This window comes from Roseibium sediminicola, from assembly GCF_023156505.1.
Lineage (GTDB): Bacteria > Pseudomonadota > Alphaproteobacteria > Rhizobiales > Stappiaceae > Roseibium > Roseibium sediminicola.
On sequence record NZ_JALNMJ010000002.1, the window covers coordinates 382,709 to 439,132 of the forward strand.

A 56,424-nucleotide genomic window follows, 5' to 3' on the forward strand; every position below is an offset into this window, starting at 1 on the left:
TTCCACGCTGGCGCTGATCGGCGCCATCGTCGCGGAGTTTTTCGGCACGCCGATCGTCGGCATGGGCTTCCGGATTTCCACGGAAGTCGGCCGCATGAATGTGGACATGGTCTGGGCGGAAATCGCGGTCGCTGCCCTGGCGGGGTCGCTGTTTTATGGCATCGTCGCCCTGCTGGAACGCGCCGTCACCTTCTGGCATCCGTCTGTCAGGGGGGGACGTGCCTGACTTTTCATGGCCTGAGTTCGCGGTCGCAGTGGTGGTCCTGTTGGTTTTTGCGGCCATCCTGCTTGCGCCCCTCCTCAGCAACTATTCTGAATACAGGAGACGGCGCGCGCCTTATGATGGCTTCAAGGGGCACTCCGGACCCATGCGGATCCTTATGGTAGTCGTCGGGATTGTGGGCTTTTTTGGCTGGCTGTTCATGACTTTCGCAATGAACTTCTCCTCATGAACTTTGTCAGCCGCCTAGGCCCATGAATTGCAATTCCCTCGCCCCCTCCGCCGTCTTTCCGGACAAGCGCAGTGAAACTGCGCGCCGATCCGGAATCCAGACATCAGCGTGAGCGGAGCGAACTCTTAAAAAGGGGAGCGCGTTTGGCGCAAAATATGTCTGGGTTCCGGATCTGGCCATGCAGCTTACGCTGCAGGCCGTCCGGAATGACGGTGGAGAGGTAAGTCGAATTTAGAGATAAGACATGTGAACTGGTTTCCATGGCTTTCCAGATTTGCCATAACGCGACGAGACCTGACCAACCGACCCAAGGCCCTCCATGACCCCCAGCCGCGACATTTCCCGCCTCCTCGAAATCATGGCCGCTCTCCGGACGCCCGTGACCGGCTGCCCTTGGGATCTGGAACAGAACTTTTCGACCATCGCGCCCTATACACTGGAAGAGGCCTATGAGGTCGCGGACGCCATTGCCAAGAACGATCTGGTGGAGCTGCGCGAGGAACTCGGGGATCTCTTGCTGCAAGTCGTCTACCACGCCCGCATGGCCGAGGAAGAAAACCATTTCGACTTCGAAGACGTGGTGGAAGGCATCACCAAAAAGCTGATCCGGCGCCATCCGCACGTTTTCGGCGACGAAAACGGCGAAAAGCCCGAACTGGTCAAAGGCATCTGGGAGCGCATCAAGGCTGAGGAACGGGCGGAAAAGCGCGCAGAACGCGAAAAGCTCGGCCTTGCGGAACCCAACAAGGGTTTTCTCGACGACGTGCCGACCGCCTTTCCGGCCCTCCAGGAAGCCGACAAGCTGCAGCGGCGGGCGTCAAAGGTCGGCTTCGACTGGAACGATGCCCGGCTGGTGCTCGACAAGATACGGGAAGAGACCCTCGAGCTTGACGAGGAGCTGGCCAAGGGGACACCCGACAAGGACCGGATGACCGACGAGCTCGGCGACACGCTGTTTGCCCTCGCCAACCTTGCCCGCCATCTCGACATCGACCCGGAAGAGGCCCTGCGCCGGACCAACCGGAAATTCCGCAAGCGCTTTGCGGCCATCGAGGCCCATGCCGAAAAAACCGGCACGAGCCTTGAGGCCATGTCACTGGATGAAATGGAGGCGGCCTGGCAGGCAGCCAAGAGAAGCTAGTCAGCCGTCGATAAAGGCGGCGTAGGTTTCCCGGAACGGTCCGCGCTGCTTGTCGGTGACCCGCACTTCGGCAGTCACGAAGTCTTCCCCGTCCGTGCGTTCCAGCACCTCCGCCATCTGATACAGCTTTGCCAGCAGTGCGCCTTCGGCGACCGGCAGACGCACGGTCATGATGTCGTCGTTCTGGGCCATGAAGGCGTCGATCCGGGCGGATAATTGCTCGATGCCCTCCCCGGTCAGCGCGGACAGTGCAACGGGGCCTTCCTCCCCGGCTTCTTCCAGCAGCTTGGCGCGATAGGCCTGGTCCAGACAATCGATCTTGTTCCAGACTTCCACGATCGGAGCACCGGTGATCGCGTCGACGCCGAGATCGGTGAGCGTCTTCTTGACGTCTTCGGCCTGCGCGTCGGTGTCGTCATGGGAGATGTCGCGCACATGCAGGATCAGATCGGCCTCCAGCACCTCTTCCAGAGTAGCCCGGAAAGCGGCAACAAGATGGGTCGGCAGATCTGAAATGAAGCCCACAGTATCGGACAGGATGATCTCGCGGCCATGAGGCAGCGTCACCTTGCGCAAGGTCGGATCGAGCGTGGCGAACAGCAGGTCCTTGGCGAAGACATCGGATTCGGTCAACCGGTTGAACAGGGTCGACTTGCCGGCGTTTGTGTAGCCGACCAGCGCCACCACCGGCTGGGGGATCTTCTTCCGTTTCTTGCGGTGCAATTCGCGCGTTCGTCGCACCTGATCCAGCTGCTTTTGAAGCGCGATAATGCGGTCCTGGATCTGGCGGCGGTCGGCCTCGATCTGGGTCTCGCCCGGTCCGCCCATGAAACCCGCGCCGCCGCGCTGGCGCTCCAGGTGGGTCCAGGAGCGCACAAGACGGCTCTTCTGCCAGGTCAGATGGGCAAGATCGACCTGAAGGCGACCTTCCTTGGTCCGCGCCCGGTCACCGAAGATTTCCAGAATGAGACCTGTCCGGTCGATCACCTTGGTCTTCAGGCGCCGTTCCAGATTGCGCTGCTGCACCGGCGACAGAGGATGGTCGATGACAACGAGATCGAGGTCTTCGCTGGCAACAATGCCGGCAAGTTCGGCAACCTTGCCTTCGCCGAACAGAGTGGCCGGTTTTGGATTGTTGATCTTGACGACGCCGGAGTGAACGATGGTCAGATTGATTGCCGCGCTGAGACCAATGGCCTCGTCGAGGCGGGCCTCCGGGCTGCGATTGCCACGCAGGTCCGCCTGGGCGGCATCGCGCGTCAAAAGCGGTTCAATGATCATCGCACGGAAAGGCTGGGGCAGACGATCCACCCCAGTGTCCTTCAATCTCAGCGATTTTTGTCCCGGTTCTTCTGAACCGTTAGATTTTGAGAAATCGTCCGCGCGAGACTTCGGTTTCAATCAGCTTGCCTTTTCAGCATTTTCCTCAGCCTGATCAAACAGTTGAACAGGACCATTGGGCATAATTGTGGAGATCGCGTGCTTGTACACCAGCTGCGAATGCCCGTCACGACGAAGCAGGACGCAGAAATTGTCAAACCAGGTCACGACGCCCTGCAATTTTACACCATTGATGAGGAAAATCGTCAGAGGAGTTTTTTGTTTGCGAACGTGATTAAGAAAAGTGTCTTGGAGATTTTGTGCGCGCTCAGCCATCAGTCTTTTTATCCTATTTGCCCCGGATGCGGCCGAGCATCCGGCGTTTCAGCAGCTTAACGTCAAAAGCCGTTCAATTTCAAACACTAAGGCTTGACGCATTGTCTGCTTTTAGTCTTGCCCACCAGTCAGGGCCGTCTGCCTCAGCCCGTCATTGTCTCGTTTTTCGGCCCAATAAGACCAATCGAATCATACCGCCTGCAAATCAGTAGCAGTATGGAACACTTCGCGCAATCGGGTAGCGACCGAACCCGGATGCCCATTGCCGATCAACTTGCCGTCAAGCCGGATCACCGGCATCACCACACTCGTGGCCGCGGTGACAAAGGCTTCCTTCGCGTCAAAAGCCTCTTCCAGACTAAACGGCCTTTCCTCGAAGGTCAGCCCTTCCTTTTGGATAAGATCCAGGACCACTGTCCGGGTGATGCCGCGCAGGATGCCGCTTTCCGCGGGACGTGTCACGAGGACACCGTCCTTGGTGACGATCCAGGCATTGGTCGAGCCGCCTTCGGTGACATACCCGTCAGCATCCACGTACCAGGCTTCCTTGCCGCCATGCTCCTTGGCGTTCTGTTTCGCGAGCACGTTCGGCAGCAGCGCCACGGTCTTGATATCGACTCGTGGCCACCGGTTTTCCGGATAGCTGACAACCGCGATGCCTTCGGCCGCCTGAGCGGCGGCTGCCTTCGGGTTGGAAGAACGGGCGGTCACGACGATGGACGGCGCGACATGTTCCGGCGGAAAGAAATGATCGCGCTTTGAGACGCCCCGGGTGACCTGAATATAGACCAGACCGTTGCGGACCCGGTTGCGGCGAACCACCTGATGCAGCACGAATTCCACGGCTTTGCGTGCCATCGGCCAGTCGATGCGCAATTCGCTCAAGGACCGGCCGAGCCGCTCCAGATGACGCGGAACATCGACGATCTTGCCCTGCCAGACTTCACAGACTTCGTAGACACCGTCGGCAAACTGATAGCCGCGGTCTTCCACATGCACAGCGGCATCCGCGTGCGGTACATACTGGCCGTTGACATAGGCAATCCGGCTCATGAGGCCTCCAGAACAGGCGGTTCGATCAGAACCGATTGGTACTTTTTGAAGTTTTGACCTTTCGGTCAGATAAAAGCAAGGTCTGTTCGTAGCCAGAATGACTTAAAAGAAGTCAAGGCTAACACGGAACATCTGCTCGACCTGGCGCACCCGGTTGGCGACCGCGAAGATCACGATGCGGTCCTGCGCCTGGATCTGCAGATCGCCATTGGGCGTCAGCACCTCACCGCCGCGGAACACGGCGCCAACACGGATACCCGACGGCAGATCGATCACCCTGAGCGGCTTGCCGACCAGAGGTGACGTGTCCAATGCTTCCGCCTCGACAATTTCGGCCGCCCCGTTCTGCAGGGAATGCACGCCCCGGATACGGCCTCGGCGCACATGCTGCAGGATTCGCGAGATGGTCACCGCGCGCGGGTTGATAAAGGCATCGATGCCGAGCGCATTGGCAAAGGCCGGGTAACTCGGATTGTTCAGGAGCGACAGCGAGCGTTTGCAGCCTAGCTTCTTGGCCATCACCGAGGCCAGGATATTGACCTCGTCCTCATTGGTCAGCGCGATCATGGTGTCGGCGTCGCCCGCATCGGCTTCGTTCAGGATCGTCTGGTCGAGTGCGCTGCCATGCAGGATCACCGAGCGCTTCAGGTCATCGGCGACCGCCATGGCGCGTTCGCGGGAAGCCTCGATCATCTTGATCTTGGTGCCGGTCTGGCGCTGTTCCAGGGCCTGGGCAACATAGAGCCCGATATTGCCGCCGCCGGCAATGATGACCTTGGCCGCTTCCGGCTCTTCATGCCCGAAGATGCTCAAGGTCCGGCGGACCTGATCCCGGCGCGCGACCACATAGGCCAGATCGCCGGTCAGAATGGAATCGCTGCTTTTGGGCACGAACAGCCGGTTGTTGCGGTAAAGCCCGACAACGACGGCACCGAGATCCGGGAACAGTTCGGTCAGCTGGCGCAGCGGCGTGTCGACGACCGGGCAGTCCTCCTCGCACATGATGCCGACCACGACCACCTGGTCATCGGCGAAACGCACGGTTTCGACCGCGCCCGGCAGGGCCAGGCGGCGCAGCACCATCTCGCCGACCTCGATCTCGGGCGAGATGATCACGTCGATCGGCATGTGATCGCGGGAGAAAAGATTGCGCCATCGGCCCTGCAGATAGGACTGCGCGCGAATACGGGCAACCTTGGTCGGCACGTTGAAAAGCGAATGGGCGACCTGACAGGCCACCATGTTGACTTCGTCGTAAAGCGTGACCGCGACGATCATGTCGGCTTCCTCGGCGCCGGCCTGGGCCAGAACGTCCGGATGGGCGCCATGGCCGACAAACCCGCGCACATCGAGCTGGTCGCCGATGGCGTTGATCAGCTGCGGCGAGGAATCGATCACGGAAACGTCGTTCTGTTCCGCCGCCAGACGCTCGGCAATGCCGTAGCCCACCTGCCCCGCGCCGCATATCACGATTTTCATGGGAACGTCCCTTTTCCGCTCAGCCCGTTGGTGCCAAAGGCGCTACCGCCCCTCAGGTCATGCCCAGTGTTTTCAGCTTCCGGTGAAGCGCAGACCGTTCCATACCGACAAATTCGGCTGTACGCGAGATGTTGCCGTCAAATCTCTTGATCTGCGCCTGCAGATATTCCCGCTCGAAGATCTCGCGGGCTTCGCGCAGGGGAACCGACATCAGATGCTCGCCCGTGCCGGAGGTCGGCAGATTGGGCAGGGTCTCGCCGATTTCAGCAGGCAGCAGATCCGCCGTGATGGTGCTGTCGGGATCGCCCCTGCTCAGGATCATCAGACGTTCAACATTGTTGCGCAGTTGGCGCACGTTGCCCGGCCAGTCATGGGTCTGCAGCACCGCCATGGCATCATCGCCGATCGGTCTCAGCGGAATGCCGGATGCGCCCGAGATCTGATCCATGAAATGGTGGACAAGGGTCGGAATGTCCTCGCGGCGTTCGGCAAGACCCGGCACGCGCAACGGCACGACACTCAGGCGGTGATAGAGATCCTGCCGGAACAGGCCTGTCGCGATGTGCTCTTCCAGGTTCTTCGAGGTCGACGACAGAATACGGATATCCACCTGCACCTTTTGCGTTCCGCCGACCCGAGAGAAACTCTGCTCGACCAGCACCCGAAGGATCTTACCCTGGGTTTCCGCTGGCATGTCAGCGACTTCATCGAGATAGAGCGTGCCGCCATGGGCTTCCTCCAGCGCACCGATCTTGCGCAGGTTGCCGTTTTCATCCTCGATGCCGAACAGCTCTTCTTCCATGCGCGCAGGGGTGATGGTCGCGGCATTCAGCACAACGAACGGGCTCTTGGTGCGCGGCGACATGTCGTGGATCATGCGCGCGGCCTGCTCCTTGCCGGCCCCGGATGGCCCGACAATCAGGATGCGGCTGTTGGTGCCGGCGATCTTCTGGATCGTCTGACGCAGGTTATGTGCGGCCGAAGAATTGCCTATGATCTCGAAGCTGTCGCCGCTGCGCTGCTTCAGATCGCGGATTTCGCGCTTCAGGCTCGAGGCTTCCAGCGCGCGCTCGACAATGTGGATCAGGCGATCGGCCTTGAACGGCTTTTCGATATAATCATAGGCACCGCGCTTGATCGCGGAGACGGCCGTCTCAATGTTGCCGTGACCGGAAATGATCACCACCGGCATGTCCGGATCGGTTTCCTTGAACAGATCAAGCAATGCCAAACCGTCCAGCCGGCTTCCCATAAGCCAGATATCCAGGATGACCAGCGAGGGCTTGCGTTCCTTGACGGCCGCGAGCGCGCTGTCGGAATCGTGGGCTGTCCGGGTGCCATAGCCGTCATCGTCCAGGATGCCGGCGATCATTTCCCGGATGTCGGTTTCGTCGTCTACGACAAGAATATCATGCGCCATGGGCTGTCACAGTCTGGTTTTGCGGTTCGGTTTCCGGTTCGATCTCGGCATGGGCCGCCAAGGTCAGTCGAACCAGTGTTCCCGTGTCGTCGGGGTTCGTCCTCGGGGCGTCGAGCAACTCGATACCGCCCCCGTGGTCTTCCAGGATCTTGCGGACGATGGCCAGTCCCAGGCCGGTCCCCTTCTCCCGTGTGGTCATATAGGGCTCAAGCAGCCGGGCCCGGTTTTCCTCGGGCAATCCGATACCATTGTCAATAACGTCAATGACGATCCGCTCGCCGCTGTCGGCCGTCTCTGTGCGCAAGGACACGGTCACCTTGCCCTTGGGCCGATCGTCTCCAGTCCGGGCGGAGACCGCTTCGGTGGCGTTCTTGATGACATTGGTCAGCGCCTGACCGACCAGGCGTGCATCGAAAACCGCCGGCACCTTTTCGCCGGGCACATCCGCGGTCACGCTGATCTCCGGATTGGCCACCGACTGCATGAAGGCGGCGTCCCGGACCGCCTCGCGCATATCTCCCTGTGACTTGTTCGGCTTACGCATGCGCGCAAACGACGAGAATTCGTCCACCATCTGACCGATATCGCCAACCTGGCGCACAATCGTGTCGATGCACTGGTCGAAGACCTCGCGATCTTCCTCAATCCGTTTGCCATAGCGTCGCCGAATGCGTTCGGCCGACAACTGGATCGGGGTGAGCGGGTTCTTGATCTCATGGGCAATGCGGCGGGCAACATCCGCCCAGGCTGAATTGCGTTGCGCAGAGACCAGATCGGTGATGTCGTCCAAGGTCACGACGAAGCCATGTTCACGCCGCGTCGACTGTTCGCGCGTGATGCGCACGTTGATGGAGCGCAGCCGTCCGCCGCGGGTGATCTCGACCTGAGTTTCGGGAAGACGGTCGGCACCGTTGTTCTGTGCTTCGGTCACGCAGTCAATCAGTTCGGGCACGACTTCCGCAAGCGGTTTGTTGAGGATCTGCACCTCGTCGAGCTGCAGAAGATCCAGAGCGGAGCGGTTGACCAGCATGATCGACGCCTCGTCGTCGACGCTGATCACACCGGTCGATACCCCTGAGAGCACCGCCTCGTTGAAGCGGCGGCGGCGATCGATCTGTTCGTTCGCCGCCAAGAGCGCGTCCCGTTGACCCAGGAGCTGTCCGGTCATCTTGTTGAAGGTCTCGCCCAGATTGGCCAGATCGCCGCCGGATTTTTCCGTGTGCACCTTGACCGCGAGATTGCCCTTGGAGACATCGTCGGCCGCCGATATCAGCGCCCGGATCGGCGACACCAGCCTGTTGGCAAAACCAAAGCCAATCCAGATCGCCGAGAGCAGCAGCACCAGAGCGACACCGAGATAGACCAGAGCGAAGGCGACCTGGACCCCGAACCGGCTGTTTTCCATCTGCTGGTACTGTGACGCGCCGGTTTCGGCCAGACGCAGATAATCGACAACGCGCGGATCGATGGCCCGGACGGCGTAAAGATAGAAATTGTCATAGGCCGACAGTTTCATAACGCCGCCGACCAGGTTCGAACTGCCCGGTGCGATCAGGATCGGATCGCCGGACTTGGCCTTGAAAAAACTGTCCGCGCGCGGAAGCGGCACTTCCACATTGGGATCCAGAACAACCCGGGTCACCACCTCGCCCGTATCGTTGAGAATATAGGCGGCCAGAATGCCGCGCAGGGATACCTGGGCGGCGAAGAACTGATCGAACCGGGTCGGCTCGAAATCGTAAACCGCCTTGGCCCGGTCGACATCGTTGCTCATGGCAATCAGATCGCCGCGCAGCACACGCGCGTGTTCCTGCAGATAGGCCTGCGCCACGGTCAGGGCATTGTCGATGATCTGCCGGGTGCGGTCCTCGAACCAGCGGTCAAGGCCCCGATCCAACGTCACCGCGGCCAGAATGGCCATCAGGACGGCCGGCACGGCGGCGACAAGGCTGAACAGAGCCACGACACGCACATGCAGCCGGGCAGCCGCCCGCCCCCGCCGGCGGGCTTGCCACAGTTTCAGAATTTCGAAGGTGATGACACCCAGAAGAACGGCGGCCAGCGCACCGTTGATCGTCATCGCGGTCATGATGACATCGCGGGTGGGATCGATGGAGGTCAGTCCCATCAGGATGGAAAAGGTGACGCCGATGGACACGAGCGCGACCACCATAATGGCAAGCCCGGCCCGCCGCCAGAGGCGACCGGCGGCGCTGGACTGCGCCACGGTCTGCTGTTCAGCTTCCAGTATCATTCGGCCTCAAACGCATGCTGCCCGCGCCGAAACGCGTTTGCCTTTTTAGATTTTCGGCAAACTTATCACACAATGTTGCGAAATTGCGACAGGGGCATTCCCCACACGAAAAAATGCGGTGGACGATTGAGACGGCCTGGAAAGACCATGGAAAATTCTGCGATTTTACGGTCTGGGAAACACCAAAACCGGCTTCCTTGTGCTTGAAGTGGCCGACGCCCCAGCCACTTCAGAGTAGATTCGCGTTTGCCGGCTACCGGCTCAGCCGCATCACCTGGACGTCCAGATCCCGGATCTTCTTGCGCAGCGTATTGCGGTTCACACCCAGAAGCTCGGCCGCCTTGATCTGGTTGCCGCGGGTCGCTGCAAGAGCGGCGCTGATCAGGGGATATTCCACCTCGCGCAGGATCCGGTGATAGAGGCCGGGAGGCGGCAACGCTTCACCGAACGTATCGAAATAGCCGGACAGGTAGCGTTCCACCGAACTACCGAGATTGACGTTTTCCGGCGTCTCTTCCTCCATGGAGGAGACAGTCGGCTGACTGAGCTCCTGTTCCAGCAGGGTTTCGCTGATGACGTCCTGCGGATAGAGCGCCGCCAGACGGCGGACCAGGTTTTCCAGTTCACGCACGTTGCCCGGCCAGCGGTAGCGGCGCAGCAGGTTGAGCGCGCCCTGGTCGATCTGCTTGGCCGGCAGGCCTTCCTTCTCGACCAGCGAGAAGAAGTGCCGGACCAGATCCGGAATGTCCTCGACCCGTTCACGCAGCGGTGGCAGGCGGATCGGCACGACGTTCAGCCGGAAATAGAGATCCTCGCGGAAAAGGCCCTGATTGATTAGATGGCGCAGATCCTTGTTGGTCGCGGCGATGATACGGACATCCGTCTTGATCGGAGTACGTCCGCCGACGGTGGTGTATTCGCCCTGCTGCAGGACACGCAGGAGACGCGTCTGCGCCTCCATCGGCATGTCACCGATTTCATCCAGGAACAGCGTACCGCCATCGGCTTGTTCGAACCGCCCCGAACTGCGGTTTTGCGCGCCGGTAAAAGCCCCCTTTTCGTGGCCGAACAATTCGGCCTCGATCAGGTCGCGCGGGATGGCTGCCATGTTGATGGCGACAAACGGCCCGTTGCGGCGCTTGCCATAGTCATGCAGTGCACGGGCGACCAGTTCCTTGCCGGTGCCGGATTCGCCGTTGATCATCACCGTCAGGTCGGTCTGCATCAGACGCGCCAGCACCCGGTAGATTTCCTGCATGGCAGGAGAGCGGCCCACCAACGGCATGCCCTCGCCCGCGTCGTCCAGATCGACGGCCGGCTTTTTCTTCGGCTCTTCCAGTGCCCGCTGGACGATGCTGGTCAGCTCCTTGAGGTCAAAGGGCTTTGGAAGGTACTCGTAAGCCCCTTTTTCGGAGGCCTTGATCGCCGTCATGAACGTGTTCTGGGCGCTCATCACCAAGACGGGCAGTTCCGGCCGCATCTTTTTCATGCGCGGCAGAACATCGAAGATATTCTCATCCGGCATGACCACATCGGTAATCACCAGATCGCCGTCGCCGGAAGACACCCACCGCCACAGCGTGGAGGCGTTGGACGTCAGCCGGACAGTGTAACCGGCCCGGGACAGAGCCTGGTTGAGAACGGTGCGGATCGCCGCGTCATCGTCTGCGACTAGAATCGTGCCGGTGGGCATGGTCAGTCAGTTCCTTTGTTGGTCGGGCTGGGTTGTGCCTCGCCCTCGCCCGTGAACGCAGGCATCAGGATCCGGAAAACGGTTTTGTGGCGCTGGCTGTCGCATTCGATGACGCCGCCATGGTCGCCGATGATCTTGGCAACCAGCGCCAGTCCAAGGCCGGAGCCGTTGGTTTTTGTGGTGATGAACGGTTCGAACAGATGCGGCATCAGGTCGTCGGGCACACCCGGCCCGTTGTCCTGGACGCAGAATTCGAGCGGCAGGCTGACCTTTTCCTCCGTGCCCGGTACGGACAGGCGCACCCCCGGCCGGAAGGCGGTGGAAATCCGGATCTCGCCGTCCGGGTCTTCGCCGATGGCCTCGCTGGCATTCTTGATCAGGTTCAAAAACACCTGGATCAGCTGGTCCTTGTTGGCGAAGACCGGCGGCAGCGAGGGGTCGTAGACCTCGATGATGCGCTTGTTGCGGGCAAAACCGGAATCCGACAGGCGCTTCACGTGATCCAGCACCACGTGAATGTTGACCGGTTCGCGTTCGATCGGACGTTCGTCGGAAAAGACCTCCATCCTGTCGACCAGTTTCACGATCCGGTCGGTCTCGTCCATGATCAGCCGGGTTAGGGCCCGGTCCTCGGCCGGCACGGATTGCTCCATCAGCTGCGCCGCGCCGCGGATGCCGGACAAGGGATTCTTGATTTCGTGGGCCAGCATGGCGGCCAGTCCCGTCACCGTCCGCGCCGCGCCGCGCGACGTCAGCTGCCGGTCGATCTTCTCCGCCATGGTTCGTTCCTGGAACATCAGCACAACGGCGCCGGGACGGTCCGAAACCGGGGCGGCATTGATGTCGACCACCTTCGGCGCGCCGATCCGCGGCGAGCCGATGTCGACCTTGTACTCGTTGACCGGCGCACTGCGCTCGCGCACCTGCTCAATCAGGGTCAGAAGCGGGCTGCCGAAGGGCACGAAGTCGCTGATCGGATGGCGGCGCAGCACGGACACGCTCGAACGCATGAAGAATTCCGCGGCCATATTGGCGGATTCAATGACACCATCCGGCGCAACCAGCAGCACGGGATGCGGCAGCGCGTCCAGGATCGAGGGGCCGTCACTGGCAAGTGCGGCCGTGCGGCCGGTGGGAGACGCTGTGTCGGTCACGCTGCAGTCCGTTCATTTGAAGAGGAAAACCATTCGCTGGCCAGGCGGATCACATCTGCCGGCCGGTCGGAGGTCATAAGGGTCTTGCGCAGGGCGACCGGCAGATCGGCCGCGCCTTGCTGTTCGGCGGTCTCCAGGTACCAGCCGAGATGTTTGCGGGCGATCCTGAGGCCGGCACCGGTGCCGTAAACGCCAAGCAGCGCTTCATAATGCTCTACAACCAGCTCAGCGAGCTCGCGCCCGGACGGTTCCGGCAGTCGTTCGCCAGTCGCCAGATAATGGCCGACATGCCCCGGCAGCCAGGGACGGCCATAGGCGCCACGGCCGATCATCACACCGTCCGCGCCGGATTGGTCCAGCATGGCGTGCGCATCCTCAATGCCCGTGCAATCGCCATTGGCGATCAGCGGCACAGACACGGCTTCCTTGACGGCGGCGATCGCGCGCCAGTCCGCCTTGCCTTTGTAGAACTGACAGCGCGTCCGGCCGTGGACCGTGATCAACTGCACCCCGGCAGCTTCCGCCCGCCGGGCCAGTTCGGGAGCGTTGATCGAGTTGTCGTCCCAGCCGAGCCGCATTTTCAGCGTGACGGGAATGTCGACCGCCTCGACGGTAGCCTCGATCAGCGTGAGCGCATGATCCAGGTCGCGCATCAGCGCCGATCCGGAATAACCGGACGTCACCTTTTTCGCGGGACAGCCCATATTGATATCGATTACATCGGCGCCAAGATCGGCAATGACCTTTGCGGCTTCGCCCATCCAATGCGCCTCACGCCCGGCCAGCTGCACCACGTGCAGGCCATCGTCCTGGGATTCGGCGCGCATCTGGGTTTCGGCATCGCCGCGCACAAAAGATTCGCTGGCGACCATTTCGCTGACCACCATACCGGCGCCATAGCGCGCGGCGAGCCTGCGGAACGGCAGGTCGGACACACCCGACATCGGGGCAAGAACGGCCTTGTTGGACAAATGATGCCGGCCAATCGACAGCGTTTTGGTCATCAGTGATACGGTTTCTCTCGTCTGCTCATTGACTGTGCAGATTTTGATTTGCCTATATTGTAGACAAATATCGCAATGCAACAAGTCAAAAATTGCGGTTCAAACAGGTTCTTGAGTAAGACGTTCGGAGCATTCAATCAGCGACAGTCGCCAAGGAGACCGCACATGACCAAACCCGCAGCTGCTTTGATTGTCGCAGCTGGCCGCGGTACGCGGCTTGCGGGATCCGCGGACGCCCTACCCAAACAATACCGGCCGCTGGCCGGCCGTGCCGTGCTGACCCATACACTGACTGCCCTTGGGAATCACCCACGGATTGAGCATTTGGTTACGGTGATTCATCCGGATGACGCAGACCTTTATGAAAGTGCCGTTGCCCGTCTGGACGAACCGACCGCCCGCAAGCTGGCTCCACCGGTCCTGGGAGGCGCGACCCGCCAGCAATCCGTCCTTTCCGGACTGAACGCGCTGGCGGGCTTCGGCTGCGGCTCCGTTTTGATCCATGATGCCGCGCGCCCGTTTGTCGGTCAGACCGTTCTCAACAATGTGTTTGCGGCGCTGGATACGGGCGCGGAAGGTGTTCTTGCGGCCATCGCCGTCACCGATACGCTGAAACGCGCGGATGCCGAAGGACATTCGCAGGAGACCGTTGACCGGACCGGCTTATGGGCCGCTCAAACCCCTCAAGCTTTTCCATTCGACCGGATACTTTCCGCACACCGGAAGGCGGCTGATGCCGACCGGCAGGATTTCACCGATGACACCGGGCTTGCGGAATGGGACGGAATGTCCATTGTGTTGAGCGAAGGCGATCCGGCCAATTTCAAAATCACCACCGCCGCCGACCTTCGGCGTGCGGAAACACAGGCACTGTCCCAGAAGATGGCTGATCCCGGCACCCGCCCTTCCCTTCTTGACCTGACCGATATCCGCATTGGCATCGGCTATGATGTCCACGCCTTCGAAAACGGCGATAGCGTCATCCTGGGCGGCGTCGAGATTCCGCACACCCAAAAGCTCAAGGGTCACTCGGACGCGGATGTGGTCCTGCACGCGATCACCGACGCCACATTGGGCGCCATCGCCGATGGCGATATCGGCCAGCATTTCCCGCCAAGCGATCCGCAATGGAAAGGGGCCGCGTCGGACCGTTTCCAGGAAGATGCCCTGCGCCGGGTAACTGCCCTCGGCGGCCGGCTGGCTCATATCGATGTGACCATCGTATGCGAGGCTCCCAAAATCGGTCCGCACCGGGAGGCCCTGCGCGCCTCGATCGCCCGCATCTGCGCCCTGCCGGTGTCCCGTGTGTCGGTCAAGGCAACCACGTCGGAAAAACTCGGGTTCACCGGCCGCAAGGAGGGCATTGCCGCGCTTGCCAGCGTTACCGTGCGCCTGCCTTTTGACGAGGAAGATTGATCCATGAGCGAACCTTCGCCGCACAGCCTTGACGACCTCGCTCCCCTCGCCGCTCAGGTTCTGGACGCACTGAAGGCAGCCAACAAGATGGTCGCGACGGCCGAATCCTGCACAGGCGGTCTGATTTGTGGCGCGCTCACCGAAATCGCAGGCTCTTCAGCCGCCGTGGACCGGGGCTTTGTCACCTATTCCAATGAGGCCAAGGCCGAGCTCCTGGGCGTGCCTTCCGACCTGATCCTGAAAGTCGGCGCCGTGAGCAAGGAAGTTGCGATTGCCATGGCCGAAGGGGCCTTGCAACGCTCCAATGCCGATATCACGGTATCCGTGACCGGGATTGCAGGCCCGGGCGGCGGCAGCGCGGAAAAGCCCGTCGGTACGGTGCATCTTGCCATCGCGCAAAAGAACAGGACAACAGACCACATTCACTGCTGGTTTGCCGACCAGGGCAGAAGGTCGATCCGCCTGGCCACAGTTCAGACTGCGCTCATATCGATTTTAAATGCACTTTCCTGAGTAAAAACCTATTAACGCTTCAACAAGTTGGCGCTGGGTTTCCCCATTGGTTACACGTATAGTCAGCAGTGTTGACCTAATGGGAAGCCAAGCTCAAATCCATCATGTTGAAGAAAATACTCCTCCTTGCCGCCATCGTCTGCATGGGCGGCGCGGCCAAAGCCGATGCAATCCCGCAGCCGGGTGACTTCTATCTAATTTCACGGGACCGGAGCGGCATCTTTGTCGGCAGCCACAAATTGTTTCTGGACTATTCCCGAGGCTTGAAGCAGGTCGCCTATTGCCAGCGTGACTATTTTGTCCGCGGCCATTCGGTAGCCTGGACACAGATCGAGACCGAGCGTGGCAACACCGTGCGCATCGAATACAATTTCGGACGGGGCTGGCGGCCGATCTGCGACAATCCGGAACGCCAGGTGACGCTCGAGGATATCGGTATCACGGACACCCCACGGGACGTGCTCGCCAGCGAGGATGAGAGCGAAAAAGCACGAGGCCGCCTGTCCGCGATCGGCGCGATGTTCCAGCCCGATGATCGAGGCAACGGACACAGCACTTATCATACGCGATGAGCCCATCGTGGCCGGCCTCTGATGGCCGGGTGCGAAAACCGGTAAAGTTTTAATAAAATCGTATTGCAATTGAAAAGCTGATTTACAGACAAGTCCCTTAAGTTGAACCTTTGCAGGATTAAACGCGCGAAATGATTTCGCAGTACAGGGAACGGATATGTCAATCCACAAATTCCTCCTAACGGCAGGCGTAGTCTGTCTGGCAGGCACATGCGCCTATGCCGGAGGCGATGTTCCGATTGTCGGCGACACCTATATGATCTCCCGTGACGGTCAGAACTTTCGCGGCTCGCACCGGATCTACGACCGGATGTCGGAAAACCTGATCGAGGTGGAATATTGCGGCCGGTCCTATTGGGTCCGCTACGCGACCGTTGCTTGGACCCAGCTCGAAGTGGAGCAGGACTACGTGGTCCGCGTGGAGTTCAACTGGGGCAAGGGCTGGCGCCCGATCTGCGAACATCCGGAACAACAGGTAACGCTTGAAGGTCTCGGCGTGAGCGAGGATCCCCGCATCGTTGTGCAAAACGACGGTGCATCCGTCCGTCGCGTCAACAGATTTGCAGTTATCCGGAAGGCCTTCCAGACGGAAAACGGCGACGCGGCCGCCAAGTCCTATCATGGCAATTGACTAAAATGCCAAGGGATCCCGGTAAGGCTCAGGTAAGCCAACCAGGCTAATATCGATATTGGAAGAGGGTGAAGGGGCGACGCTGAAAAGGGAAACCTGACATGAAACGCTTTCTGGCGTTCCTTGCAGTTCTGATCGCCGGTGGCCTCGGCCCGGCCGGCAGCGCTTTCGCTCAGAGCGATTTCTACATCCGTTCGCAATATTCCAACGGTACCTTCACCGGCTTTCACGAAATCCTGACGAAACCCAAGGAAGGCTATCATGAAGCCCGCTATTGCGACCGGACCTTCTGGGTGTCTTCGACGACGGTCATCTGGACCGAGGAAGAGGCCGCGGCCGGCCGCAAGTTGATTGTCGAGGAAAATATTGGCTCCAACCGGCGCACTGTTTGTGCCGACTATGCCGATTTCGCGACCCTGGAAGACCTGGGTCTCAAGAAACGGGAAGTCGAGCAGATCCGCAATCGCAACGAACCGCTCGACATGAAATCAAGCCGGATCCGCGTCATTCGGGATGCCTTCAAGCAGTTCAAATAGGGATCGCTCCCCTAAAGAGACTGTTGCGGCAATGATCTTACTGAGTCACCAAACCCAGCACGTCATCCTGAGGAGGCGCGAGAGCGCCGTCTCGATGGATCGAGCACAAGCACCGGAACAAGCGGCCCATCCTTCGAGACGCGCACAAGTGCGCTCCTCAGGATGACGATTGTTTTCAGGCACTTGCTGAGTATTCAAAAGCTGCAGGCCACCGCCCCTAAGCCCCATAGACCTCATCGGCACGCGCTTCGAATGCGCTCGAGAACTTGCGGAACGCCTTGTCGAACATGACACCCATCAGCGTGCCGAGCGTGCGGCTGCGGAACTCGTAGGATATATAGAAGCCGACGGTGCTGCTGCCCTCCCCGGCGTCCTCGAAGGTCCAGGTGTTTTCCAGATGCTTGAACGGCCCGTCCAGATACTCCACCTGGATCGTGCGCTCCGCGGGCTTCAGTTCAACCCGGCTGGTGAAGGTTTCCTTGAACAGCTTGTAGGCCACTGTCATGTCGGCGACCAGCACCGTGCGCCCGTCTTCCAGCTCCTTGTGGCCGCGCACATGAAGGTCCTGGCAGAGCGGCACGAATTCCGGATAGCGCTCAACGTCCGCCACAAGGCGGAACATGTCATCCGCCCCGTGATTGACCTTGTGAGAAGATGAAAAACTTGGCATGCGAGGGTCTCGAGACCTGAGGTGTCAGTGGCCGAGCTTGGCCTTGCGCGCCGCCCGAAGGTCGGCGAAATCCTCGCCAGCATGGTGCGACGACCGGGTCAGCGGGCTTGCCGACACTTTTAGGAAGCCCTTGGCGTAGGCGATACGCTCATAGCCCTTGAACTCTTCCGGCGTAACGAAGTCGATCACCGGGTGGTGCTTCTTGGACGGCTGCAGATACTGGCCGATGGTCAGGAAATCGACATCCGCGGCACGCAGGTCATCCATCAGCTGCAGCACTTCGTTGCGCACTTCGCCGAGCCCGACCATGATACCGGATTTGGTGAACATTTCCGGATCAAGCTCCTTCACTTTCTGAAGAAGACGGATTGAATGGAAGTAGCGCGCGCCCGGCCGGACTTTCAGATATTTCGACGGCACGGTTTCCAGATTGTGGTTGAAGACGTCCGGCTTGGCCGCGACAACAATTTCAAGGGCCCCATCCTTGCGCAGGAAATCCGGCGTCAGCACTTCCACCGTCGTGGTCGGCGAGGTCTTGCGAATAGCGTTGATCACGTCGGCGAAGTGGGTCGCACCGCCATCGTCGAGGTCGTCACGGTCCACGGAGGTGATCACCACATGTTCCAGGCCCATGGCGGCTACCGCGTCGGCGACGCCCTGGGCTTCCTTCGGATCGACCGGCCCCGGCATGCCGGTGCGCACGTTGCAGAAGGCGCAGGCGCGGGTGCAGGTGTCGCCGAGGATCATGAAACTGGCGTGTTTCTTCGACCAGCATTCGCCGATATTCGGGCAGCCGGCCTCTTCGCACACGGTCACCAGGTTGTTGTCGCGAACCACGTTCTGTGTTTCGCGGTAAACCGGCGACGTCGGCGCCTTGACGCGGATCCATTTCGGCTTGCGCTGAACCGGATTGTCCGGGCGATGGGCCTTTTCCGGATGGCGCGGGCGCGCATCGGAGGTGTCTTTCGGGCGATTGAGCGTGTCGACGATCGTAACCATGGGCCTTAAGTGTCGTGATTGCTGAAAAAGGTCAAGCCATAAAGCCGTTAAGCCAGCTATGTGCTTAACGCGGGGCTGATGTAGGTTTCGAGCCTTGTCCGCGCCTCTTCGGTCAGCGGATGAGACTTGCGGGTTTCTTCATTCATCTGGACGATCACCGTGACCGCGCGGGCGACCGGCTTGCCGTCCTGATAAACCTCTTGGAACAGCTTGAACGAGCTGCGGCCGACTTCAGTGACAGCCGTGCCGATTTCCACTTCGCCCGGCCAGTTGATCTCGGACAGGAAATCAAGTTCCAAACGAGCGATCACGAAGGCCGCGCCGTCATCCGCAAGGCCTGCACCGAAGATGATTTCCACCCGGCCGGTTTCCAAGAAGGTCGCGAACACCGCGTTGTTGACATGGCCCTGGCGGTCCGTGTCGGCGTAACGCAGCTTGTCGCGGGCTTTCAGCGGAAAGTCATCGATCGTGGTCAAAACGGCCGTCCCGGTCTTACTTGAACAGTTTCTTCCAGATGAACAGGAACAGGATCGCCCCGATAACGGCAATGATCAGCCGGTCGAGAATGCCGCCCGTGACGTTGAGATTGAGGATCGCGGCCAGTTCACCGCCAAGCAACGCGCCGACAAGACCAACGACAAGACTGCCGAGGAACCCGCCCCGGCTGTTGAGCACCCGGTGGGCAACGGCACCCGCGACAAGACCGATGATGATGGTGATGATCAGACCCATCGCGGGGGCTCCTTATTTGAATTCCCTATATGCAGTATACCCACCGACCACTGCTATCGGAAAGGCTATGTAGGCACTCAGCGGCGCGGGCAGCAATACAAAAAAGATTGCCGCCTGGACTATTAAGGCTATGGCACATATAGAGAATTTAACATCAGTTGATTGTTTTTTCAGCCAAGTAAGCATTCATACTTCAGCTTTTTCCGGTGGCCTAGGCGATCAGACGCGCCAGCAGAACAACGACAATCGCACCGATGGCGGCCACGACGATCTCGTTCACATACTGGTTGCCGAGATTGATGTTGATGCCGACGAGCTTGAACAAAAACCCGCCGACAAAGGCACCGACGAGACCGATGATCAGATAGCGGATCAACCCGCCACCGCCGACAACAACACTTGCAAGCCAGCCGGCGATGATGCCGATGGCCACCCAGATCAGAATTGCTTTCACATCCATATCGAAAGGCTCCCTTTGACCGCTTGTGCAGACGGCTTCACGTTAACCTGTTCAGATGACGCGTCCAGCACCGAAGTGACAAAAATGCCTATGGGTTTCGGCGGTCCGTTTCACGTCCTGGGGCTGACTGACGGCATTGGGCAAAGCTTTGGCCAGTGAAGACGGCCCCGCCCTTTTCAAAGGCCGGGGCCTGTCCGGTCAGGCGTTCAGGACCTTGCCATAGGCGTCGAGCACCGATTCCTTCATCATTTCCGACAGGGTCGGATGCGGGAAGATCGTGTGCATCAGCTCTTCTTCGGTCGTTTCCAGGTTCATGGCGACCACAAAGCCCTGGATCAGTTCGGTCACTTCCGCGCCGCACATATGCGCGCCGAGCAGCTCACCGGACTTCTTGTCGAAAATGACCTTGATCATGCCGTTGTCTTCGCCGAGCGCGATGGCCTTGCCGTTGGCGTTGAACATGTAGCGGCCAACGCGGATCTCGCGGCCCTGTTCCTTCGCCTTGGCTTCCGTCAGGCCAACCGAGGCAACCTGGGGGTTGCAGTAGGTGCAGCCCGGGATCTTGCGGTGATCCATGGCATGAACGCCCGGCACACCGGCAATCTTCTCGATGCAGATCACGCCCTCGTGCTCGGCCTTGTGAGCCAGCATGGGCGGACCGGCGACGTCACCGATGGCGTAAAGGCCCGGCACGTTGGTGCGGCCGTAGTCGTCGATGACGACGCAGCCGCGGTCGGTTTTGACGCCGAGCGCTTCCAGGCCGATATTCTCGATATTGCCCTGAACGCCAACGGCGGAAATCAGGTGATCGGCCGTGATCTGCCTGACCTTGCCGTCCTTGGTCTCCACATGGGCGGTGATCGAGTTCGCCGCCTTGTCGACCTTGGTCACCTTGGCTTCGGTGATGATCTTCAGGCCGCGTTTTTCCAGCGCCTTGCGGGCGAATTTGGAGATTTCCTCGTCCTCGACCGGCATCACATTGGCCATCAGTTCGACAACGGTGACGTCGACGCCCATGGAGCGGTAGAAGGAGGCGAATTCGATGCCGATGGCACCGGAGCCCATGACGACCAGCGACTTCGGCATCTTGGCCGGTTTCATCGCCTCGAAATAGGTCCAGATCAGCTTGCCGTCCGGCTCGATGCCGGGAAGCGCACGCGGGCGGGCGCCGGTCGCGACGATGATGTGCTTGGCGGTGTAGGTGCCCTCGCCCTTGACGCCCTTGGGAACGGGATGCTGCGGCTCGACCACCGGCTTGGTGGACTTGCCGACGGAAATCTCGCCCGGCTTGGTCAGCTTGGCTTCGCCCCAGATGACATCGATCTTGTTCTTCTTCATCAGGAAGCCGACGCCGCCATTCAGCCGCGCGGAGACGCCGCGCGAGCGGGCGACGACGTCCTTGACGTCGGCCTTCATGGTGCCTTCCAGCGTCAGGCCGAAGCTCTTGGCGTGGTTGGCGTGGTCGAAGATTTCAGCAGAGCGCAGCAGCGCCTTGGTCGGAATGCAGCCCCAGTTGAGGCAGATGCCGCCAAGATGTTCGCGTTCGACAATGGCAGTCTTGAAGCCCAGCTGGGCGGAGCGGATCGCGGTGACGTAACCGCCCGGCCCCGAGCCGATGATGATCACGTCATAATTGGTGTCAGCCATGGTGTTTTCCCCGGCGCAATTGGTCATCGTGAAAACGGCGCGGCGTTGCCGCCGCGCCGGAGAGCCTGGATCAGACCAGCATGCTCATCGGATTTTCGATGTAGCCCTTGAAGGCGGCCAGAAGCTCCGCGCCGAGCGCTCCGTCCACGCAGCGATGGTCGGTGGACAGCGTCACGGACATGACGGTGGCCACAGCCAATTCGCCGTCCTTGACCACCGGGCGCTTCTCGCCGGCGCCGACGGCCAGGATGGTCGCGTGCGGCGGGTTGACGACCGCGGAGAAGTTCTTCACGCCCATCATGCCCATGTTGGACACCGCCGTGGTGCCGCCCTGGTACTCCTCGGGCTTCAGCTTCCGCTCCTTGGCACGCTTGCCGAGATCCTTCATCTGGTTGGAAATCACCGACAAAGGCTTTTCTTCCGCGCTGCGGATGATCGGCGTGATCAGCCCGCCCGGAATGGACACCGCGACACCGACATCGGCATGCTTGTGCATGACCATATTGTCGTCGGTCCAGGAGACGTTGGCATCCGGTACATCACGCAGCGCCAGGGCCAGAGCCTTGATGGTCATGTCATTGACCGACAGCTTGTAGGCCGGCTTGCCGTCCTTGTCCTTGGCGGCCGCATCGTTGAGCTGGGCGCGGAGTGCCAGCAGGGCATCCAGCTCCACATCCACGGAGACATAGAAATGCGGAATGGTCTGCTTGGATTCCGTCAGGCGCTTGGCGATGGTTTTGCGCATGCCGTCATGCGGCACGAGCTCGTAGCTGTCCTTGTCGAACAGCTTCAGCACCTGATCCGCGGACGGACCTGCAACCGGAGCAGCAGCTGCTGCTGCCTTCGGAGCCTCGGCAGCGGCCGGAGCTGCCTTGCCGGTGCCGGCTTCCAGAGCCGCCTCGATGTCACGCTTGACGATCCGGCCGTGCGGGCCGGAGCCTTTCAGCGCTTTCAGGTCAAGACCGTTGAGCTGCGCCAGACGACGCGCGAGAGGAGAGGAAAAAATGCGGCCGCCATCGGCCGCCTTCGGCGCCGGCACCGGATCGGTTGCCGCCCTGGCGCCGACCTCGATCGCCGACGAGCTGTCCGGCACGGCCGGAGCGGCGTCGCCGCCGGACGGTGCCGGGGCAGCTCCGCCGCCGGAGGTGTCGATGGCGCTGGCATCTTCGCCGTCTTCCAGGAGGACGGCGATCAGCGCATTGACCTTGACGCCTTCGGTGCCGGCCGCCACGACGATCTTGCCGACCTTGCCCTCGTCGACGGCTTCCACTTCCATGGTCGCCTTGTCGGTTTCGATTTCCGCGATGACGTCACCGGCGGAAACCTGATCGCCTTCCTTGACCAGCCACTTGGCCAGGTTGCCCTCCTCCATCGTCGGAGAAAGGGCCGGCATGGTGATATTGATTGGCATGTCCGTGTCCCTCGCCTCAGGCTGTGTAGGTGACGGCTTTGACCGCGTCGATGACTTCGCCGACATTCGGCAGAGCCAGCTTTTCAAGGTTCGCGGCATAGGGCATCGGAACGTCCTTGCCGGTCACGCGCAGGATCGGTGCGTCGAGATAATCGAAGGCCTTTTCCTGAACCTGGTAGGCGATTTCCGAAGAGACCGAGCACATCGGGAAGGCTTCTTCGATGGTCACGATGCGGCCCGTCTTGCGGACCGAAGCCAGCACGGTGTCGATGTCCAGCGGACGGATCGTGCGCAGGTTGATCACCTCGGCCGAAATGCCCATACCGGCCAGTTCCTCGGCGGCTTTCAGCGTGTAGGTCATGCCGATGCCCCAGGAGACAAGCGTCACATCGGTGCCGCCGCGCTCGATCTTGGCCTTGCCGATCGGCAGCACAAAATCGTCCATGTCCGGGATATCGAAGGAGTGCCCGTAAAGGATTTCGTTTTCCAGGAAGATCACCGGATTCGGATCGCGGATTGCGGCCTTCAGAAGACCTTTCGCGTCCGCAGCCGAATAAGGCTGAACCACTTTCAGACCCGGCACATGCGCATACCAGGACGCATAGTCCTGGGAGTGCTGGGCACCGACGCGGGCAGCCGCGCCGTTCGGGCCGCGGAACACGATCGGCGCACCCATCTGACCACCGGACATGTAGAGCGTCTTGGCGGCGGAGTTGATGATCTGGTCGATCGCCTGCATGGCGAAGTTGAAGGTCATGAACTCGACGATCGGCTTCAGACCGGCCATGGCCGCACCGACACCCATGCCGGCAAAGCCGTGCTCGGTGATCGGCGTGTCGATGACGCGCTTCGCGGAGAACTCGTCGAGCAGGCCCTGCGTGATCTTGTAAGCGCCCTGATACTCGGCAACCTCCTCACCCATGATGAAGACGTCAGGGTCGCGGCGCATTTCCTCGGCCATGGCGTCGCGAAGAGCTTCGCGCACGGTGGAGGATTTCATCGCCGTGCCTTCCGGAACTTCCGGGTCCTCAGGCGTGTCGATGGCAGGAGCCTGCGGTGTCGGTGCGGATGCAACCGGTGCTGCAGGTGCGCTCGGCGCTTCGGCCGCGGCCGGAGCGGCGGCTGCCGCCGGTGCAGAAGCTGCCGCGTCAAGCGCGCTGGCATCCTCGCCATCGGCCAGAAGAATAGCGATCTTCTCGTTGACCTTGACGTTGTCGGTGCCTTCGGCAACCAGGATCTTTCCAAGCGTGCCTTCGTCGACCGCTTCCACTTCCATGGTGGCCTTGTCGGTTTCAATCTCGGCGATCACGTCGCCAGCGGTGACGGCGTCGCCCTCGGCTTTCAGCCACTTGGCGAGCTTGCCTTCTTCCATTGTCGGCGAAAGCGCCGGCATCAAAATGTCGATCGGCATAATTATCCCCGGCGTTAGAGCAGAATGTCGGTGTAGAGTTCGGACGCATCCGGCTCCGGATCGGTCTGAGCGAATTCGGCAGCTTCGGCGACCCTGGCGCGCACATCCTTGTCGATGGCCTTCAGGTCGTCTTCCGTTGCCCAATTCTTTTCCAGAAGCCGCACGCGGACTTGCTCGATCGGGTCGTGTTCGGTGCGCATCTTCTGCACTTCGTCCTTGGAGCGGTATTTCGCCGGATCGGACATGGAATGACCACGATAGCGGTAGGTGCTCATTTCAAGGATATAGGGCCCCTTGCCATCCCGGCACCATTGCAGCGCTTCCGCGGAAGCGGCCATGACAGCGCGCACATCCATGCCGTCGACCTGCTTGCCCGGAATGTTGAAGGAGGCACCGCGCTGCGACAGGTCCGTCGTGGCGGAGGCTCGGGCGACGCTGGTGCCCATGCCGTACTTGTTGTTCTCGACAACATAGACGACCGGCAACTTCCAAAGTTCGGCCATGTTGAAGCTCTCGTAGACCTGGCCCTGGTTGGACGCGCCATCGCCGAAGAAGGCCATAGCGACATTGCCGTTCTCACGGTACTTGTTGGCGAAGCCGAGGCCGGTTCCAAGGGACACCTGGGCGCCGACGATGCCGTGGCCGCCATAGAAGTGCTTTTCCTTGGAGAACATATGCATGGAGCCGCCCTTGCCTTTCGACAGGCCGCCGCGGCGGCCGGTCAGCTCGGCCATGACGCCTTTCGGATCGAGATCCATGGCCAGCATGTGGCCGTGATCGCGATAGCCGGTGATCATCTGATCGCCGTCCTTTTTGGCCATCTGCATACCGACGACGACAGCTTCCTGCCCGATATACAAATGACAAAAACCGCCGATGAGGCCCATGCCGTACAATTGCCCGGCTTTTTCCTCAAATCGGCGGATCAGAAGCATTTCACGATAGGCGTGGAGTTCCTGGTCCTTGTCGAACTCGGCGATCGCAGGCTTCGCCTTTTTGGCGGTGCTGCGGGTCCGGCTTGAGCTCTTAGAGCTCGCGGAAGTGGTCTTTGATGCTGTGGCCATAACCCTCTTCTCGGCGTGACGTTTCCCCTAAGACAGGTAGGAGCAACTTATCCTGTTGCCGCTGTCAATCCAATCCATCAATCTCGCACTGCGAAAGAACAACAAGTTCCTGCAGGGAAACGTGAATTTAGATTTTAACTGGATTTTTGTTAAGTAGAAAGAATAAACCGAAATTCAGTTCATGCTGTAACGGTGTCCGGGACGCAGCACGACCAGCTCATCCGGATGCACCAGATTGAGATTGAGCCGGGCTCTCTCGTCCAGCATGTCCGGATCGAGGCTCTCCGGACGGAGCAGGCTGACCTTTGCGACGAGCTCCTGACGCTCGGCTGTGAGTTCACCAAGTTCGGCTTCCAGTTCGGAGACCTGTCGCTCAATCATGGCACGCCCGACCATGCCCAGTTCGCCGCTCATCGCATGAAAGCCGAAATAGCCAAGCGCCGCAATGGCGATGACGGGCGTGATCAGGCGGCGAAGAAAGGACTGTTTTCTTTGACGGGTGGCTGCTCGGGGCACTCTTTGGACCTTAACGCTATACTCTGGTCTCTTGGTTCCAACACTATGCGGTTTTAGGTTTAATAGAATCTTGAGACAGCCGGTCAAATGCACGGTAAATGTGTATCGGCGGGGAGAGTAGCCATGGACCCGTTTGCCGCCGAGCGCGAAGCAATGGTCGAGATCCAATTGCGCCGGCGCGGTATCCATGACGACCGCGTTCTGGCCGCCATGGCAAAGGTGCCGCGCCATCTCTTTGTGCCGGAGAACCACAGACACAACGCCTATTGGGACGGCCCGCTGCCGATCGGCTCCGGCCAGACCATCTCCCAGCCCTATGTCGTTGCACTGACGTGCGAATTGCTTGAGATCAAGCCAGAAGACAACGTCCTCGACATCGGCGCAGGTTCCGGTTATGCAGCTGCGGTTCTCGCCGAACTCGCCGCCAGGGTCGTCAGTATAGAGCGGTTGCCGGAGCTTACAGATCTGGCACGGAGCAATCTTGAAGCCGCCGGCTACGGAAACGTGGAAGTCCTGTGCGCGGACGGCACTTTGGGATGTCCGGACAAGGCCCCGTTTGATGCCATCGCCGTTGCCGCCGGAGCACCGGCCGTTCCCGCCTCTCTCAAACAGCAACTGAAGGTAGGGGGTCGCCTGGTGATCCCGGTCGGCACATCCAAGCGCTTGCAGGACCTTGTCCGGGTGCGCCGGGTCTCGGAACAAGAGTTCAAAACAGAGGACTTCGGCGGCGTCGCCTATGTGCCGCTGGTGGGTGCGGAAGGATGGTCGGAGGGGGACACCAACTGACGGCAAAACCCGTCATCCAAAGGGCTGGTCCTGGAAATAGGTAGCCGGAAACCATATGCCCCGGAAGATTGTGGGTTTCATATTCGGGACGACATGACCTTGATCCAGGTCTGGTATCTGTATGTTCTTCCGGATTTCAGCAGGTTCCGGCATCGGCCTGCTCCGAAACGGCCCGCATTTCAAGATCCGCATCGCATCATCTATATCTTCAGCCGTGACGCCAATCCCCAAGCGACAATCAGAAGGAATCGCTTCCCAGTCCGAAGGGTCAAACGCAAACCAGAACGTCGACAGAAGTGAATTTTTCAGCATTGAGTGCCATCGCCCAATGAGATTCAGAGCTTCGATTGTGGAACTTGTCCCATTGTCGAGACTTGAAGGCACGAGCGAATGCGAGCCGGAGCCAATGTCTGGCTCTGCCCAGTCATCAGCCCCTTGCCCGATCCCGGGTGTCGCTGTGCGACGCCCGGGAAAACGGGTTTCAAGACTGGCCGGCGTTTCCGCTCAACCTTGTCAGGACGTCCTGGCCTTGGCCCGTACCGCTTCGGTTTTTTCCAGCGCCTGCAGCAGGTACCGGTCGCGGTCATAAACGTCGGAATAGAACGCCACCGTCCCATCCAGATCCGGCCAGGCGGTGAAATAGGAGACATAGACCGGAATGTCACCGGACACTTGTTCCTGCTCGTTCTGCCCCTGTGCGATGCGCGAGGTCACATAGTCTTTCGACTTGCCGAGCACCGCGGCGGCCATGGCTTTCGGGTCATGCAGACGGATACAGCCGTGGCTGAAGGCGCGCATGTCCTTCTTGAAGAGATTCTTCGCCGGTGTGTCGTGCATGTAGATGTGGTGCTTGTTCGGGAACAGAATCTTGACTTCGCCAAGCGCGTTCGACTGGCCCGGATATTGACGCACATTGATGGTCTGCTGCTTGGAGGCAACCGCGTACCAGTTGACGGAGGCGGAAGAGACCTTCCGGCCACCGGCGGTTGACACCTCATAGCCTGCCCGATCCAGATAGCTCGGATCGTTGGCAAGTTTCGGCAGCATCTCGTTGACGATGATCGAATAGGGCACACCCCAGTAGGGATTGTATTCAACAATCTCGATCTTGTCGTAGAAGAAATTGGTCTGGTTCGACTTCTTGCCGACCACGACGCGCATTTGCAGCGGCACTTCATCCGGTGCGAAATAGGTCGCGGTGAAGGCGGCCTGGTTGATAAAGACCTTGCGCTCACCGAGCACCTCGGGAAGCCAGCGGCTGCGCTCCATCGCCAGTTCGACCTTGGCGATCTTTGCAGCATTGGTCTCACCGACCATGGCGTTGATGGTGTTCTTGCCGACAATCCCGTCCGGCGTCAGCTTGGCTTCCTTCTGGAACGCCTTGACCAGGGCCACCAGCTCCGGCGTGTAGATTTCGCCATCGTCGTAGGCTTCGAGCGTTTCCGCATGAGCCGATTTCAGTTCCTCGGAGCCGTTCTTGGCGACCGCCGCGACGACGTTCTTCATCTCGGGGCTGGATTTGCCGGGCTTCAGGAAGGTCCCCGGCGCAATGACGACCTGGTCAGCCTCTTGGTCTTCGGCCTTGAGACGTGCCAGTTCGGCGCTCAGCTTCTTGAAATGGTCGTTCTGCGGCTGTTGGGCGGCCAACTCGGCGGCGGCATCGTCGCTGCCGTTGAGCTCCTCCAGCGCAGCAACGAGATCCACTTCGTGGCGCGGCAGGTCGTGGTATTGAGAAATGCGGTTCGGATCGACCCGGCCCCGCTTGGCGTCAAGAACGTAGGTAAGCGCGGCTGCGCTGAGTTCCATCTCAAAACGCATCAGGGCCGCATCGCGCTCTGCCCCTTCCAGACCGGCTGTGGCCGGCAGGACAACGAAATAGTCGTCCGGGTTCAGCGCATAGACAGCCGCATTGGCCAGCTCACGGCGCAACTGCGCGGCCTTCACCGTTGCCTTGCCGTCGTCCAGCCAGAGAAAGTCCGGATGTTCACGGTAAAAGGCAATCAGGGCCTCGCCAACTTCGGGCAGCACGGTCAGGGACATGCCCTTGAGCGCCGGGCGGGCTTCGTCAAAGGCGGTCAGAACGACGGGCGTTTCCGGCGCCGTATCTGCCTGCGTGGCAGGCACATCAGTGTCCGCGCTTTCTAGGGCCGCGCCGGGCTGAACCTCGGCGGTTTTCTTTTCCGACAACTCTTCGAGGGAAACCCGTTTCCAGGAATCCGGCGAATAGTTCAGATAGCGCGGTGCGGACACCTTGACCTTGCTAGCCTGCTGCCGCAGCTCTTCCTGGCGCAGGCGTTCCTGGTCACGGCGCTGCTGCTCGGGATTGAACAGACGCTGCAAGAAATTCTGGGCGCTGGCCTGATCAACCGTCACGGCACTGAAGCCGGTTGCAATCACCGAAGCCATCAAGCCGGCCTTGAGCGATTTCCCGAGGAACGACCCAGTCCGTTTGGTCAGCACGTGACCCCGGTTCCGTCCGCGGTGTTTGACGTCATTTACTCGCATTGTCTCAACCCGAAATGTGTTAATGTGCCAGTACCGGTCAAGGTGCCCAGAATGACCGGTCAGAATCGTTCCCTGCCAGGAAAGCTGCGCCCGGTTAGCCGGACAATGTGTCAAGCCAGTGCCGGCCGCGCAATTTCCCAGACGCATTCATGTCTGAAACCACGCCAGCTTCCTGCTTGCAACCGGTTAATACTATAACAGGCCTCATCAGTCGGTTAAGGCAAACTGTCTTGCACAGGTTTTGAATTCACTTCGGTGTGACGTTAATGCCGCGTCCGCACATCTTTCGGGAACGGTCCAAGGTTTAATTCCACCCTGAATTGCAGGAACGCGCGTTAGAAGGAAAATCGGTGACTGCAACACCGCGCAAAAGCCTCGTCAGGAATGACAATCCGCCTCACCGTGACGAGGATCACTTCTCCCGGGACCAGGTCCGGTAAGCTGAAACTCACAAGAATGTGAAGGCCTGCCGGAGTTCGAAATGCCGTTTCAATTCAATGTCGGTGACCATTCCTCACCGGTTTGGAAATACAAAAAATTCAATTCCTCCCAATATGCGCAGCTGAAATGGGCGCGTAACAAGCTGTTCAAGATGGTCAGCGGCAACCCGTCCTGTAACGCCTATTTCCGCACCCTGCCCAGGGGGCGCAGCCTTTCCAGCCTGATCGGCGACAGCAGCATCTGGGTGAATTACGGTCCAACCATCTCTCCTCTCCACGGTGAGATCCATGTTCCCACGGGCGAAATTGCGGTCGGCGACCGTGCCTTCAACATGGGACGCTGGATGGTGCTGGCAACGTTGATTCATGAGCTGGCGCATTACAATGGGGCGCCGATCTCGGGCGGCGATACCAGCGCCGAGGAAGCCGTCTATCATTGCGGCCTGGGCACGGCGCGGGAGTATTACGACGGCGTCGACGACCCGCGCACACCCTATGATCCGACCATCGGCGGCTAAAAACAGCCTAAAAACATGAAAACGGGCGGCCTGATTGAAACCAGCCGCCCGCATATTTGGCATAACTTTTTGGCGTTGTGCTTAGAACGGAATCTCATCGTCCATCGGGCCGCTGCCGCCACCGCCGGACGGGCCGCCGAAGCCACCGCCGCCGCTGCTTGAGCCGCCACCGTAACCGCCGCCACCGCCGCCGAAGCTTCCGCCCGAGCCGCCGCCACCACCAAAGCTGCCACCGCCCTGGCTGTCATTGCCATAATCCGGAAGACCACCGCCGGATCCGGCGCCCTCGCCGCGACCGTCGAGCATGGTCAGGTTGGAATTGAAGCCCTGCAGCACCACTTCGGTGGAATAGCGTTCCTGGCCGGACTGGTCCTGCCATTTGCGGGTCTGCAACTGACCCTCAAGATAAACCTTGGAGCCCTTACGCAGATAGCTTTCGGCCACCTTGCACAGACCCTCATTGAAAATCACCACACGGTGCCATTCGGTCTTTTCGCGGCGCTCGCCCGTGTTGCGGTCCCGCCAGGATTCAGAGGTTGCGATCCGCAGATTGGCGATCGGCCGGCCGTCCTGTGTCCGGCGGATTTCCGGATCGGCTCCCAGATTGCCGACCAAAATGACTTTGTTGACGCTGCCCGCCATACTGCACTCCTGTTGTTCGCATGCGGCCCTGCCCGGTTGATCCGGGTTGTCGAAACGCCTTGCCGCTTATCCGCGCTGCTAGAAACCAGAACCCTAACGGTCCGCCAACAGCTGCGCCCGTCTTTTCCGGGCTCTGCACCCATTTTCCACAAGGCAGCAGCCCAGCACTGCCCGATTGCTCGGCCCAAAACGCCCTCGCCAAGGGCCTATTCCACCCCAGATTGCAGCCCGTTACAATTTGCTCCGCTTTTGTTCCGCAGCGGCAATTTCCAGTGTCAGGACCCAGGATCAAGCCTGACTGCCTTTCCCGGCACATGATCGGCGCTTCTTACTGACGCAACCTGCTTGCGTGTACTTGTTTTGTTCTTATCATTTCTGTAAAACCGATTCAATCGTTTGGCGGGCCCCGCAAAGGATTCTGGAGGTGTCAAGAAATGCCGCACTGGAAGCCGCGCGCCAAACTGCTATATCGGGGCAAACGGACAAACCGCATCAGACAATCTGTGCAGCGCCGCGCCGCCCAGGGCCGCCCGACCGCGCACCGGATCAGGAAGACCAGTAATGACGACATCCAAGGGCGCGAAGCCGGATGAATCCTGGAAAGATGACCCCACAAGGATGCTCAGCATCCGAGGCGCGCGCGAACACAATCTGAAAGGCGTCGATCTCGACCTGCCGCGCAACAGCCTGATTGTGATGACCGGCCTGTCCGGCTCCGGCAAGTCGTCCCTCGCCTTCGACACGATCTATGCCGAGGGCCAGCGCCGCTACGTGGAAAGCCTGTCGGCCTATGCGCGCCAGTTCCTGGAGATGATGCAGAAGCCGGATGTCGACCAGATCGACGGCCTGTCGCCGGCCATTTCCATCGAACAGAAGACCACCTCTCGCAATCCCCGCTCGACCGTCGGCACGGTTACCGAGATCTACGACTACATGCGCCTTCTGTTCGCGCGTGTCGGCATTCCCTATTCCCCGGCCACCGGCCTGCCGATCGAAAGCCAGACCGTCAGCCAGATGGTCGACCGGGTGCTGGGCCTTGAGGACGGCGCGCGGCTCTACCTGCTGGCACCGATGGTGCGCGGCCGCAAGGGCGAGTACCGCAAGGAACTGGCCGAGCTGATGAAGAAGGGCTTCCAGCGGGTCAAGATCGACGGCACGTTCTATGAAATCGCGGACGCCCCTGCCCTCGACAAGAAATTCAAGCATGACATCGATGTGGTCGTGGACCGTCTGGTCGTGCGCGATGATATCGCGGGCCGGCTAGCCGATTCCCTGGAAACAGCGCTCAAGCTCGCCGACGGCATCGCGATTGCCGAATTCGCCGACAAGAAAGACGAAAACGGCGACCCGGAACGTCTGATCTTTTCGGAGAAATTCGCCTGCCCCGTCTCCGGCTTCACCATTGCCGAAATCGAACCGCGGCTGTTCTCTTTCAACAACCCGTTCGGCGCCTGCCCGACCTGTGACGGTCTCGGTACCACGCTCGCCTTCGAGGAAGACCTGGTCGTGCCCGACCATTCGCTGTCCTTGCGCGAAGGCGCAGTGCTGCCCTGGGCAAAGACGGGGTCGACCTCGCCCTATTACGCCCAGACGCTGGAAGCGCTGTGCAGCCATTTCGACGTCTCCATGGCAACGCCGTGGAAGGATTTGCCTTCGGAGGTCCAGGACGCGATCCTGCACGGCACCGGCAAGACCGCGATCGAATTCGTCTATGACGACGGCGTGCGCTCCTACCGGACCGAAAAGACCTTCGAAGGTGTCATCGGAAATATCGAGCGGCGCTGGCGCGAGACCGAATCCACCTGGGTGCGCGAGGAACTGGCACGGTTCCAGTCCGACCACGCCTGCCCGGCCTGCAGCGGCTTCCGACTGAAACCCGAAGCTCTTGCCGTCAAGATCGCCAAGCATCACATCGGCCAGGTGACCGAGTTTTCGATCCGGCAGGCCAGCGCGTGGTTCGAGGCGCTGCCGGCTCAGCTGAACGACAAACAGAGCGAAATTGCCGGCCGCATCCTGAAGGAAATCCGCGAACGGCTAAAATTCCTCAATGATGTCGGCCTGGAATATCTGACCCTGTCTCGTGCTTCCGGCACACTGTCGGGCGGCGAAAGCCAGCGCATCCGGCTGGCCTCTCAGATCGGCTCCGGCCTGACCGGCGTGCTTTATGTGCTGGACGAACCCTCCATCGGCCTGCATCAGCGCGACAATGCCAGGCTCCTGGAAACGCTGAAACATCTGCGCGACCTCGGCAACACGGTGATCGTCGTCGAGCACGACGAGGACGCCGTCCTGACGGCGGATTACGTGGTCGATGTCGGCCCGGGCGCCGGTGTTCACGGCGGTGAGGTCGTTGCCAAGGGCACGCCGGCCGAGATCATGGCCAATCCGGCCTCTCTTACCGGCCAGTATCTCTCCGGAGCCATGATGATCGCGCGCGCGGATGGCCGCCGCAAGATCAACAAGAAGCGCCAGATTTCGGTTCGGGGCGCGCGCGGCAACAATCTGAAGGATATCGATGTCGATGTGCCGCTGAGCACCTTCACCTGTGTCACCGGCGTCTCCGGCGGCGGCAAGTCGACCTTTCTGATCGACACGCTTTACAAGGCCGCCGCACGCCGGCTGAACGGGGCCCGCGACAATCCGGCGCCGCATGACCGTATCGAAGGCCTGGAAGTGCTCGACAAGGTGATCGACATCGATCAGTCGCCGATCGGCCGCACGCCGCGTTCCAACCCGGCCACCTATACCGGCGCCTTCACGCCCATCCGGGAATGGTTTGCCGGCATGCCGGAAGCCAAGGCGCGCGGCTATCAGCCGGGCCGGTTCTCGTTCAATGTCAAGGGTGGCCGCTGCGAAGCCTGCCAGGGCGACGGTGTCATCAAGATCGAGATGCACTTCCTGCCCGATGTCTATGTCACTTGCGACGTCTGCAAGGGCAAGCGCTACAATCGCGAGACGCTGGAAGTCGAGTTCAAGGGCAAGTCCATCGCCGACGTGCTCGACATGACCGTGGAAGAAGCCGCGGAGTTTTTCTCAGCAGTCCCGGCCGTGCGCGACAAGATGGAAACCCTGGCCCGGGTCGGGCTCGGTTACATCAAGGTCGGCCAGCAGGCGACCACGCTCTCGGGCGGTGAGGCACAGCGGGTCAAACTCGCCAAGGAACTCTCCAAGCGCTCGACCGGCCGTACACTCTATATTCTGGATGAGCCGACCACCGGTCTTCACTTCCACGATGTCGCCAAATTGCTCGACGTGCTGCATGAGCTGGTTGACCAGGGCAACACCGTTCTGGTGATCGAGCACAATTTGGAAGTCATCAAGACCGCGGACTGGATCGTCGATCTCGGGCCGGAAGGTGGCGACGGTGGCGGCACGGTGGTCGCCCAGGGCCGTCCGGAAGACGTCGCAGAGGTCCCGGAGAGCTATACAGGTCAGTTCCTGCAGGAGCTGCTGCAGCGCCGGCCGCAACGCACTCCGGACGCCGCGGAATAGGACAAGACAGACCCAACTTTCCCTAACGGCAGAGCTTTGTGTGCATCGCACACTGGCTCTGCCGTTTGTTTTTATAAGCCTTTTCCGAACCACTTTCGTGCGGCTCAAAATTTTTTGCTGCATTGCACCACACGCATGTCAGACATGCAGAGATGGCACTTCTTTTAATTTGAGCGGTGAAATATATAGGATTCAACAACGGCGCGGGACGCGGCAGCGTTTCGGTAAATAAGGAAAAACAAAATGTTTGATTCAGTGCGCCAACGCTACAACAACTGGGTGAGCTATCGCCGTGCGGTCGACGAACTGTCCCGCCTTTCTTCGCGCGAACTCGCTGACCTCGGCATCAGCCGCGGCGACATCAAGTTTGTCGCCCGCCGTCACAACGGCTGACACATATAGAATCGCGTCCCTAGGCATCCTCCTCCCAGCCGACGGGCGTGTGACACGCAGGGCATCCTCCTCCCAGCCCTGTCACGTCGAAACGACGCCCGCCAGTACCTCCTCCCACTGGCGGGCGTTCGTTTGTCCGGCGTTTGATTTTCCATTTGAACGGCACATCCCAAACTGTCTCCATTCTGCGGACGCATTCCTCTGCGACTGGAGACCGTCAATGGCAATTGATTCCGACAAGACTGACGACGATGTTCTGGCACTGCTCTCCCTGACCCTGCATGAAGGCTAAAGAGCCTGGAAAGGCTACGACTGGGACGTACTGACCCGGTTGCATGAGAAGGGCTATATCGGCGACCCGGTTGGCAAGACCAAGTCGGTATGGCTCACCGACGAAGGCCTCAGACGGTCCCAAGAGCTTTTCGACCGGCTCTTTTCCAAATAGGTCATCGCCCTGGAAGTCATCACGAGCGGTCTCTGTTGAGCGCTGGTTTCCCGGCCACCCGGTCAAATTCAATTCTCCCCGGTCATTCGCCCCCCTACCTACGCGCCCAAACGCGCCAGCGGGCGAGCTCACCCCTTCGCATATGCGAGATGGATTTCAGGTCAGCCATGCACCAGGCGTGGGCGATTGTGACATTTCAACCCTTTTAACCCCTTATTAATCTGCAAAAAATGCATAGCTGCTTCGCGATTTGCCCTCTACCTCGCAGCGCACAAATTCCCTATCTTCCAATCATCAAAGACGAACGGGCCAGACGCCGATCCGCGGTGCCATGGCCATGAGATAAAGCGAAAGGCCTAAACCATGATCGATACCGTTGTTCGCAAATTCAACAACTGGAAACGCTTCCGTCAGACCTATGACGAGCTGTCCAACCTGTCCAACCGCGAACTGAACGACCTGGGCATTGCCCGCGCCGACATCGCGCATTACGCGCGTCAGTCCGCGAAATAAGTCAGTTTCGCGATCCCGAGGCATCCTCCTCCCAGCCAATGGATCGCATCCTCTGCGCCTTCAGGCGCAGAATTCAAAAAGCGCTTGCCGGAACCTCCTCCCACCGGCAGGCGCTTTTTTTTATTCGTATGAGATGGCTGCCCCCAACGCCGAAGCGTTTTCGCAGGCCTCCCTTAGGACAAGCGCTGCATGGGCGGCGATGGGTTGGCTTTCCCAGAGAGCACCGTCCCTCGGTGCAGTGTCGGACTCCAGAAGCTCTTCCAGCGCGTCCGATTGCCAATCCATAGATTCGGGTATTTCAAGGCATTCAATCAGCTGATCGATTTCACATCTTAGACGACGAACCGACCCGAGAGGCCAAATACTGGCAGTTTCCTCATCAATTTCGGCCGGTACAATAGGAAACGAAAAATCCACTGGCACATAGAAGCCCTCGGAATCTGAGTGCATCATGAGGTGCAAAAAAGGGATCGCCCTCAATTTTTCAGCGCTCTCCGGATCGACCGCCTGCCCATTCGTTCCCAGAAGAACGCTTGCGGCATCAAATAATGCGTCGGCTGCGGGTGTTTCCTCATAACCTGTGATGAGCTTGTCTCTTGGAATGGCAACGCCCTTCCAAACCAGACCGGCAACTTCCCTCAGGGCTTGCAATTCGTTGTAACCAAAAGCGTCCGCATACCAGACATCGCATTTTTCAGGCTCCCGGTGAGCCTGGTTTCCCGACATTTTCAACGCCATATTGACGGCTTCGAAATCTCGTCTGACCCAATCAGCCCCTTCCTCGTCATTTTCCAAAAGGTCGGCCAGAACACCGACAACTACTCCCATCCCCATCTAGTCCCTCCCAATTGTCTCAATGAGCGAGAATTCCCAGTTAGCACATCAACCCATGATTGAGCTATCGATTACCACATATCTAAGAACCATCGGGAAATATCCGCATTTTGTCTGAAATGGATTGGATGGCGTTTGTTGCGAAACCGATCGTTAGACGGTATCAGGTCAACAATCAGTGGACTGGCCTTTCCCGGGGAAACTTTCTCCAACCGGACACGCCGACTTGCCCCAGGATCTAAAAATGACCTCCATTCATATCATCGGCGGCGGCCTGGCCGGTTCCGAAGCCGCATGGCAAATCGCTCAATCCGGTCTGGACGTTGTCCTGCATGAAATGCGGCCTCTCCGGAAGACCGACGCCCACCAGACAGACGGATTGGCGGAGCTTGTCTGTTCGAACTCCTTCCGGTCCGACGATTCGGAGCAGAACGCCGTCGGTCTGATCCACCACGAACTGCGTCAGCTTGGTTCGTTGATCATGGCCGCGGCCGACGCCAATCAGGTGCCAGCCGGCAGCGCCCTGGCCGTGGACCGCGAGGGGTTTTCCGCCGCCGTCACCAAGGCACTGGAAGACCATCCCCGCATTTCCATTGACCGGCAGGAAATCGCCGGTCTGCCGCCGGAGGACTGGGACAAGGTCATCATCGCCACCGGTCCGCTGACCTCGCCGGCGCTGTCCGCGGCCGTTCTGGAAAAGAGCGGTGAAGATGCCCTTGCCTTCTTTGATGCCATCGCGCCGATCGTGCATTTCGACAGCGTCGATCTCAGCAAAGCCTGGTTTCAGTCGCGCTACGACAAGGTCGGTCCCGGCGGCACCGGGAAGGACTATCTCAACTGCCCGATGGACCGGGACCAGTATGAGGCTTTCATCGATGCGCTGCTGGCTGGCGACACCGCGGACTTCAAGGAATGGGAAGGCACGCCCTATTTCGACGGTTGCCTGCCCATCGAGGTGATGGCGGCGCGCGGCCGGGAAACACTGCGTCACGGCCCGATGAAGCCGATGGGCCTGACCAACGCGCACAATCCGGACGTCAAGGCCTATGCCGTCGTGCAACTTCGCCAGGACAACGCGCTTGGCACGCTCTACAACATGGTCGGTTTCCAGACGAAACTGAAATACGGCGCCCAGGCGGACATCTTCCGCATGATCCCGGGCCTGGAAGACGCTCAGTTCGCCCGTCTCGGCGGCTTGCATCGCAACACCTTCCTGAATTCGCCGAAGGTTCTGGACGGCAGCCTGCGCCTGAAAGCCGATCCGCGGCTCAGATTTGCCGGCCAGATCACCGGCTGCGAAGGCTATGTGGAATCGGCCAGCGTCGGCTGTCTCGCGGGCCTGTTCCAGGTACTGGAATCCCGCAGACAGGAGATCGTACCGCCGCCGGAAACCACCGCCATGGGCGCCCTACTCGGCCACATCACCGGCGGGCATATCTCGCGCGACGACGGTGCCGGCAAGCCAAGTTCGTTCCAGCCGATGAATGTCAATTTCGGATTGTTCCCGCCGGTCGAGGCCCCCAACAAGGACGAAGACGGCAAGCGCCTGAAAGGCAAGGACAAGGCACGCGCCAAGAAACTTGCCATGACCCGGCGGGCCAAGGACGATTTCGCCATCTGGCAGGCTTCGCTCGGATTCAAGAAACAGGCCGCGGAATAACGCGGCCTTCCCCTCGCAGACCGATCAAGCCGATCAGAGCTTCCGGAAAACCTTGCCGGAAGCCCGCCACAACAGCCATTGCCGGCGCAGCTGAGAAATCTCGGCCGTCTGTTTCAGCGGATCGAAACCCGGTGCTTCCAGTTTCTTCAGGAACGGCTCAACCAGGATGAGCGGCAGAAAAGCCGCGTCGCAAGCGGCCGGCACATCAGCTGCAACTTGGCGCACCCGGCCGAGATGATGGCGCACATGCCCCCGCATTTCGGCCAGTACGGCCTTCAGCTCTGGTGTGGTGTCGCCCTTGAAAAGACTTTCCGGATCGAGATTGTGCCGGACGCAGACATCTTTCGGCAGATAGATCTGCCGCCGGGAGGCGTGCCAGGGCAAGGCGCGCATCAGACCGGTCAGAGCGTAGGCGACACCGGCGTGACCGGCCGCCGTCGCCGTGCCCGGATCCTCGCCGCCGTTCAGAATGAGGCTGGCAAGCTGGATTACGCCGGAAACGGTTTCCCCCGCATAACCTTCCAGGTCGTTCAGTCTGGGCATTTGATCGTTGTAGAGATCGAAGACCCGCGCTTCGGTCATCGCAACAAGGCTTTGCCTTGGGAGCCGATACCTGTCGATGGTCTGGAGCAGAGCGTTGGCAACCGGATTGGAGGCGACCGCGCCGTGTTCGGTTCCCTCCAGCAGATCCCGCCACCATTGCAGACGCACCTCCCCTGGCAGCGGTTCGGACACCAGTTCCCGGATCCGGGCAATCTCCGCGCTGAACGCATAAAGCGTCATCAGCGCGGGCCGGTGTTCCTCCGGCGCCAGCAATGCGCTGAGGTAACGGTCCTTGTCGTACTGGCGCGCGACATCGGCCGCATGGTCGAAATCAGTGGTCATAGCCGCTCATATGGCCCATTGGGGGGCTCAGTCCACCGCCAGGAGTGCTGTAGCGACGGCCCGGTCCTCGGAAAGAAGCACGTTATAGGTGCGCACCGCAGCCCCGGTCGACATCGGATCGGCGATTATGCCGGCTTCGCGGAACTTTTCCTTCAGCGATGCGGGCAACGGCACCAGATCCTTGCCGGTGCCGATCAGAAGCACCTCAATATCCGCCCGTTCCTCGAACACCTTCTGAAAGGCCTCTTCGGAAAACTCAGCAGCCACGTTCAAGTCCCAACCGTAAATGCCGCTCGGCACACAGAGGAGCGAGCCGCGGTGGGACATGTTCGCGAACCGGAAACCGCCATTGCCGTAGGCATCCAGCGGTGCCCGGCCCGGAAAATGCGCGTCACGGATTTCCATCACCGCCGGTCTTATGCCGATGCCTTGGCTTCGGGATCCTTCTTGCCGTCGCCGTCCTTCTTGGTCAGCGCATCAGGCCGCAAGTTGAACAGGATCAGGAACGGCGCGGCCAGAAAGATCGACGAATAGGTGCCGATGACAATGCCGAAGATCATGGCCAGCGTGAACGACTGGATCACCTCACCGCCGAAAGCATAAAGCGCGAACAGCGCCAGCAGCGTGGTGACAGACGTCATGGTCGTGCGCGACAAGGTCTCGTTGATTGACAGATCAAGAATGTCCTGAAGCGGCTTCTTCTTGTATTTGCGCAAATTCTCACGGATCCGGTCATAGACCACCACGGTATCGTTGAGCGAATAACCGATGATCGTCAGGACGGCCGCGATGCTCGACAGCGAGAAGTCGAGCTGCAGCAACACGAACAGACCGATGGTGATGACAACGTCATTGGCCGTGGTCAGGATCGCGCCGAGCGCAAACTGCCATTCGAAGCGGAACCAGATATAGAACAGGATCGCCAGCAACGATGCCACGACGGCAATCGCGCCGGCCTGAGCCAGCTCGCCGGAGACGCGCGGGCCGACCACTTCCACCCGGCGGAAGTCGACATTCTGGCCTTCGAAGATGGTGCGCACGCGGCTGACAACCGATTGCTGCGCCAGTTCGCCGCCCGGCTGTTCCTCGATACGGATCAGGATGTCATCCGAGGCGCCGAATTCCTGAACCTGAATGTCACCCAGATTGAGCTCGGACAGATCGGAACGGATCGCGGCAACATCCGCCGGTCCATCGGTCTTGATCTCGATGATGGTGCCGCCCTTGAAGTCGATGCCATAGTTCATTCCGACAAGGAAGAAACCGGCCAGGGAGGCGATCACCAGCAGGATGGACAGCGGAAAACTGACTGTCCGCAGCCACATGAATTTGATTTTGGTGTTGTCCGGAACGAGTCTCAGCAACATGTCATTGTCTCCCGGATCAGATCGGCAATTGGGACGGACGGCGGCGGCGGATCCAAAGAGCCACCAGCAACCGGCTGAAGGTGAATGCCGAGAACACGGTCGTGAAAATCCCGATTGCAAGCGTAACAGCGAAACCGCGCACCGGGCCGGAGCCAAGCTGGAACAGGATCACGGCGGCGATCAGTGTGGTGATGTTGGCGTCCAGGATGGTGCCAAGCGCGCGGCTGTAACCCGCATCGACCGCCGAAATCGCCGATCTCCCGGCCCTGGCCTCTTCGCGTATGCGCTCGAAGATCAGCACGTTGGCATCCACCGCCATACCGATGGTGAGCACGATGCCGGCAATGCCTGGCAGTGTCAGCGTTGCCTGCAGGAAGGTCAGCGCGCCAAAGATCAGGAAAATGTTCGCCAGCAGCGCCAGATCCGCAATCACGCCGAAACGGCCATAGGCCAGGATCATGAACACGATCACGGCGACGCCGCCGATGATCGACGCCAGTTTACCGGATTCGATGGAATCGGCACCAAGGCCCGGACCGATAGAGCGTTCCTCGATTACGGTCAGCTTCGCGGGAAGAGCACCGGCACGCAGCAGAACCGCCAGATCGTTGGCGCTGTCGACGGTGAAGTTACCGGAAATCTGGCCGGAGCCACCGGTGATCGGCTCGCGGATCACGGGCGCTGAAATCACTTCGTCGTCGAGCACGATGGCAAAGGGCCGGTTGACGTTCTGCTGGGTGATCAGCGCGAACTTGCGCGCACCCGACTGGTTGAAGCGGAAGTTCACGACCGGCTCGTTGGAGCGTTGGTCGAAGGAGACCTGTGCGTCAACCAGATCGTCACCGCCAAGCAACGGCGCTTCTTCCAGCAGATAGGGAAAGGGCGGGTCGTCGACTGACATCAGAACAACGGTTCCCGGAGGCGGACGGTTCTGCATTGCCTGTTCGCCGGACATGGACGTATCGACCATGTGGAAGGTCAGTTGCGCGGTCGTTCCGATAACGTCCTTCAGACGCTCCGGATCGTCCTCGCCCGGTGCTTCCACCAGGATCCGGTCGGAACCCTGGCGCTGAATGCTCGGTTCGGTCGTTCCGAGTTCGTCAACGCGGCGGCGGATGACCTCGATGGACTGCTGCACGATGTTCGTCATGCGGTCCTGAAGACCCTGCTCGGTATAGCTGAACCGGAACAGGCCGTCGTCGGTCGAGGTGATCTCGAATTCGTTGACCGGCTGTCCGCCGAACAGGTTGGTCACCAACGGATTGACCAGCGGCTGCAGTCTTTCCCTGGCTTCGTCCAGACGGGTCAGATCGCGGATACGCACCTGGGCGCTTTCGCCCTGAACGCCGAGGCCGGTGTAGCCAATCCGCGGATCTTCCCTGAGGGCCGTCCGGATTTCGCCTTCCAGCTGCTTCATGCGCTTCTGGACATAGTCTTTCTTGTCGATCTCATAGAGCAGGTAGGCCCCGCCCCTCAGATCGAGCCCCAGCACCATCTGGCTTTTGGGCAGAAAGTCCGGCCAGCTTTGAAGCTGTTTGGCGGTAAAGAAGTTCGGCAGGGTCGTCACGATGCCTGCGACAACCACAATCAGGATCAGCGCGATCTTCCAGCGGGCGAAATAGAGCATGGTCAAGCCTTAAAAGCGGCCAGGCCGATAGGATACCGGCCCGGTAAAATCATCTGAACGGCGCGATGTATCAGCCGTTGTCCTTGGCCGGTTCGGTCTTGGAGCGCACTTCCGACACCATGGAGCGGACAACACGCACTTTCACGCCTTCGCCCAGTTCCACCTGGATCTCGCCATCGTCGACGACCTTGGAGACCTTGCCGATCAGGCCGCCGGTGGTCACGATGGTGTCGCCGCGGCGCAAGTTGGAAATCAGTTCCTGATGGGCCTTCATCCGCTGGCGCTGCGGCCGGATGATCAGGAAATACATGATCGCAAAGATGGCCACGAACGGCAGGATCTGAATCAGGAAACCGGAGGTCCCGGCCGGACCGGCTGCCTGCGCATAGGCTGGGGTGATGAACATTTACTACTCCTAAGGGGGCGTTTTCGTCCTCCGGCTCACCACAATTCGGTCACCGGGAAAAACGCTCTCGTTCTGGTCGCGCGGACTATAACGGCGGCGCGCCTCATTTCAAGCTTTGCAAGCAGTTTCCGGCGTACCGGTATGGGAATAACTGGCGTTTTCGCCGTTCATCCCCCGTGTTACTCCTGCCTCCAACAATCTCAGGGCCTGACATGGGCCTTTTTGACAGGGCTTGCAAGAAGAATGAGTGCTGAAAACGATATCTCCATCCTGGCCGCAAAACTCGATTCCCTGATCGAACTGATCGGCAGAGCGGTGCCCGCGGCGCCGAAGCCGGCCGATTGGCAGGCAGCCGACGCTTTTGTCTGGGTGCCCGAACCCGGCGAACTCCACCCGGTCGCCAAGGTGAACCGCGTCGATATCACGCTGCTTTGCGCGGTTGCCCATGTGCGCGATCTGCTGCTCGACAACACCAGGCGCTTCGCCGGGGGCCTGCCGGCCAACAATGCTCTTTTGTGGGGCGCGCGTGGCATGGGCAAATCGTCGCTGGTCAAGGCCGCGCACGCGGCCGTCAATCAGGAATCCGGTTCTTCCGACGTCAAGCTGATCGAGATCCACCGGGAAGACATTGAATCCCTGCCGAAACTGATGGCAGCCATCCGCCCTGCCCCTTACCGCTTCATCGTTTTCTGCGACGATCTGAGCTTCGACAATGACGACACGTCCTACAAATCCCTGAAGGCCGTGCTGGAAGGCGGTATCGAAGGCCGGCCGGAGAACGTCATCTTCTACGCGACCTCCAACCGGCGCCACCTGCTTCCCCGCGACATGATCGAGAACGAACGCTCGACGGCGATCAATCCGGCCGAGGCGGTGGAAGAGAAGGTTTCACTGTCCGACCGGTTCGGTCTCTGGCTCGGCTTTCACAAATGCAGCCAGGACGACTATCTGGACATGGTGCGCGGTTATGCGGCCCATTTCAGCCTGGACCTTGCCGAGGAAGAGCTGCGCTCGCAGGCACTGGAATGGGCGACAACCCGCGGCAGCCGTTCCGGCCGCGTGGCGTATCAGTTCATTCAGGATCTCGCGGGCCGCCTCGGCAAGGTACTGGACTAACGAAAAACCCGGCACTTGGCCGGGTTTCTTTCATTTTTCGTTGCCGAACGTTTCAGCGCTGCGGCAGATGCTTCAGCGGATCGACCGGCTTGTTGCCCTGGCGCAGTTCGAAATGCACCTGGGGCTGGCTGACCGAGCCGGTGGCGCCTGCAAGCGCAACCACATCGCCCCTGCGGATCGTGTCACCGCGCTTCACCTTCAGCTCGCTGTTGTGGGCATAGGCGGACACCCAGCCATCGCTGTGCCGGACCAGGATGAGATTGCCATAGCCCTTCAGCTCGTTGCCGGAATAGATAACCGTGCCGTCATCGGCGGCATGAACCGCGGTGCCTTCCGGAACCGCAAGATTGACACCTTCATTGCGTCCGCCGCCCGGTTTGGCGCCGAAATCGGAAATGATGCGGCCACGCACCGGCCAACGGAACTTGGCCGAGGTGTCGACGTCTTCACGCACGCTGGCAACTGTCGCCGGGGTTTTGATCGGCGCCGTCGGCTTGGCTTCCTTTGTCAGGGCGGGCTGCGGCAATTGCTCTGTTCCCACCGACCCGGACGGTGCTGCAGCAACAGAAGTGGCATGAGCAGGTTGCCGGCGCGGCGTTGGAACTCCGGCCGACGTCGCCGGGGCCGAGATAGAAGCTGTCGTCAACGGCCGGGCGGATGAGCCGGGCTTGCGTTTCGGAAGCGTGTTGACCTGAACAATCCTGACAGGTTCCACCGCCACTTCGCCGCGACTGATGTCGGCAAAGCTCGGTTGCGCACCAGGCTTTTGCTCGGGACGCGGCAGGGTGCGCGTTGACGACGGAATCGAGCCCGTGACGACGGTGTCGTTGCCTGACACCTTGGGCAGCTTGACCCTGCCGCTTTCGCCTTCCGTCGTGCTCACATGACCATTCCGGTCGGAATAGACATAGGTCGGAATGATGACACTTTGGCCCGGGCCCACCTTGGCCGGATCTTCGATGCCATTCACCGCCACCAGCGCCTGGATCGGCACACCATAGCGGCGTGCCATGGAATTGAGGCTGTCACCCTGGCGCATCTGAACCCGCGTACCGCCGGCGGAGGTCCATCCTTTCCAGGTCCGGGCGCCATGCGCGGCCTCAGGGGCCGGGAGTGTCGCGACCGGCGCGGATCTCACGGGCGCCGCAGCAGCCGGCGCGGAGACCGCCGGCAGCGGCGCGCTCTGGACCCTGGGCGTTGTCTTGGGAATGGATGCGGTTGTTACTACCGGCTCGGAAGAGGCCGGCGGCAGGCCGGCGGCCGTTCCGCCGGGCCCGTTGGCAATATCCTGATAGCTCGGCTGCCGTGCCGGCCCATTCAGGATGTCGCGCTGATTCTGGGTACCGCCGGTGTAATAGGGCGATGCTCCGAAGCGCTCAGTCGCACTGGAACATCCTGCAAGCGCCACAGCCACCAGTGCTGCCGTTGCCACCTTGCCCATCAGATCCCCGCGGAGGGTACGCATCCGCATTTTCATCGCCTTAACTCAAACCGCTAACAATGGCTGTTATGGTTAAGAGTAGACGGCAGTAAGGTTTATAAAGGCTAAAGGCCGGTGCACTAAATCCCGAAAAGCGCGGTTTCTTCAGTAATGAACGGCACAATCAGCCACCGCCCGCAGACTCTTATAGTAAATTTGCGCAGGAGAATCGGTCCCGGCGCGGGAAGCTGCCCCGGACAACAGAATCGGTCTAGCTCTGCCGTTCAGAGCTTCTTTGCCAATCCTGGCTGCAACATCACGGTACGGATCGGCATCAGCGTTTCCGCCGTCATGATACCGTCGGTTTTCTGAAACCTGATCAGGGACTGAACCTGGTTTGCCTGTCCGATGGGCGCGATAAGAAAACCGCCAGGTTTCAATTGCTGGACCCAGCAGTCGGGAACCGTCTCCACTGCCGCCGTCACGATGATCCGGTCGAACGGTCCCTTTTGTTTCAACCCGTCAAAACCATCCGCCTGACGTGCTGCCACGTTGCCCAGTTTCAGGGCTGCAAACCGGCGCTCGGCCAGGTCCTTGAGCGTGGCATATTTGTCCAGCGTCTCAACCCGCTCCGCCAAATGCGCCATAACCGCCGCCTGATATCCGGAGCCCGTTCCAATTTCCAGAACGGCGTGGGATTTGGCGATACCGAGCGCCTGGACCGCAAACGCTACCAGCGAAGGCGCTGAAATCGTTTGGCCGCATTCAATCGGCAGGGCCGTATCGTCATAGGCAAGACCGTGGTGGCGGGCCGGCAGAAACAAACGTCTCGGAACGTGTTCAATGGCTGCTAGTACGTCGCGCGCACCAACGCCTCGCCGCCTGAGCGCCAGAACCAGCGCCGCACGGGCCTCGGCTTCGTCGGGCAGCGCGGTCGCCCCTGCCCTGTCTTCCCCGCCGGGCAATTGGCCGGCCATCAAACGCTCCCCATTCGGGATTACTGAAGCGCCCCCGCCAGCTGAGTCACCAGATCGTGGGCTGTCAAATCTATGCGTAGCGGCGAAACGGAGACATATCCATCGGCAATTGCCTGGAGATCGGAATTATCAAGAACCGACTTGCCGCGATCCTGGAAACGCAGCCAGTAATAGGGATAGCCACGCCCGTCGTTGCGTTCATCGATCGAGAGGCCGCTCTGTTCGTGGTGTCCCTGGACGGTTACCTTCACACCCTTGACCTCTGACGGCGCACAGGCCGGGAAGTTGACATTCATCAGCGTGTAGGGCGGTAGATCGAAACTGATCAGTTTCCGGAACAGCTCCGGAGCATGGACTTCCGCCGTCGAGAAATCCGGCTCGACGCGCGTGTCCCAATTATAGGCCTGGGACACAGCGATCGAGCGGATGCCCAGAATGGCCCCTTCCATCGCGCCGGCGACAGTGCCGGAATAAGTCACGTCTTCGGCCAGGTTCTGCCCCCTGTTGATCCCTGACAAGACCAGGTCCGGCAACCCCGGCAGCACTTTGCGCACTCCCATGATGACACAGTCTGTTGGCGTGCCCTTGAGCGCGAAATGCCGCTCGTCGATGCGCCGTAGCCGCAAGGGATCGCTCAAGGTCAGCGAATGGGCAACCCCGCTTTGATCTGTTTCCGGTGCGATGACCCAGATATCGTCGGACAAGGTCCTCGCGATCCCCTCAAGCACTTCGAGGCCCGGCGACTGAATGCCGTCATCATTGGTGATCAAAATGCGCATAGGCTTGCTCCAAAAGCGGGTTTCGGCACAGCGGCCAAGGCAACGCCAGACTGTGCAAACAATGAATAAATGGCAGCAATTTCCGCAATCGCCGCCCTTTAAAAAGATTTGCCTTTCCCTTAAGGACCTCCCGGGTCAGGAGCTCCCTGCCAAAATCAGCCGATTTTTTCCAGACCGCCCATATAGGGACGCAGGACGTCCGGAACCGTGATCGTGCCGTCGCCGTTCTGGTAATTTTCCAGGACCGCGATCAGGGCACGTCCGACGGCAATGCCCGAGCCATTGAGCGTATGGACATGAACCGGATGTTTGGCATCGGCGGGCCGGTAGCGGGCATTCATGCGCCGCGCCTGGAAATCGCCGCAGACCGAACAGGACGAGATTTCCCGATAGGTATCCTGCCCCGGAAGCCAGACCTCGATGTCATAGGTCTTGCGCGCGCCGAAGCCCATATCGCCGGAACACAGCGTCATGACGCGGTAATGCAGGCCGAGTTTCTGCAGGACCTTTTCCGCACAGCCAAGCATGCGCTCCAGTTCAGAGAGCGAGTCTTCCGGCTTGGTAACCGACACGAGTTCGCATTTCAGGAACTGGTGCTGGCGCAGCATGCCGCGGGTGTCGCGGCCGGCGGAACCTGCTTCGGAACGGAAGCAATAGGTCAACGCGGTAACGCGCAGCGGCAGCTGATCCTCGGTCAGGATTTCGCCTGCGACAAGGTTGGTCAGCGGAACTTCCGCCGTCGGGATCAGATAGTGATCCGTCGTGGTCTTGAAAAGATCTTCGCCGAATTTCGGCAGCTGGCCGGTGCCGTAGAGCGGATCGCCATGCACAAGCAGCGGCGGCGACACTTCCGTGTAGCCGTTTTCTTGCGTATGCAGGTCGATCATGAACTGGCCGAGAGCCCGTTCCAGCCGGGCAATCTGGCCTTTCAGCACGACGAAACGCGACCCGGACAGCTTGGCTGCCGCGGCAAAATCCATGTCGCCGAGCGCTTCGCCAAGCTCGTAATGCTCCTTCGGCGCTTCGTTGAAGCTGAAGGTGGGCCTGTCGCCATGGGTCTTCAGAAGCACGTTGTCGGCTTCATCCGCCCCCTGCGGCACGTCGTCATGCGGCAGGTTCGGAATGACGGCCATGGCCGATTCCAGATTGGCAATCAGCTTGCGCTCTTCTTCTTCGCCCGACTGGATAAAGGCCTTGATCTGAGCGACCTCGTCGATCAACTCCTGGGCGCGGGCATCGTCGCCCGATCCCTTGGCCTTGCCGATTTCCTTGGAGGCGGCGTTGCGCCGTTCCTGGGCATCCTGAAGCTTGGTGATATGGGAACGGCGGGAATCGTCGAGTGCAATCAGTTTGGCCGCGGAGGCTTCATAGCCCCGCTTAGCCAGAGCCTGGTCAAAAGCCTCGGGGTTTTCCCGGATCCATCTAATATCAAACATCTTCGCTTCCCGAACGACGGTCGTTGCTGTTCACTTCCGTCTGTCGCCCGGGGAGCGTCGAATGCCCGGATCAGGCCGCCGCGTCTTCCGCTTCGCGCGCGGCTTCCCGCTCGGCGCGCTGGCGCTCCACCAGTCTGACAGACAGAATGGAGACTTCGTAGAGAAGCAGCGTGGGCAGCGCAAGACCGATCTGCGAGATCGGGTCAGGGGGTGTCAAAATTGCAGCAGCGGCGAAGGCGCCGACAATGGCGTATTTGCGTTTCTGCTTGAGCCCTTCCGACGACACCAGACCGGCACGGCCCAGAAGCGTCAGTACCACCGGAAGCTGGAACACCAGACCAAAGGCAAAGATCAAGATCATGATCAGGCCGAGATATTCACTGACCTTGGCAAGATGCTGAATGGCAACCTTGCCGGCGCCGGCGACCTGCTCCTGGGACAGGAAGAACCCCATCGCCATCGGCATCACCAGGAAATAGACCAGGCAGGCGCCGATCAGGAACAGGATCGGCGTTGCCACCAGAAACGGCAGGAACGCGCCCCGTTCGTTCTTGTATAGGCCTGGCGCCACGAACATGTAGATCTGGCTTGCGATGACCGGAAAGGCCAGGAACAACGCCCCGAACAGGGCAAGTTTCAGCTGGGTGAAGAACCATTCCTGCGGCGCCGTGAAGATCATCTGCACGGTGTCGGGATTCGGAGCGGCCCTGAGATAGGGCACGGTCAGAATGTTGTAGATGTCGGTGGCGAAATAGAAGCAGATGACGAACATCACCAGGATAGCGGCTATCGACCACATCAGCCGCTGGCGCAATTCGATCAGGTGTTCGATCAGGGGCGCCTTGGAGGCGTCGATATCTTCCTGACTCATGCTTTCACTTCTTCCGTCACAGGCCGGTCTGCCGGTTTGGTTTCGGGATCTGCCGGCGCTTTCGCGGTTTCTTCCGGCTTTTCCGCCGTGACCGGTGTCGCAGCTGATTCAGCGGCAGGCGCGGCGGTCTCGGCCGTCTTGTCTTTTTCCGGAGTGGCCGAGGCCTTCTTGGCGCCGTCCTCCTCGATCGATTTCTTCAAATCGCCAAGGGGGTTGAAGTTCGCGGCGCTTTCGACCTGCTTCTTCATGTCGGCAATGTCGGCCTGCTGCTCGGCCTCCCGCAGGGCGTCATTGAAGGTCGATTGGAACTCCCGCGACATGCGCCGCATCTTTCCCATCGTCTGCCCAAGCGTGCGCAGCATGCGCGGCAGGTCTTTTGGCCCCACAACGATGATCGCCACGCAGGCGATCACCAAGAGTTCGGTCCAGCCGATATCGAACATGAGATGTATCGTCCCTTAAGGAGACGCGATGCAGATTGAGATCAGCTCGCTTTGGTCTGATCTTCAGCTTTTGCGGACGGTGCCGATTCGCTGGCCTGATGATCGATGGTCTTCGCGGTATCCGCTGTGTCGTCTTCGGCCATGCCCTTCTTGAAGCTCTTGATTCCCTTGGCGACGTCGCCCATGAGGTCGGAAATCTTTCCGCGACCGAAAAGCAGAACCACCACCACGGCGATGATCAAGATCTGCCAAATACTAATTCCCATACGCCAAACTCCTGATACCCGGCATTAATGCCCTTAGGCCCTTCTTACAAAAAGGGCCTCCTCCCTGCAACATGCCTGACAAGATCATTTCCTGCACTTAGACAGAATGATGATGCACGCAATCTTGGTTAAAACTGGGTCTCGTGCCTGGGAAATACAAGCACGTCTTTCGGATCCGTCGTGATCGCGACATCCATTCCCTGCTCCCAGGGGCTGCCGGCGCGCACCCGGGCCTGCAACGGATGGTTCAATCCGTCGATCGCAATCGACAGAAGATCGACCTCTCCAACAAACCTCTTCGACCGGATTCGGCCCGGAACGCCGCAAAGACCGGCGGTGTTCAGAATGATCCCCTGCGGCCGGACGCAGACATCGACCGTCTGGCCTTCCTGCAAGTCAGTTGCCGCCAGAAGGCCCACCGGCGTTTCGACACCCGTCGAGGTTACCTTGCCTTCCAGCTGGTTCAGCTCGGAGAAGAAGCGGGCAGCAAACAGATCCACGGGGTCCTTGTAAAGATCAGCGGCGGTGCCGTGCTGGACCAGCCGTCCGCGGCGCATCAGCGCGATCCGGTCGCCCATGCGCATCGCCTCTTCCGGGTCGTGCGTAACGATGATGCAGGTCGCCCGCGTTTCCCGGATGACCGCAAGCGTCTCATCGCGCACGGTGTCGCGCAGACGCTTGTCGAGACCGGAAAACGGCTCGTCCATCAAGAGGATCCCCGGCCGGGGTACAAGCGCCCGCGCCAGCGCCACGCGTTGCTGCTCGCCGCCGGACAGAGCGTGCGGATAGTCGGCGGCATAGTCGGCAAGGCCCACGCGGCCAAGCGCGCTCAAGGCCGCCGCCTTGGCTTCCTTCTTCGACATGGCGGTCAGACCGAACATGACATTGGCCAGGATGCTCATATGCGGAAACAGCGCATAGTCCTGGAACATCAGACCGATGCCGCGTTTCTCCGGTGGTACGAACAGCGTGTCGCCGGCAATTTCTCTGCCATTGATCAGGACCTTGCCGCGGCTCTGGCGTTCCACGCCGGCGGCAATGCGCATCAGGGTCGTCTTGCCGCAGCCCGAATGTCCAAGCAGGCACAGGATCTCGCCGGGCGCGATCGACAGGCTGAGGTCCCGAACGGACTCGACCCCGTCATAATCGTGCGAGACATTCTCAAAAACGAGACCGGCGGCAAAGGTCGCACCGGCGGTCCCGGGCGCTCCCCAGCTCAGCGGATGGCTGTTGCCATCGGAGAGGCTCGTCATCTTGCGGTTTGGCATCAGGCTCCGGCGGGGTCTTCCGCATCATCGTCATCAAACAGAGACCCGTCTTCTAGTGGATCCTCGTCTTCCGTCAATGCGGCATCGTCGTTCGGAGCCGGAACCATGAAGGAGGCCGGAATAGCACTGTCGAGCAAACCGGCTCCCTTGAGTTCCTCAAGACCCGGCAGATCCTTGACGGTTTCCAGGCCGAAATGGATCAGGAACTGGTCCGTGGTGCCATAAGTGACCGGTCGGCCCGGCGTGCGTCGGCGGCCGCGCATGCGGATCCAGGTGGTCTCCAGCAGCACGTCCAGGGTTCCCTTGGAGGTCGACACCCCCCGGATTTCTTCGATCTCCGCGCGGGTCACCGGCTGGTGATAGGCGATGATCGCAAGCGTCTCCAGGGCCGCGCGGGAGAGTTTGCGCTGCTCCTCGACGTTGCGATGCATTAGAAAAGCGAGATCCTCGGCGGTCCGGAAACACCATTTGCCGGCGACCTTCACCAGATTGACCCCACGCGGCGCATAGAGCTTCTCGAGGTCCTCCACGAGAGCGAGAACGTCCGTGCCATCCGGCAGCCTTAGGGTCAGTTCCTCAAGCGACAGAGGTTCTGCGGAGGCAAACAACAGGGCCTCGACCATGCGCAGTCCCGCCAGATCCGTCGGCGCGGGCCGTCTCTCCGCTTCATACAGATCCATCTCAGACATCTTGTTCTTCTTCCCTGGCGATCGAGCGGATATAGACCGGCGAGAAGGGTTCGCCCTGCCGGATTTCCACCTGGCCTTCGCGGACCATTTCCAGGCTGGCGGAGAAGGTGCTGGCAACAATCGTCGCCCAGTCCTTGTTGTCGTAAAGATAGTCACGCAGATAGGCGTTGAGCGGCGCCCATTCGCTGACCCTGCCAACCAGCTTCGTCAAGAGCTCGCGCGCCTCTTGCAGCGACCAGACGGTGCGCCGGAGAACGCGTACCGAGGTTACAGACTGGCGCTGCCTCTGGGTCGCATAAGCCGACAGGAGATCGTAGATCGATGCATCCCAGATGCTCTTGTGATCCACCGACATGGTTTCGGGCGCGCCCCGGTGAAACACGTCCCTGCCCTGGCGGTTGCGCACCATCAGCTTTTCCGACACCTCGCGCATGGCTTCCAGGCGGCGCAGGCGAAAGGCGAGCGCTGCCGCCAGTTCTTCCCCGGTCGGTTCGTCTTCATCGCGCTGTTCGGGCAGAAGAAGTTTCGATTTCAGGAACGCCAGCCAGGCAGCCATGACCAGATAGTCGGCCGCCAGCTCCAGGCGCATGCGACGGGCCTCCGCGACAAATTCGAGATATTGTTCGACCAGCTCGAGAATGGAAATCCGCGCCAGATCGACCTTCTGCGTGCGCGCCAGACCCAGCAGCAGATCAAGCGGTCCTTCGAACCCTTCGACATCGACAACGAGCTGGGGGTCGGACAGGGTCCGGTCCTCGCCTGAACTAACCGTGCTCAGGAGATCAAAGGAACCGTCATCGGCAATCTGCTTGTTGCTTTCGAGCTCCGTCATGAACGCCCCGGTTACACCCCTTGCCAGCCTGTCAAACCCCGGAACTCCTCCCAGGCAGCCTGTTCGTCAAATCCCGCGTCCGGATGCCGCCGTCCGCTCAATGCCTTGTCACAGCGATCTTTGGCCTTTCCTGTGAGCTCCGGCACCACATTGGCCACGGCCCGCATCTCGTCCATATCACCGTTGCAGTGCAGAACGATGTCGCAACCGGCGGAAATGATCTTGCGAGACCGGTCCCCGAAATCGCCGCCAAGCGCCTTCATCGAAATGTCGTCGCTCATCAGGCAGCCGTCGAAGCCTATGTCGCCCCTGATGACCTCACCGACCACCCTTGCGCTCTGTGTGCCGGCCGTTTCCGCGTCGATCCCTGCGTATACAATATGGGCTGTCATGCCCAATGACACGTCCGAAAGTGCCTTGAAGGGCCGGAAATCCACGCTTTCCAAAGAAGATCGTTCCGCGGCGACCCGGGGAAGCTCCAGATGGCTGTCGACGACAGCCCTGCCGTGACCCGGAATATGCTTGATCACCGGCAGGACCCCACCTGCAAGGGCGCCATTCACCATGGCACGTCCCAGGACGGCGACAATCTCCGGATCGGAAGACAGTGCCCGGTCGCCGATCGCATCGACCGTGTCAGGGAACCGGACATCGAGGCACGGAAAGCAATCGATGGTGATACCGACCTTGCGCAAGTCCTCCGCGATCAGCCGTGCGCCAAGAAATGCCGCCCGGAGGCCAGCGTCGCGATCCCTGTCATAAAGATCGCCAAAGAGTTTCGGCGCCGGATATCTGCGCCAGTGCGGCGGCTTGAGCCTTTGCACCCGCCCGCCTTCCTGATCGATTAGAACCGGCGCATCATCGCGGCCGACGGCCTGGCGAAATGCTGCCGTCAAACTGGCGACCTGATCGGGGGTCTCGATATTGCGACCGAACAGGATCAGCCCCCAGGGCTGTTCGTCCCGGAAGAACATGATTTCGTCATTGGTGAGGTTCGGGCCGGCGCACCCGCTTACAAAGGCTTTGCTCATGGGACCGGCTTAGCCGCCGCGCCCCAACCCGTCAAGAAATGCAAAGCCCGGCTCTTGCGCCTCCGCCGTGAACTTGCTTTCTAGAGGCCACGTGTCCTTCAGCAGATCGGAGCCATCCATGCGCGCACGCCTCGACATCCCTGCCGGAAACCTGCACCGGTTTTCCCACAGATCGGAAATACTCGGGCACAACCGGCTGGGCGACACGGCGACGCGCGAGATCATTGTCTATACGCCACATGGCCATGACGGCGACGGCTTGCCGCTTCTGGTGGATATCGTCGGGTTCACGGCCGGTGGCCCGGCGCATGTCAACTGGAAGAATTTCGGCGAAAACGTTCCCGAACGTCTCGACCGCCTGATCCATGACGGCGACCTGCCGCCGGTGGCGGTCGCCTTTCCGGACTGTTTCACCCGTCTCGGGGGCAATCAGTATATCGACAGCGACGCCATGGGCCCCTGGGGCACCTGGCTGACCACAGAAATGCTGGAAGACGTGGAAAACCGGTTCAAATGCGGCGGCGCGGGCAAACGCGGCATTTTCGGTAAGTCCTCCGGCGGCTACGGCGCTATCGTACATGCCATGAAATATCCGGACATCTGGTCGGCAGCGGCTTGCCATTCGGGCGACATGGCCTTCGAACTCTGTTACCTGCCGGAAATGCCGAGCGCACTGCGGGCCATCCAGAAAGCCGGCTCGATCGAGGCCTTCGTCCGGGATTTCGAGAAGGGCCCGAAATATCCGGGCAATTCGCTGCATGACCTGATGACCTTCGCCATGGCGGCGACCTATGACCCTGATCCGGATCCGGATGTCTTTTGCGGCATTCGCCTGCCGGTCGACCCGGAGACCTGTGAGGTGATCGAAGAGCGCTGGAATGCCTGGCTCGCCTGGGATCCGGTCCACATGGTCGATGATCATCACCAGGCGCTCAAATCGCTCAAGGGGCTCTGGCTCGAATGCGGCGACGTCGATCAATACAATCTGGTCTATGGCGCCCGCCGGATGCACCGGAAACTTGAAGCGGCCAGCATCGAGCATGTCTACCAGGAATTCGGCGACAATCACTCCTCGATCGATTACCGCCTGGATGAAAGCCTGCCGTTCCTGGTCAACCGCTTGCTCACCGTTGATTGACCGCAATCAGGGGACTTGCCGTGCCTTCCGGAAAGGATTTGGCAGGGTCAGAACCGCGCCGCCGGCGATGATCATCATGGCGCCGAAAATTGCAATCGGCGCGGGCACTTCTCCCCAGACGGCAAAGCCGAAGATGGCCGATAGGACAACCGTGCCGTAATAGACCGGTGCAAGGGTGGCGGCGCCCGCGCGCCGATAGGCGGCAATGTTCATGGACTGGCCGACAATCGCGAGCGGCCCCATCCATGCAAAGGCCACCAAGGCCTGCATTTTGATCTCCTCTGAAACGACCAGCCAGAACACAGGACCGGTCAGCAGCAGCGCGGCGAAGACATTCACATAGGCAAGGATCGTGACGGTGTCTTCGCGCTGGGCGATATAGCGCATGATCAGGGCCTCACAGGCCATGAACAGCGCCGCCGCAAGCGCCGAAGCAATACCGGCAAAGGCCAGGTCGCCGTAATCGCCGCCGCCATCGGCGGCCCGCACGACCAGATAGGCACCACCTGCGCACAGGACAGCCGCAATCCAGTGCCGGCCGGTGATCACCTCCTTCAGGATGATACCAGCGAGCACGATTGCTATGATCCCCTTGGTCAGGCCGATTGCGGTCGCATCGGCCAGCGGCAGAACGGTGGCGGCATAAATCGAACAGGCCAGACCGCCGACACCGAAAAACGCCCGTAAAAGATGCAGTTTCCAGAGCCCGCTCACGCGGGAGAACACCGGAACGCGGCGGACCGCGGCGACCGACAGGATCGTCGCCGCTCCGCCCAGGAAGCGCAGCCAGACCAGAACTGCGACCGGCAACAAGCCATCGGCGATCTTGCCCGCGGCAAAGATCGGCGTGAACGCCGACATTCCCGCAAGAGCCAGGCCGAAGGCGAATGCGGTGTTTTCAGGTCTGTGAAAGCGGGAGTGAACGGACATTGGCAGGTTCCTTTCTCTGCCCTCTCCTAACAGCTGGCGCGTTGTTCCAGCAGTCCGGAAATATCGATGTATGGTATGCGCAATTGCATACCATTGCCGCCCATGCTGCGTTTTGGTATATCCAGATCATGAATTGGGATGACCTGAAACTCGTCGATGCCGCCGCCCGTATGCGCTCGCTGTCGGGAGCCGCCAAGTCGCTCGACATAAGCCAGCCGCAGCTCAGCCGCAGGCTCAAGATGTTCGAGGACAAGATCGGCGCCCGCCTGTTTGACCGCACGCCGACAGGGCTAAAGCCGACCGAAGCCGGATTGCGGCTGATCCCGCTCGCCGACGACATGCGCAAACGCGCGGAGGCGGCCGCGCGGATTCTGCCGGACCTGTCAGGCTCTGCCTTGAAAGTCGTTCGCGTGGCGGTGGACGAGGTGCGTGCCCGGGTCCTAACCGATCGGTTTGCCGAGCTGACCGCCCTTCTGGACGGCATCGAACTGGAACTGATTTCCAGTCATCAGTCCGTCAATCACCAATCCCGCAGCATCGAATTGCAGATCCGCAATTGCCTGCCCGAAACCGACACGCTGATAGCCCGTAAGATCGGCGATCTGGCTTATGCTGTGTTCGGTTCGGCAGGTTATATCGCCAACAATCCGTCGGCACGGACTGAGGATCGCTACAAGACCTGCAACTGGCTGGGCTTCGCGCCGGACGATCTCTGGTATCCCTCCCACATGCAGTGGCTGGACTGCCGCCTATCCAAACGGCCGCTTCTTCGCTCCAACACGATGACCACCTTGATGAACATGACGTCTTCGGGTGCCGGCCTGGCCTTGC

Annotated in this window: 56 protein-coding genes and 1 pseudogene (2 of these 57 only partly in view); 18 read left to right on the top strand and 39 right to left on the bottom strand. The window is 60.3% G+C overall.

The features are described from left to right. From M0H32_RS04750 to mazG, 3 genes are all read left to right on the top strand, one after another. Positions 1-226 carry the final stretch of an ABC transporter permease gene (locus tag M0H32_RS04750; RefSeq protein WP_248151365.1) on the top strand. It extends 929 nt beyond the left edge of the window, so only the last 226 of its 1,155 coding nucleotides appear in the window; its start codon lies beyond the left edge, outside the window; it ends in the stop codon at positions 224-226. Continuing rightward, positions 219-452, top strand: coding sequence for a hypothetical protein (locus tag M0H32_RS04755; protein ID WP_248151367.1), 234 nt, complete (start codon positions 219-221; stop codon positions 450-452). Before M0H32_RS04750 ends, M0H32_RS04755 begins: the two co-directional genes overlap by 8 nt. Positions 453-771: 319 nt before the next feature. Next, entirely contained in the window at positions 772-1,593 is an 822-nt protein-coding gene (gene mazG, locus M0H32_RS04760; protein WP_248151370.1) for a nucleoside triphosphate pyrophosphohydrolase, read from the top strand. On the opposite strand, the gene hflX is transcribed toward mazG, so the two are convergent. The 9 genes from hflX to dusB form a co-directional block, all read right to left on the bottom strand. Continuing rightward, positions 1,594-2,874, bottom strand: coding sequence for a GTPase HflX (hflX, locus tag M0H32_RS04765; RefSeq protein ID WP_248151789.1), 1,281 nt, complete (start codon positions 2,872-2,874; stop codon positions 1,594-1,596). Positions 2,875-2,994: 120 nt separating this feature from the next. Next, complete coding sequence (gene hfq / locus M0H32_RS04770; RefSeq protein ID WP_173006241.1) at positions 2,995-3,252, bottom strand: RNA chaperone Hfq; 258 nt, start codon at positions 3,250-3,252, stop codon at positions 2,995-2,997. 186 nt (positions 3,253-3,438) lie between these two features. Further along, entirely contained in the window at positions 3,439-4,302 is an 864-nt protein-coding gene (locus M0H32_RS04775; protein ID WP_248151372.1) for a D-amino-acid transaminase, read from the bottom strand. A gap of 102 nt (positions 4,303-4,404) precedes the next feature. Continuing rightward, complete coding sequence (gene trkA, locus M0H32_RS04780; protein WP_248151374.1) at positions 4,405-5,781, bottom strand: Trk system potassium transporter TrkA; 1,377 nt, start codon at positions 5,779-5,781, stop codon at positions 4,405-4,407. A gap of 52 nt (positions 5,782-5,833) precedes the next feature. Beyond that, positions 5,834-7,201: a nitrogen assimilation response regulator NtrX gene (gene ntrX, locus M0H32_RS04785; RefSeq protein ID WP_248151375.1), complete on the bottom strand. Its 1,368-nt coding sequence runs from the start codon at positions 7,199-7,201 to the stop codon at positions 5,834-5,836. Then, a complete protein-coding gene (locus M0H32_RS04790) occupies positions 7,191-9,455 on the bottom strand; it encodes a sensor histidine kinase NtrY-like (protein ID WP_248151376.1) in 2,265 nt (754 codons plus the stop codon). The genes ntrX and M0H32_RS04790 overlap by 11 nt, the downstream gene beginning before the upstream one ends. Before the next feature lie 253 nt (positions 9,456-9,708). Then, positions 9,709-11,148 carry a nitrogen regulation protein NR(I) gene (gene ntrC, locus M0H32_RS04795; RefSeq protein WP_248151377.1) on the bottom strand — a complete coding sequence of 480 codons (1,440 nt, stop codon included), beginning with the start codon at positions 11,146-11,148 and terminating at the stop codon, positions 9,709-9,711. Between the two features lie 2 nt (positions 11,149-11,150). After that, positions 11,151-12,302 (bottom strand): two-component system sensor histidine kinase NtrB, encoded by a 1,152-nt coding sequence (locus tag M0H32_RS04800; RefSeq protein ID WP_248151378.1) that lies wholly within the window; start codon positions 12,300-12,302, stop codon positions 11,151-11,153. Next, positions 12,299-13,306: a tRNA dihydrouridine synthase DusB gene (gene dusB / locus M0H32_RS04805; protein ID WP_248151384.1), complete on the bottom strand. Its 1,008-nt coding sequence runs from the start codon at positions 13,304-13,306 to the stop codon at positions 12,299-12,301. Before dusB ends, M0H32_RS04800 begins: the two co-directional genes overlap by 4 nt. 165 nt (positions 13,307-13,471) lie before the next feature. On the opposite strand from dusB, the gene M0H32_RS04810 reads away from it, so the two are divergent. From M0H32_RS04810 to M0H32_RS04830, 5 genes are all read left to right on the top strand, one after another. Beyond that, positions 13,472-14,722 (top strand): bifunctional 2-C-methyl-D-erythritol 4-phosphate cytidylyltransferase/2-C-methyl-D-erythritol 2,4-cyclodiphosphate synthase, encoded by a 1,251-nt coding sequence (locus tag M0H32_RS04810; protein WP_248151385.1) that lies wholly within the window; start codon positions 13,472-13,474, stop codon positions 14,720-14,722. Positions 14,723-14,725: 3 nt separating this feature from the next. Continuing rightward, on the top strand, positions 14,726-15,235 hold the full coding sequence (locus tag M0H32_RS04815) for a CinA family protein (RefSeq protein ID WP_248151386.1): 510 nt from the start codon (positions 14,726-14,728) through the stop codon (positions 15,233-15,235). A 104-nt stretch (positions 15,236-15,339) separates the two neighbouring features. Continuing rightward, positions 15,340-15,807: a hypothetical protein gene (locus tag M0H32_RS04820; protein ID WP_248151387.1), complete on the top strand. Its 468-nt coding sequence runs from the start codon at positions 15,340-15,342 to the stop codon at positions 15,805-15,807. A gap of 157 nt (positions 15,808-15,964) precedes the next feature. Then, a complete protein-coding gene (locus M0H32_RS04825) occupies positions 15,965-16,438 on the top strand; it encodes a hypothetical protein (protein ID WP_248151389.1) in 474 nt (157 codons plus the stop codon). A 101-nt stretch (positions 16,439-16,539) separates the two neighbouring features. Further along, a complete protein-coding gene (locus tag M0H32_RS04830; RefSeq protein ID WP_248151391.1) occupies positions 16,540-16,974 on the top strand; it encodes a hypothetical protein in 435 nt (144 codons plus the stop codon). A 217-nt stretch (positions 16,975-17,191) separates the two neighbouring features. Here M0H32_RS04830 and M0H32_RS04835 read toward each other — a convergent pair whose 3' ends face one another. The 10 genes from M0H32_RS04835 to M0H32_RS04880 all read right to left on the bottom strand — a co-directional run bounded on the left by M0H32_RS04835 (position 17,192) and on the right by M0H32_RS04880 (position 25,884). Then, entirely contained in the window at positions 17,192-17,644 is a 453-nt protein-coding gene (locus M0H32_RS04835; protein ID WP_248151399.1) for a type II toxin-antitoxin system RatA family toxin, read from the bottom strand. Positions 17,645-17,668: 24 nt separating this feature from the next. Then, entirely contained in the window at positions 17,669-18,643 is a 975-nt protein-coding gene (lipA, locus tag M0H32_RS04840; protein ID WP_248151408.1) for a lipoyl synthase, read from the bottom strand. Between the two features lie 56 nt (positions 18,644-18,699). Continuing rightward, on the bottom strand, positions 18,700-19,119 hold the full coding sequence (locus tag M0H32_RS04845) for an acyl-CoA thioesterase (RefSeq protein ID WP_248151412.1): 420 nt from the start codon (positions 19,117-19,119) through the stop codon (positions 18,700-18,702). A 16-nt stretch (positions 19,120-19,135) separates the two neighbouring features. Beyond that, on the bottom strand, positions 19,136-19,375 hold the full coding sequence (locus M0H32_RS04850; RefSeq protein ID WP_248151413.1) for a GlsB/YeaQ/YmgE family stress response membrane protein: 240 nt from the start codon (positions 19,373-19,375) through the stop codon (positions 19,136-19,138). Positions 19,376-19,586: 211 nt separating this feature from the next. Continuing rightward, positions 19,587-19,835 (bottom strand): GlsB/YeaQ/YmgE family stress response membrane protein, encoded by a 249-nt coding sequence (locus M0H32_RS04855; RefSeq protein WP_248151414.1) that lies wholly within the window; start codon positions 19,833-19,835, stop codon positions 19,587-19,589. Between the two features lie 198 nt (positions 19,836-20,033). Continuing rightward, positions 20,034-21,482 carry a dihydrolipoyl dehydrogenase gene (gene lpdA / locus M0H32_RS04860; protein WP_248151416.1) on the bottom strand — a complete coding sequence of 483 codons (1,449 nt, stop codon included), beginning with the start codon at positions 21,480-21,482 and terminating at the stop codon, positions 20,034-20,036. 70 nt (positions 21,483-21,552) lie between these two features. Continuing rightward, positions 21,553-22,992 (bottom strand): pyruvate dehydrogenase complex dihydrolipoamide acetyltransferase, encoded by a 1,440-nt coding sequence (locus M0H32_RS04865; protein WP_425607292.1) that lies wholly within the window; start codon positions 22,990-22,992, stop codon positions 21,553-21,555. Beyond that, positions 22,910-24,304 carry a pyruvate dehydrogenase complex E1 component subunit beta gene (locus M0H32_RS04870; protein WP_248151422.1) on the bottom strand — a complete coding sequence of 465 codons (1,395 nt, stop codon included), beginning with the start codon at positions 24,302-24,304 and terminating at the stop codon, positions 22,910-22,912. The genes M0H32_RS04865 and M0H32_RS04870 overlap by 83 nt, the downstream gene beginning before the upstream one ends. Before the next feature lie 14 nt (positions 24,305-24,318). Then, positions 24,319-25,368, bottom strand: a complete 1,050-nt coding sequence (gene pdhA / locus M0H32_RS04875; RefSeq protein WP_248151426.1) for a pyruvate dehydrogenase (acetyl-transferring) E1 component subunit alpha — start codon at positions 25,366-25,368, stop codon at positions 24,319-24,321. Positions 25,369-25,542: 174 nt separating this feature from the next. Further along, complete coding sequence (locus M0H32_RS04880; RefSeq protein ID WP_248151429.1) at positions 25,543-25,884, bottom strand: FtsB family cell division protein; 342 nt, start codon at positions 25,882-25,884, stop codon at positions 25,543-25,545. A 123-nt stretch (positions 25,885-26,007) separates the two neighbouring features. On the opposite strand from M0H32_RS04880, the gene M0H32_RS04885 reads away from it, so the two are divergent. Continuing rightward, positions 26,008-26,670, top strand: a complete 663-nt coding sequence (locus M0H32_RS04885) for a protein-L-isoaspartate(D-aspartate) O-methyltransferase (protein ID WP_248151432.1) — start codon at positions 26,008-26,010, stop codon at positions 26,668-26,670. 513 nt (positions 26,671-27,183) lie between these two features. Here M0H32_RS04885 and M0H32_RS04890 read toward each other — a convergent pair. Continuing rightward, positions 27,184-29,076, bottom strand: a complete 1,893-nt coding sequence (locus M0H32_RS04890) for a L,D-transpeptidase family protein (RefSeq protein WP_248151438.1) — start codon at positions 29,074-29,076, stop codon at positions 27,184-27,186. Between the two features lie 580 nt (positions 29,077-29,656). Here M0H32_RS04890 and M0H32_RS04895 point away from each other — a divergent pair. After that, complete coding sequence (locus M0H32_RS04895; RefSeq protein ID WP_248151442.1) at positions 29,657-30,133, top strand: hypothetical protein; 477 nt, start codon at positions 29,657-29,659, stop codon at positions 30,131-30,133. Positions 30,134-30,214: 81 nt separating this feature from the next. Here the strand turns inward: M0H32_RS04895 and M0H32_RS04900 are convergent, their stop codons facing one another. Then, positions 30,215-30,775: a single-stranded DNA-binding protein gene (locus M0H32_RS04900; protein ID WP_248151445.1), complete on the bottom strand. Its 561-nt coding sequence runs from the start codon at positions 30,773-30,775 to the stop codon at positions 30,215-30,217. A gap of 561 nt (positions 30,776-31,336) precedes the next feature. On the opposite strand from M0H32_RS04900, the gene uvrA reads away from it, so the two are divergent. The 4 genes and pseudogenes from uvrA to M0H32_RS04920 all read left to right on the top strand — a co-directional run bounded on the left by uvrA (position 31,337) and on the right by M0H32_RS04920 (position 35,618). Then, entirely contained in the window at positions 31,337-34,267 is a 2,931-nt protein-coding gene (uvrA, locus tag M0H32_RS04905; protein ID WP_425607293.1) for an excinuclease ABC subunit UvrA, read from the top strand. A 243-nt stretch (positions 34,268-34,510) separates the two neighbouring features. Continuing rightward, positions 34,511-34,660, top strand: a complete 150-nt coding sequence (locus tag M0H32_RS04910) for a DUF1127 domain-containing protein (protein WP_248151447.1) — start codon at positions 34,511-34,513, stop codon at positions 34,658-34,660. Positions 34,661-34,880: 220 nt separating this feature from the next. Continuing rightward, positions 34,881-35,105 (top strand): annotated as a pseudogene (locus M0H32_RS04915) (DUF6429 family protein). A 363-nt stretch (positions 35,106-35,468) separates the two neighbouring features. After that, positions 35,469-35,618 carry a DUF1127 domain-containing protein gene (locus M0H32_RS04920; protein WP_248151450.1) on the top strand — a complete coding sequence of 50 codons (150 nt, stop codon included), beginning with the start codon at positions 35,469-35,471 and terminating at the stop codon, positions 35,616-35,618. 120 nt (positions 35,619-35,738) lie between these two features. Here M0H32_RS04920 and M0H32_RS04925 read toward each other — a convergent pair whose 3' ends face one another. Then, positions 35,739-36,452, bottom strand: a complete 714-nt coding sequence (locus tag M0H32_RS04925) for a hypothetical protein (RefSeq protein ID WP_248151451.1) — start codon at positions 36,450-36,452, stop codon at positions 35,739-35,741. A gap of 244 nt (positions 36,453-36,696) precedes the next feature. On the opposite strand from M0H32_RS04925, the gene trmFO reads away from it, so the two are divergent. Continuing rightward, a complete protein-coding gene (gene trmFO, locus M0H32_RS04930) occupies positions 36,697-38,112 on the top strand; it encodes a methylenetetrahydrofolate--tRNA-(uracil(54)-C(5))-methyltransferase (FADH(2)-oxidizing) TrmFO (RefSeq protein ID WP_248151456.1) in 1,416 nt (471 codons plus the stop codon). A gap of 33 nt (positions 38,113-38,145) precedes the next feature. Here trmFO and M0H32_RS04935 read toward each other — a convergent pair whose 3' ends face one another. The 5 genes from M0H32_RS04935 to yajC all read right to left on the bottom strand — a co-directional run bounded on the left by M0H32_RS04935 (position 38,146) and on the right by yajC (position 42,397). Next, positions 38,146-38,997 (bottom strand): phytoene/squalene synthase family protein, encoded by an 852-nt coding sequence (locus M0H32_RS04935; protein ID WP_248151459.1) that lies wholly within the window; start codon positions 38,995-38,997, stop codon positions 38,146-38,148. A 27-nt stretch (positions 38,998-39,024) separates the two neighbouring features. Next, positions 39,025-39,402: an Mth938-like domain-containing protein gene (locus tag M0H32_RS04940; RefSeq protein ID WP_248151461.1), complete on the bottom strand. Its 378-nt coding sequence runs from the start codon at positions 39,400-39,402 to the stop codon at positions 39,025-39,027. 11 nt (positions 39,403-39,413) lie between these two features. Further along, complete coding sequence (gene secF, locus M0H32_RS04945; protein WP_248151465.1) at positions 39,414-40,364, bottom strand: protein translocase subunit SecF; 951 nt, start codon at positions 40,362-40,364, stop codon at positions 39,414-39,416. Positions 40,365-40,380: 16 nt separating this feature from the next. Further along, positions 40,381-41,991 (bottom strand): protein translocase subunit SecD, encoded by a 1,611-nt coding sequence (secD, locus tag M0H32_RS04950; protein WP_248151468.1) that lies wholly within the window; start codon positions 41,989-41,991, stop codon positions 40,381-40,383. Between the two features lie 70 nt (positions 41,992-42,061). Then, positions 42,062-42,397: a preprotein translocase subunit YajC gene (yajC, locus tag M0H32_RS04955; protein ID WP_248151475.1), complete on the bottom strand. Its 336-nt coding sequence runs from the start codon at positions 42,395-42,397 to the stop codon at positions 42,062-42,064. Between the two features lie 243 nt (positions 42,398-42,640). Here yajC and M0H32_RS04960 point away from each other — a divergent pair, with 243 nt between their 5' ends. Next, positions 42,641-43,513, top strand: a complete 873-nt coding sequence (locus tag M0H32_RS04960; RefSeq protein ID WP_248151478.1) for an ATP-binding protein — start codon at positions 42,641-42,643, stop codon at positions 43,511-43,513. 52 nt (positions 43,514-43,565) lie between these two features. On the opposite strand, the gene M0H32_RS04965 is transcribed toward M0H32_RS04960, so the two are convergent. From M0H32_RS04965 to nagZ, 11 genes are all read right to left on the bottom strand, one after another. Then, positions 43,566-44,978: a peptidoglycan DD-metalloendopeptidase family protein gene (locus M0H32_RS04965; protein WP_248151481.1), complete on the bottom strand. Its 1,413-nt coding sequence runs from the start codon at positions 44,976-44,978 to the stop codon at positions 43,566-43,568. A 239-nt stretch (positions 44,979-45,217) separates the two neighbouring features. Then, positions 45,218-45,910 (bottom strand): protein-L-isoaspartate(D-aspartate) O-methyltransferase, encoded by a 693-nt coding sequence (locus tag M0H32_RS04970; RefSeq protein WP_248151484.1) that lies wholly within the window; start codon positions 45,908-45,910, stop codon positions 45,218-45,220. 20 nt (positions 45,911-45,930) lie between these two features. Continuing rightward, positions 45,931-46,689, bottom strand: coding sequence for a 5'/3'-nucleotidase SurE (surE, locus tag M0H32_RS04975; RefSeq protein ID WP_248151487.1), 759 nt, complete (start codon positions 46,687-46,689; stop codon positions 45,931-45,933). A gap of 155 nt (positions 46,690-46,844) precedes the next feature. Then, positions 46,845-48,125 carry a serine--tRNA ligase gene (gene serS / locus M0H32_RS04980; protein ID WP_248151489.1) on the bottom strand — a complete coding sequence of 427 codons (1,281 nt, stop codon included), beginning with the start codon at positions 48,123-48,125 and terminating at the stop codon, positions 46,845-46,847. A gap of 70 nt (positions 48,126-48,195) precedes the next feature. Continuing rightward, the gene (tatC, locus tag M0H32_RS04985; protein WP_248151494.1) at positions 48,196-48,996 is read right to left on the bottom strand and encodes a twin-arginine translocase subunit TatC; all 801 of its coding nucleotides are present in this window, start codon (positions 48,994-48,996) and stop codon (positions 48,196-48,198) included. Further along, the gene (gene tatB, locus M0H32_RS04990) at positions 48,993-49,439 is read right to left on the bottom strand and encodes a Sec-independent protein translocase protein TatB (RefSeq protein ID WP_248151506.1); all 447 of its coding nucleotides are present in this window, start codon (positions 49,437-49,439) and stop codon (positions 48,993-48,995) included. The genes tatC and tatB overlap by 4 nt, the downstream gene beginning before the upstream one ends. A 41-nt stretch (positions 49,440-49,480) precedes the next feature. Further along, positions 49,481-49,705: a twin-arginine translocase TatA/TatE family subunit gene (locus tag M0H32_RS04995; RefSeq protein WP_248151508.1), complete on the bottom strand. Its 225-nt coding sequence runs from the start codon at positions 49,703-49,705 to the stop codon at positions 49,481-49,483. A gap of 128 nt (positions 49,706-49,833) precedes the next feature. Continuing rightward, a complete protein-coding gene (locus M0H32_RS05000; RefSeq protein WP_248151510.1) occupies positions 49,834-50,973 on the bottom strand; it encodes an ABC transporter ATP-binding protein in 1,140 nt (379 codons plus the stop codon). After that, positions 50,973-51,653 carry an SMC-Scp complex subunit ScpB gene (scpB, locus tag M0H32_RS05005; protein WP_248151792.1) on the bottom strand — a complete coding sequence of 227 codons (681 nt, stop codon included), beginning with the start codon at positions 51,651-51,653 and terminating at the stop codon, positions 50,973-50,975. The genes M0H32_RS05000 and scpB overlap by 1 nt, the downstream gene beginning before the upstream one ends. 1 nt (position 51,654) lies before the next feature. Continuing rightward, entirely contained in the window at positions 51,655-52,494 is an 840-nt protein-coding gene (locus M0H32_RS05010) for a segregation and condensation protein A (protein WP_248151513.1), read from the bottom strand. Between the two features lie 11 nt (positions 52,495-52,505). Next, a complete protein-coding gene (gene nagZ, locus M0H32_RS05015) occupies positions 52,506-53,525 on the bottom strand; it encodes a beta-N-acetylhexosaminidase (RefSeq protein WP_248151515.1) in 1,020 nt (339 codons plus the stop codon). Between the two features lie 118 nt (positions 53,526-53,643). Here nagZ and M0H32_RS05020 point away from each other — a divergent pair, with 118 nt between their 5' ends. Next, positions 53,644-54,663 (top strand): alpha/beta hydrolase, encoded by a 1,020-nt coding sequence (locus tag M0H32_RS05020; protein ID WP_248151517.1) that lies wholly within the window; start codon positions 53,644-53,646, stop codon positions 54,661-54,663. Positions 54,664-54,669: 6 nt separating this feature from the next. Here M0H32_RS05020 and M0H32_RS05025 read toward each other — a convergent pair whose 3' ends face one another. After that, on the bottom strand, positions 54,670-55,593 hold the full coding sequence (locus tag M0H32_RS05025) for a DMT family transporter (RefSeq protein ID WP_248151519.1): 924 nt from the start codon (positions 55,591-55,593) through the stop codon (positions 54,670-54,672). A gap of 128 nt (positions 55,594-55,721) precedes the next feature. On the opposite strand from M0H32_RS05025, the gene M0H32_RS05030 reads away from it, so the two are divergent. Then, positions 55,722-56,424: the 5' portion of a LysR family transcriptional regulator gene (locus tag M0H32_RS05030; protein WP_248151521.1), read on the top strand. Its footprint extends 215 nt past the window's final position; only the first 703 of its 918 coding nucleotides appear in the window; the start codon lies at positions 55,722-55,724; its stop codon lies off the right edge, out of view.

Excerpts from the sequence above, each read along its gene's own strand:
- mazG (WP_248151370.1), top strand. The coding sequence starts at position 772 with ATGACCCCCAGCCGCGACATTTCCCGCCTCCTCGAAATCATGGCCGCT.
- hflX (WP_248151789.1), bottom strand. The coding sequence starts at position 2,874 with ATGATCATTGAACCGCTTTTGACGCGCGATGCCGCCCAGGCGGACCTG.
- M0H32_RS04775 (WP_248151372.1), bottom strand. The coding sequence starts at position 4,302 with ATGAGCCGGATTGCCTATGTCAACGGCCAGTATGTACCGCACGCGGAT.
- trkA (WP_248151374.1), bottom strand. The coding sequence starts at position 5,781 with ATGAAAATCGTGATATGCGGCGCGGGGCAGGTGGGCTACGGCATTGCC.
- ntrX (WP_248151375.1), bottom strand. The coding sequence starts at position 7,201 with ATGGCGCATGATATTCTTGTCGTAGACGACGAAACCGACATCCGGGAA.
- M0H32_RS04790 (WP_248151376.1), bottom strand. The coding sequence starts at position 9,455 with ATGATACTGGAAGCTGAACAGCAGACCGTGGCGCAGTCCAGCGCCGCC.
- ntrC (WP_248151377.1), bottom strand. The coding sequence starts at position 11,148 with ATGCCCACCGGCACGATTCTAGTCGCAGACGATGACGCGGCGATCCGC.
- dusB (WP_248151384.1), bottom strand. The coding sequence starts at position 13,306 with ATGACCAAAACGCTGTCGATTGGCCGGCATCATTTGTCCAACAAGGCC.
- M0H32_RS04810 (WP_248151385.1), top strand. The coding sequence starts at position 13,472 with ATGACCAAACCCGCAGCTGCTTTGATTGTCGCAGCTGGCCGCGGTACG.
- M0H32_RS04815 (WP_248151386.1), top strand. The coding sequence starts at position 14,726 with ATGAGCGAACCTTCGCCGCACAGCCTTGACGACCTCGCTCCCCTCGCC.
- M0H32_RS04820 (WP_248151387.1), top strand. The coding sequence starts at position 15,340 with ATGTTGAAGAAAATACTCCTCCTTGCCGCCATCGTCTGCATGGGCGGC.
- M0H32_RS04825 (WP_248151389.1), top strand. The coding sequence starts at position 15,965 with ATGTCAATCCACAAATTCCTCCTAACGGCAGGCGTAGTCTGTCTGGCA.
- M0H32_RS04830 (WP_248151391.1), top strand. The coding sequence starts at position 16,540 with ATGAAACGCTTTCTGGCGTTCCTTGCAGTTCTGATCGCCGGTGGCCTC.
- M0H32_RS04835 (WP_248151399.1), bottom strand. The coding sequence starts at position 17,644 with ATGCCAAGTTTTTCATCTTCTCACAAGGTCAATCACGGGGCGGATGAC.
- lipA (WP_248151408.1), bottom strand. The coding sequence starts at position 18,643 with ATGGTTACGATCGTCGACACGCTCAATCGCCCGAAAGACACCTCCGAT.
- M0H32_RS04850 (WP_248151413.1), bottom strand. The coding sequence starts at position 19,375 with ATGGGTCTGATCATCACCATCATCATCGGTCTTGTCGCGGGTGCCGTT.
- M0H32_RS04855 (WP_248151414.1), bottom strand. The coding sequence starts at position 19,835 with ATGGATGTGAAAGCAATTCTGATCTGGGTGGCCATCGGCATCATCGCC.
- lpdA (WP_248151416.1), bottom strand. The coding sequence starts at position 21,482 with ATGGCTGACACCAATTATGACGTGATCATCATCGGCTCGGGGCCGGGC.
- M0H32_RS04865 (WP_425607292.1), bottom strand. The coding sequence starts at position 22,992 with ATGCCGCGAACCTTGAAAAGCTGGCTCTGCCGAATGTCGGCGAAGTCA.
- M0H32_RS04870 (WP_248151422.1), bottom strand. The coding sequence starts at position 24,304 with ATGCCGATCGACATTTTGATGCCGGCGCTTTCGCCGACAATGGAAGAA.
- pdhA (WP_248151426.1), bottom strand. The coding sequence starts at position 25,368 with ATGGCCACAGCATCAAAGACCACTTCCGCGAGCTCTAAGAGCTCAAGC.
- M0H32_RS04885 (WP_248151432.1), top strand. The coding sequence starts at position 26,008 with ATGGACCCGTTTGCCGCCGAGCGCGAAGCAATGGTCGAGATCCAATTG.
- M0H32_RS04890 (WP_248151438.1), bottom strand. The coding sequence starts at position 29,076 with ATGGCTTCGGTGATTGCAACCGGCTTCAGTGCCGTGACGGTTGATCAG.
- M0H32_RS04895 (WP_248151442.1), top strand. The coding sequence starts at position 29,657 with ATGCCGTTTCAATTCAATGTCGGTGACCATTCCTCACCGGTTTGGAAA.
- M0H32_RS04900 (WP_248151445.1), bottom strand. The coding sequence starts at position 30,775 with ATGGCGGGCAGCGTCAACAAAGTCATTTTGGTCGGCAATCTGGGAGCC.
- uvrA (WP_425607293.1), top strand. The coding sequence starts at position 31,337 with ATGACGACATCCAAGGGCGCGAAGCCGGATGAATCCTGGAAAGATGAC.
- M0H32_RS04910 (WP_248151447.1), top strand. The coding sequence starts at position 34,511 with ATGTTTGATTCAGTGCGCCAACGCTACAACAACTGGGTGAGCTATCGC.
- M0H32_RS04920 (WP_248151450.1), top strand. The coding sequence starts at position 35,469 with ATGATCGATACCGTTGTTCGCAAATTCAACAACTGGAAACGCTTCCGT.
- M0H32_RS04925 (WP_248151451.1), bottom strand. The coding sequence starts at position 36,452 with ATGGGGATGGGAGTAGTTGTCGGTGTTCTGGCCGACCTTTTGGAAAAT.
- trmFO (WP_248151456.1), top strand. The coding sequence starts at position 36,697 with ATGACCTCCATTCATATCATCGGCGGCGGCCTGGCCGGTTCCGAAGCC.
- M0H32_RS04935 (WP_248151459.1), bottom strand. The coding sequence starts at position 38,997 with ATGACCACTGATTTCGACCATGCGGCCGATGTCGCGCGCCAGTACGAC.
- M0H32_RS04940 (WP_248151461.1), bottom strand. The coding sequence starts at position 39,402 with ATGGAAATCCGTGACGCGCATTTTCCGGGCCGGGCACCGCTGGATGCC.
- secF (WP_248151465.1), bottom strand. The coding sequence starts at position 40,364 with ATGTTGCTGAGACTCGTTCCGGACAACACCAAAATCAAATTCATGTGG.
- secD (WP_248151468.1), bottom strand. The coding sequence starts at position 41,991 with ATGCTCTATTTCGCCCGCTGGAAGATCGCGCTGATCCTGATTGTGGTT.
- yajC (WP_248151475.1), bottom strand. The coding sequence starts at position 42,397 with ATGTTCATCACCCCAGCCTATGCGCAGGCAGCCGGTCCGGCCGGGACC.
- M0H32_RS04960 (WP_248151478.1), top strand. The coding sequence starts at position 42,641 with ATGAGTGCTGAAAACGATATCTCCATCCTGGCCGCAAAACTCGATTCC.
- M0H32_RS04965 (WP_248151481.1), bottom strand. The coding sequence starts at position 44,978 with ATGCGTACCCTCCGCGGGGATCTGATGGGCAAGGTGGCAACGGCAGCA.
- M0H32_RS04970 (WP_248151484.1), bottom strand. The coding sequence starts at position 45,910 with ATGGCCGGCCAATTGCCCGGCGGGGAAGACAGGGCAGGGGCGACCGCG.
- surE (WP_248151487.1), bottom strand. The coding sequence starts at position 46,689 with ATGCGCATTTTGATCACCAATGATGACGGCATTCAGTCGCCGGGCCTC.
- serS (WP_248151489.1), bottom strand. The coding sequence starts at position 48,125 with ATGTTTGATATTAGATGGATCCGGGAAAACCCCGAGGCTTTTGACCAG.
- tatC (WP_248151494.1), bottom strand. The coding sequence starts at position 48,996 with ATGAGTCAGGAAGATATCGACGCCTCCAAGGCGCCCCTGATCGAACAC.
- tatB (WP_248151506.1), bottom strand. The coding sequence starts at position 49,439 with ATGTTCGATATCGGCTGGACCGAACTCTTGGTGATCGCCTGCGTGGCG.
- M0H32_RS04995 (WP_248151508.1), bottom strand. The coding sequence starts at position 49,705 with ATGGGAATTAGTATTTGGCAGATCTTGATCATCGCCGTGGTGGTGGTT.
- M0H32_RS05000 (WP_248151510.1), bottom strand. The coding sequence starts at position 50,973 with ATGCCAAACCGCAAGATGACGAGCCTCTCCGATGGCAACAGCCATCCG.
- scpB (WP_248151792.1), bottom strand. The coding sequence starts at position 51,653 with ATGGATCTGTATGAAGCGGAGAGACGGCCCGCGCCGACGGATCTGGCG.
- M0H32_RS05010 (WP_248151513.1), bottom strand. The coding sequence starts at position 52,494 with ATGACGGAGCTCGAAAGCAACAAGCAGATTGCCGATGACGGTTCCTTT.
- nagZ (WP_248151515.1), bottom strand. The coding sequence starts at position 53,525 with ATGAGCAAAGCCTTTGTAAGCGGGTGCGCCGGCCCGAACCTCACCAAT.
- M0H32_RS05020 (WP_248151517.1), top strand. The coding sequence starts at position 53,644 with ATGCGCGCACGCCTCGACATCCCTGCCGGAAACCTGCACCGGTTTTCC.
- M0H32_RS05025 (WP_248151519.1), bottom strand. The coding sequence starts at position 55,593 with ATGTCCGTTCACTCCCGCTTTCACAGACCTGAAAACACCGCATTCGCC.